Annotated in this window: 42 protein-coding genes and 2 pseudogenes; 29 read left to right on the forward strand and 15 right to left on the reverse strand. The window is 63.1% G+C overall.

The features are described from left to right. The coding region (locus DMX11_RS26285; protein ID WP_110746976.1) for a hypothetical protein at nt 1-306 on the forward strand (306 nt) is incomplete at its 5' end. 152 nt (nt 307-458) lie between these two features. Here the strand turns inward: DMX11_RS26285 and DMX11_RS22220 are convergent. Both DMX11_RS22220 and DMX11_RS22225 read right to left on the reverse strand, forming a co-directional pair. Continuing rightward, nucleotides 459-860 carry a GFA family protein gene (locus DMX11_RS22220; RefSeq protein ID WP_110746886.1) on the reverse strand — a complete coding sequence of 134 codons (402 nt, stop codon included), beginning with the start codon at nt 858-860 and terminating at the stop codon, nt 459-461. A 202-nt stretch (nt 861-1,062) separates the two neighbouring features. After that, a complete protein-coding gene (locus DMX11_RS22225; protein ID WP_110746888.1) occupies nt 1,063-1,521 on the reverse strand; it encodes a GFA family protein in 459 nt (152 codons plus the stop codon). Between the two features lie 106 nt (nt 1,522-1,627). Here DMX11_RS22225 and DMX11_RS22230 point away from each other — a divergent pair, with 106 nt between their 5' ends. Further along, complete coding sequence (locus DMX11_RS22230) at nt 1,628-2,554, forward strand: LysR family transcriptional regulator (protein ID WP_110746890.1); 927 nt, start codon at nt 1,628-1,630, stop codon at nt 2,552-2,554. A 26-nt stretch (nt 2,555-2,580) separates the two neighbouring features. Here DMX11_RS22230 and DMX11_RS22235 read toward each other — a convergent pair whose 3' ends face one another. Further along, nucleotides 2,581-3,285 carry an SDR family oxidoreductase gene (locus tag DMX11_RS22235; protein WP_110746892.1) on the reverse strand — a complete coding sequence of 235 codons (705 nt, stop codon included), beginning with the start codon at nt 3,283-3,285 and terminating at the stop codon, nt 2,581-2,583. A 98-nt stretch (nt 3,286-3,383) separates the two neighbouring features. Further along, nucleotides 3,384-4,277, reverse strand: coding sequence for a LysR substrate-binding domain-containing protein (locus tag DMX11_RS22240; protein WP_110746895.1), 894 nt, complete (start codon nt 4,275-4,277; stop codon nt 3,384-3,386). Nucleotides 4,278-4,459: 182 nt separating this feature from the next. Here DMX11_RS22240 and DMX11_RS22245 point away from each other — a divergent pair. The 6 genes and pseudogenes from DMX11_RS22245 (at nt 4,460) to DMX11_RS22270 (ending at nt 9,711) form a co-directional block, all read left to right on the forward strand. Beyond that, nucleotides 4,460-4,778: pseudogene (locus tag DMX11_RS22245) on the forward strand (helix-turn-helix domain-containing protein). Nucleotides 4,779-4,805: 27 nt separating this feature from the next. Then, nucleotides 4,806-6,152: a glutamine synthetase family protein gene (locus tag DMX11_RS22250; protein WP_110746898.1), complete on the forward strand. Its 1,347-nt coding sequence runs from the start codon at nt 4,806-4,808 to the stop codon at nt 6,150-6,152. A gap of 76 nt (nt 6,153-6,228) precedes the next feature. Beyond that, nucleotides 6,229-7,002: a gamma-glutamyl-gamma-aminobutyrate hydrolase family protein gene (locus tag DMX11_RS22255; RefSeq protein WP_110746979.1), complete on the forward strand. Its 774-nt coding sequence runs from the start codon at nt 6,229-6,231 to the stop codon at nt 7,000-7,002. A 69-nt stretch (nt 7,003-7,071) separates the two neighbouring features. Further along, nucleotides 7,072-8,430: an aspartate aminotransferase family protein gene (locus tag DMX11_RS22260; RefSeq protein ID WP_110746901.1), complete on the forward strand. Its 1,359-nt coding sequence runs from the start codon at nt 7,072-7,074 to the stop codon at nt 8,428-8,430. Between the two features lie 139 nt (nt 8,431-8,569). Next, a complete protein-coding gene (locus tag DMX11_RS22265) occupies nt 8,570-9,124 on the forward strand; it encodes a helix-turn-helix domain-containing protein (protein WP_110746904.1) in 555 nt (184 codons plus the stop codon). An 83-nt stretch (nt 9,125-9,207) separates the two neighbouring features. Beyond that, a complete protein-coding gene (locus DMX11_RS22270) occupies nt 9,208-9,711 on the forward strand; it encodes a ProQ/FinO family protein (RefSeq protein WP_110746906.1) in 504 nt (167 codons plus the stop codon). Nucleotides 9,712-9,853: 142 nt separating this feature from the next. Here DMX11_RS22270 and DMX11_RS22275 read toward each other — a convergent pair whose 3' ends face one another. Continuing rightward, a complete protein-coding gene (locus DMX11_RS22275) occupies nt 9,854-11,935 on the reverse strand; it encodes a TonB-dependent siderophore receptor (protein WP_110746981.1) in 2,082 nt (693 codons plus the stop codon). 548 nt (nt 11,936-12,483) lie between these two features. Between DMX11_RS22275 and DMX11_RS22280 the strand changes: the two genes are divergently transcribed. The 4 genes from DMX11_RS22280 to DMX11_RS22295 are packed head-to-tail and all read left to right on the forward strand — an operon-like array spanning nt 12,484 to nt 17,598. Continuing rightward, on the forward strand, nt 12,484-12,966 hold the full coding sequence (locus tag DMX11_RS22280) for a formate dehydrogenase subunit gamma (RefSeq protein ID WP_110746908.1): 483 nt from the start codon (nt 12,484-12,486) through the stop codon (nt 12,964-12,966). Beyond that, nucleotides 12,960-14,519: an NADH-quinone oxidoreductase subunit NuoF gene (locus tag DMX11_RS22285; RefSeq protein ID WP_110746910.1), complete on the forward strand. Its 1,560-nt coding sequence runs from the start codon at nt 12,960-12,962 to the stop codon at nt 14,517-14,519. Before DMX11_RS22280 ends, DMX11_RS22285 begins: the two co-directional genes overlap by 7 nt. Beyond that, complete coding sequence (gene fdhF, locus DMX11_RS22290) at nt 14,516-17,398, forward strand: formate dehydrogenase subunit alpha (RefSeq protein ID WP_110746912.1); 2,883 nt, start codon at nt 14,516-14,518, stop codon at nt 17,396-17,398. Before DMX11_RS22285 ends, fdhF begins: the two co-directional genes overlap by 4 nt. Continuing rightward, on the forward strand, nt 17,395-17,598 hold the full coding sequence (locus DMX11_RS22295) for a formate dehydrogenase subunit delta (RefSeq protein ID WP_110746914.1): 204 nt from the start codon (nt 17,395-17,397) through the stop codon (nt 17,596-17,598). The genes fdhF and DMX11_RS22295 overlap by 4 nt, the downstream gene beginning before the upstream one ends. 81 nt (nt 17,599-17,679) lie before the next feature. Here DMX11_RS22295 and DMX11_RS22300 read toward each other — a convergent pair whose 3' ends face one another. Further along, complete coding sequence (locus tag DMX11_RS22300) at nt 17,680-18,543, reverse strand: universal stress protein (RefSeq protein WP_110746916.1); 864 nt, start codon at nt 18,541-18,543, stop codon at nt 17,680-17,682. Nucleotides 18,544-18,799: 256 nt separating this feature from the next. Here DMX11_RS22300 and DMX11_RS22305 point away from each other — a divergent pair, with 256 nt between their 5' ends. Beyond that, nucleotides 18,800-19,417 (forward strand): tRNA-(ms[2]io[6]A)-hydroxylase, encoded by a 618-nt coding sequence (locus DMX11_RS22305; RefSeq protein ID WP_110746919.1) that lies wholly within the window; start codon nt 18,800-18,802, stop codon nt 19,415-19,417. Between the two features lie 83 nt (nt 19,418-19,500). Here the strand turns inward: DMX11_RS22305 and DMX11_RS22310 are convergent, their stop codons facing one another. Further along, on the reverse strand, nt 19,501-19,821 hold the full coding sequence (locus tag DMX11_RS22310; RefSeq protein WP_110746922.1) for a YqjD family protein: 321 nt from the start codon (nt 19,819-19,821) through the stop codon (nt 19,501-19,503). A 129-nt stretch (nt 19,822-19,950) separates the two neighbouring features. On the opposite strand from DMX11_RS22310, the gene DMX11_RS22315 reads away from it, so the two are divergent. Beyond that, the gene (locus tag DMX11_RS22315; protein WP_110746924.1) at nt 19,951-20,214 is read left to right on the forward strand and encodes a hypothetical protein; all 264 of its coding nucleotides are present in this window, start codon (nt 19,951-19,953) and stop codon (nt 20,212-20,214) included. Nucleotides 20,215-20,231: 17 nt separating this feature from the next. Here the strand turns inward: DMX11_RS22315 and DMX11_RS22320 are convergent, their stop codons facing one another. Both DMX11_RS22320 and DMX11_RS22325 read right to left on the reverse strand, forming a co-directional pair. Next, nucleotides 20,232-20,714 carry an LEA type 2 family protein gene (locus tag DMX11_RS22320; protein ID WP_110746927.1) on the reverse strand — a complete coding sequence of 161 codons (483 nt, stop codon included), beginning with the start codon at nt 20,712-20,714 and terminating at the stop codon, nt 20,232-20,234. A gap of 256 nt (nt 20,715-20,970) precedes the next feature. Continuing rightward, nucleotides 20,971-21,860 (reverse strand): annotated as a pseudogene (locus DMX11_RS22325) (LysR family transcriptional regulator). 102 nt (nt 21,861-21,962) lie between these two features. On the opposite strand from DMX11_RS22325, the gene DMX11_RS22330 reads away from it, so the two are divergent. The 6 genes from DMX11_RS22330 (at nt 21,963) to DMX11_RS22355 (ending at nt 27,542) form a co-directional block, all read left to right on the forward strand. Then, entirely contained in the window at nt 21,963-23,042 is a 1,080-nt protein-coding gene (locus DMX11_RS22330; protein ID WP_110746929.1) for a polyamine ABC transporter substrate-binding protein, read from the forward strand. Nucleotides 23,043-23,066: 24 nt separating this feature from the next. Next, entirely contained in the window at nt 23,067-24,032 is a 966-nt protein-coding gene (gene speB, locus DMX11_RS22335) for an agmatinase (RefSeq protein WP_110746932.1), read from the forward strand. A gap of 188 nt (nt 24,033-24,220) precedes the next feature. Beyond that, nucleotides 24,221-24,538 (forward strand): hypothetical protein, encoded by a 318-nt coding sequence (locus tag DMX11_RS22340; RefSeq protein ID WP_110746935.1) that lies wholly within the window; start codon nt 24,221-24,223, stop codon nt 24,536-24,538. A 22-nt stretch (nt 24,539-24,560) separates the two neighbouring features. Next, nucleotides 24,561-25,712: a PQQ-dependent sugar dehydrogenase gene (locus DMX11_RS22345; RefSeq protein ID WP_110746937.1), complete on the forward strand. Its 1,152-nt coding sequence runs from the start codon at nt 24,561-24,563 to the stop codon at nt 25,710-25,712. A 127-nt stretch (nt 25,713-25,839) separates the two neighbouring features. Further along, a complete protein-coding gene (gene zapE, locus DMX11_RS22350) occupies nt 25,840-26,946 on the forward strand; it encodes a cell division protein ZapE (protein ID WP_110746940.1) in 1,107 nt (368 codons plus the stop codon). Nucleotides 26,947-26,960: 14 nt separating this feature from the next. Further along, nucleotides 26,961-27,542, forward strand: coding sequence for a DinB family protein (locus DMX11_RS22355; protein ID WP_110746942.1), 582 nt, complete (start codon nt 26,961-26,963; stop codon nt 27,540-27,542). 28 nt (nt 27,543-27,570) lie between these two features. Here DMX11_RS22355 and DMX11_RS22360 read toward each other — a convergent pair whose 3' ends face one another. From DMX11_RS22360 to yegQ, 4 genes are all read right to left on the reverse strand, one after another. Continuing rightward, nucleotides 27,571-28,569: an alpha/beta fold hydrolase gene (locus DMX11_RS22360; RefSeq protein ID WP_110746944.1), complete on the reverse strand. Its 999-nt coding sequence runs from the start codon at nt 28,567-28,569 to the stop codon at nt 27,571-27,573. Between the two features lie 74 nt (nt 28,570-28,643). Beyond that, nucleotides 28,644-29,081: a YqaA family protein gene (locus DMX11_RS22365; protein WP_110746946.1), complete on the reverse strand. Its 438-nt coding sequence runs from the start codon at nt 29,079-29,081 to the stop codon at nt 28,644-28,646. After that, nucleotides 29,081-29,509, reverse strand: coding sequence for a DUF411 domain-containing protein (locus tag DMX11_RS22370; protein WP_110746948.1), 429 nt, complete (start codon nt 29,507-29,509; stop codon nt 29,081-29,083). Before DMX11_RS22370 ends, DMX11_RS22365 begins: the two co-directional genes overlap by 1 nt. Before the next feature lie 103 nt (nt 29,510-29,612). Continuing rightward, a complete protein-coding gene (yegQ, locus tag DMX11_RS22375) occupies nt 29,613-30,932 on the reverse strand; it encodes a tRNA 5-hydroxyuridine modification protein YegQ (RefSeq protein ID WP_110746950.1) in 1,320 nt (439 codons plus the stop codon). A 134-nt stretch (nt 30,933-31,066) separates the two neighbouring features. On the opposite strand from yegQ, the gene DMX11_RS22380 reads away from it, so the two are divergent. Further along, nucleotides 31,067-32,131, forward strand: a complete 1,065-nt coding sequence (locus DMX11_RS22380) for an AI-2E family transporter (RefSeq protein WP_110746952.1) — start codon at nt 31,067-31,069, stop codon at nt 32,129-32,131. 108 nt (nt 32,132-32,239) lie between these two features. Here the strand turns inward: DMX11_RS22380 and phnX are convergent, their stop codons facing one another. Both phnX and DMX11_RS22390 read right to left on the reverse strand, forming a co-directional pair. Further along, entirely contained in the window at nt 32,240-33,067 is an 828-nt protein-coding gene (gene phnX / locus DMX11_RS22385) for a phosphonoacetaldehyde hydrolase (RefSeq protein WP_110746954.1), read from the reverse strand. A gap of 34 nt (nt 33,068-33,101) precedes the next feature. Then, nucleotides 33,102-34,208, reverse strand: a complete 1,107-nt coding sequence (locus DMX11_RS22390; protein ID WP_110746956.1) for a 2-aminoethylphosphonate--pyruvate transaminase — start codon at nt 34,206-34,208, stop codon at nt 33,102-33,104. Nucleotides 34,209-34,320: 112 nt separating this feature from the next. Here DMX11_RS22390 and DMX11_RS22395 point away from each other — a divergent pair, with 112 nt between their 5' ends. The 8 genes from DMX11_RS22395 (at nt 34,321) to DMX11_RS22430 (ending at nt 46,607) form a co-directional block, all read left to right on the forward strand. After that, nucleotides 34,321-35,184 (forward strand): LysR substrate-binding domain-containing protein, encoded by an 864-nt coding sequence (locus DMX11_RS22395; RefSeq protein WP_110746958.1) that lies wholly within the window; start codon nt 34,321-34,323, stop codon nt 35,182-35,184. Between the two features lie 57 nt (nt 35,185-35,241). Then, on the forward strand, nt 35,242-36,276 hold the full coding sequence (locus DMX11_RS22400; protein WP_110746960.1) for an AraC family transcriptional regulator: 1,035 nt from the start codon (nt 35,242-35,244) through the stop codon (nt 36,274-36,276). Between the two features lie 157 nt (nt 36,277-36,433). Next, nucleotides 36,434-40,924 (forward strand): NEL-type E3 ubiquitin ligase domain-containing protein, encoded by a 4,491-nt coding sequence (locus DMX11_RS22405; protein WP_110746962.1) that lies wholly within the window; start codon nt 36,434-36,436, stop codon nt 40,922-40,924. A gap of 124 nt (nt 40,925-41,048) precedes the next feature. Next, nucleotides 41,049-42,695, forward strand: coding sequence for an AMP-binding protein (locus DMX11_RS22410; RefSeq protein WP_110746965.1), 1,647 nt, complete (start codon nt 41,049-41,051; stop codon nt 42,693-42,695). A 15-nt stretch (nt 42,696-42,710) separates the two neighbouring features. After that, on the forward strand, nt 42,711-43,478 hold the full coding sequence (locus tag DMX11_RS22415) for an SDR family NAD(P)-dependent oxidoreductase (RefSeq protein WP_110746967.1): 768 nt from the start codon (nt 42,711-42,713) through the stop codon (nt 43,476-43,478). A gap of 12 nt (nt 43,479-43,490) precedes the next feature. Further along, the gene (locus DMX11_RS22420) at nt 43,491-44,684 is read left to right on the forward strand and encodes an acetyl-CoA C-acyltransferase (protein ID WP_110746969.1); all 1,194 of its coding nucleotides are present in this window, start codon (nt 43,491-43,493) and stop codon (nt 44,682-44,684) included. 8 nt (nt 44,685-44,692) lie between these two features. Beyond that, nucleotides 44,693-45,820 (forward strand): acyl-CoA dehydrogenase, encoded by a 1,128-nt coding sequence (locus DMX11_RS22425; RefSeq protein WP_110746971.1) that lies wholly within the window; start codon nt 44,693-44,695, stop codon nt 45,818-45,820. A 13-nt stretch (nt 45,821-45,833) separates the two neighbouring features. After that, entirely contained in the window at nt 45,834-46,607 is a 774-nt protein-coding gene (locus tag DMX11_RS22430) for an enoyl-CoA hydratase (protein ID WP_110746974.1), read from the forward strand. Nucleotides 46,608-46,800 lie beyond the last annotated feature (193 nt).

Consider the following 46,800-nt stretch of genomic DNA (forward strand, 5'->3'; position numbering starts at 1 on the left):
GGCGGTCATGGCGGAGGTAACGGCGGTGGGCACGGAGGAGGCAAGGGCGGACATAGCGGAAATGGTAAAGGCTTCGCAAGCGATCACGCTGGAAAGGCGACACGTGATCATGGCGTAAGCGGCAATCGGTACGGCAGCTCGCGCAACAGCGACAACGGTCATGGAACCACCACCTCGGGTATCGCTCACTCCAAGGATACTCGCGGTTTGTCCAAATCCACGGCCATCTCTGGAACGACTCCAGGCGATCATAATGCAAAAGGTCTCAGCAACGCTGTCGGCTCATCTTCAAAGAATGATCGATGATTTGAAAGCCTTTATGCGGTACCCGCTTTAGTGTGTAGAAAGCCCAGCGTGTGCTGGGCTTTTTTTGTGCCCGCGATGGCCTGGCGTCGACTGCGAATAGACAGGGCCCGATCATCAAAGGTGCACGGGCCATACGAGGGGGCTTTGCACTGTCAGCCAGGCTGAAGGGCAGGGCTGCAGGGGGTATGCCATGGGGCAGCGGAATCGAGGTGTATATGTTTCTGCTTCCTGGGCAGGAACGGTGTATCAAGCGTACCCAGCGCTATGGAAACCCAGCCGGCAAACTCACCTTGAGAGCGTGACCAGAACAAGCTAGAGCCGCACGCTGTGCAGAACTCGCGCACGACTGCTGGTGAAGAGGCAAAGCGCTTGATGCTGGTGGCACCGCGCACAATGCGCAGCATGTTGCGCGGTACGCTGCCGTACGAGGCGAACGCGGCTCCGTGGCTTTTGCGGCACTGGCTGCAATGGCAATGGCTCACTGCTTTGGGTGGGGTGAGTAACAGATAACCGACCGCTGCGCACAGGCAGCTTCCTTGGTATGTCTCGCTCATTGGCGCTTCCGTGCAGGAGGGAAGGGCCAGCGTAGCTGACCTGGCCTGGGTAGTCGACTGGCTGCTCGCGAGCCAGGGGAAGTTGCGGGCAAAAGAAAGCCCGCTGCTAGGCGGGCAAGGTCTATCACACGTAGGGGATGTAACTAATGTCTCGCACAGCGTGTGAAAAATTGGTCAAAGATGTGCAAACAGCTCATCAACGTCATGATGCGTGGGTATGGCGAGGCTGAGACCCCAGTGCGGCGGCGAATGCCTCGGGCGTCGGGCTTTCCTCCCATTGCGCAGTGGCTGGCGGCAACACCAGCCACGGTTGCTTGCGTCGTGTCCAGATGTGCGCAACCGGCTCGAAATGCTCTGACCCCTCCAGCATCCCGGCCCGCACCACACGCATGCCGGGCGCTGCTGTGGTCTCATTGAACAGCCGGGTGTGACACACGCCACAGGCATGCTGCCTGGACGTGTGCCCTTGGTGCTCACGCACGTAGGTCGCCGTTTCGCCCGCCACCCCTACCGCTGACGCTGCGCATAGCATATGCAAGGCGAATGAACTGCCGCTCCAGCGCTGACAGTTGAGGCAATGGCAGGCATACAGCGCGGGCAGTTGCTGCGCTGCGATTTCGACCTTGACGAGCCCACATTGGCATTGACCGGTGAATCTCATGCGTCGACTCCTTACAATGGCGCACGGAAAAGTACAGGGCACATGATCCCCTTTTCACACGCTTGGGCAGAAGAGCAAAAAAGGAGCAACCGTTGGTCAGGAATGTATGAACACCCTTGAATGGGAAAGCCAGCAGGTGTTCCTCGCGGTGTTGCGCTCCGGCAGCCTGAGCGGTGCTGCGAAGCTGTTGGGGATAGCACAAGCGACGGCTCGCCGACGCCTCGACAATCTTGAGCAGGCTCTGGGTTTGAGCCTGTTTACCCGCACGCCCATGGGCTTGACACCCACCAGCGGGGCGCGGCGCCTTATTGACCATGCCGAAGCCATGGATCTCGCTGCGCAAGCCTTCAACCGCGCGGCCAGCGCTGAAACATCGATGGACCACGGCACGGTAAGGCTGACCTGTGGCGAATTGCTGGGGGTAGAGGTACTACCCGCTCTACTGCAAAGCTTTCACTACAGCCACCCGGGGCTGAAGCTTGAGCTAAGCATTGGGGACGCACTGGAAGACATCGCCAGGCTGCAGTCGGATATAGCCGTACGCCTGATGCGCCCTATAGAAGCCGATATCGTGGCTCGGCGCGTCGGCAGCTTGCGGGTCGGTATTCATGCCAGTGCTGCCTGCCTGGCGCGTTACGGCGCCCCCGAGAGCCTGATGTCGTTGCGCCAGGGGCCGCTGATCGGGCCGGACAGACGCTCAGCCGACCTTCGCCGCCTGGTGGATGCCGGGCTGTGTGAAGCCGGCCAGCATTTCGTGATTGCCACCGATCACCACCTCGCGCAACTGGCTGCGCTGAAGGCGGGGCTGGGCTTCGGTCTGTGCCCGGCGCCCATCGCCCGAAGCCACGGGTTGGTACACGTACTGCCAGACAGTTTCGGCTTTGACGTCGATGTGTGGATCGCGATGCACAGTGACCTTCGCAAGATAAAACGGATCGTCAAAGCGTTCGAAGTGTTGGGTGACAAACTGCATCACTATCTGGAAGCAGATAGTCGCGGGCGCAAGCTCGCTTGCGGCGTGACTACCAGGTAATAGCGATGCCTCGCGCCCCAGCTCAATCAGACGCTGCGTGTTACGCCGCCATCGACCTTGATGTTCTGCCCGGTGATGTAGGCCGCACCTTCGCTGGCCAGAAATGCGATGGTGGCAGCGATTTCCTCGCTGGTGCCATAGCGCTTGAGCGGCACGCTGTCACGCCGTTGGTCGGTGGCCGGCAGGCTATCGATCCAGCCGGGGAGGATGTTGTTGATGCGCACGTTGTCCGCTGCGAAGTTGTCGGCGAAGATCTTGCTGAATGCGGCCAGGCCTGAGCGGAACACCGCCGAAGTCGGGAACAGCTCGCTCGGCTCGAACGCCCAGGCGGTGGAAATATTGATGATCACACCGCCCTTCTGGCGTTGCATGTAAGGCGTTACCAGACGCGTCGGGCGAATGACATTGAGCAGGTAGGTCTCCATGCCCTTGTGCCAGTCCTCGTCGCTGATCTCCAGGATGGGGGCGCGTGGACCGTGGCCGGCACTGTTGACCAGCACGTCGATACGGCCCCATTTTTCCACCACGGCCTCGACCAGGCGCTGCAAGTCTGCAACCGACTGGTTGCTGCCGGTTACCCCAATGCCGCCAAGCTCGGCAGCCAATGCCTCGCCTTTGCCGGAAGATGAGAGGATGCCAACCTTGAACCCGTCGGCGGCCAGGCGGCGTGCTGCCGCTGCGCCCATCCCGCTGCCACCGGCAGTGATAATCGCTACTTTTTCTACTGACATGCTGCCTCCCAAAAATTGAATGCCGTTACGTGAGTGCATTCACATTAGCAGTAGCTATTGCAGCGAGGGAGGTAGCTGAAATTGTCCGTGGCAGTAGATTAACTATCGGCAACTTGCTGTTTCAGCCACCGCTGTACCACGGTCAACGAATCTGGCTGCTGCATCTTGCGTGGCCATACCAGGTAGAACGACTTGTCGAGCCTCATCTGCTCAGCGAAGACCTGGGTCAGCCTGCCCGCGGCGATGTCATCACGGACGAATGCCAGGCTGGCCAGGGCAATGCCCTGGCCACCGATGGCTGCATCGATGGCCAATGAGGTCTGGTTGAACCGCAGATGCCTGGCTGTCGGTTGAGCATGCTGCGCAAACAGCTGTGCAAGGAACCTAGGCCAGAAATCATGGGCATCGTGAAGCATGACGAAGTCCTGCAGTTGCTCGAAGCTGACGGGACCTTCGTGCCCTTCAAGCAGCCTGGGGCTGGCCACGGCAACGATGCACTGTTCCATCAGGAGCTCGCTGTTCAGGCCCGCTCCAACTTCGGGCTGGCCATAGCGTACAGCGATGTCCACGCCATCGGTGTTGAAGTGGGAAAGCCTGTCCGTGGCCAGCACACGCAGATCGATGTCCGGGTGGCTCTGGGCAAAGTTGCCCAGCCTGGGAATGAGCCATTTCGAGGCAAAGGTCGGGGTAACGCTGACCGTAAGGTGTGCAGCTTGCGGCCTTAGCAGGCGGGTTGCCTCATCGATCATGGCCAAGGCACTGCGAATGCTGCCGCTGTAGCCCACACCCGCATCGGTCAACGCCAGACCGCGGGGCAGGCGCTGGAACAAACGAAGCGCCAAACTCGCTTCCAGCCCTCTTATCTGTTGGGCGACAGCTGCCTGGGTCACCCCCAGTTCCTCGGCAGCAAGGCGGAAGTTGAGGTGGCGGGCAACCACTTCAAACACACGGAGTGCATTGAGCGAAGGCAGTGCTGGGAAACCGTTTGGCATGACGATGGAGGGCCGGGCTGGAAAGTCTCACCGGCGAGGCTACTCCTTGAAACGCTGTAAAGAAACCCGTGTCGGCCCCCGGTTCGGGTGTGCGCATTTCAGATGGGTGGCTTGACTCGTGAAATTTTTCGTGTAATTTTTCATGAAAAATAACTCTAAAAATTTCACGGCAGTCCGAAACGATGAAGATGCACGAAGAGGTCGAAGCCCTCGCGATCCTTATTCACGACCTGCGCAAATTCAAGAACCTGACCCAAGGCGAACTGGCTGAGCGGATAAACCGCTCGGTCGACTTGCTGTCCCAGGTCGAACGCGCAGTGTCGCGCCCGACCGTTGCCGACCTGACTGCGATCAGCGAAGCGCTCGGCGTATCGACCGCCTACTTCTACAACCTGAGCAAGCTCCGCAGCATCCGACTGCTTCCAGCTGCGACCCCACGCGCAGTTCCGTTACGCCAACCTGATGGCAAAGCCCACCCGCGTGCTCTGGGTCTTCAATTGAATTCGTTCACCTCACAAGGATAAGAAGATGAGTGTCATCTTTCCGGATCTGCTGACTGAAGTGCGTTCGTTCCGGGCGCAGCACCCGGCAATACGCTATGTCGACCTGATTGCGCTGGACATTCCCGGGCACTTCTACGGCAAGCGTTATCCCATGGACATGCTGGAAAAAGTCGCAGCTGGCGCGCCGCTGAAGCTGCCGCAAAACTGCGTGCTGCTGGGGACCCAGGGTGGCCTCTACCCGATCGGTGACTACTGCTTCGCCGATGGCGACCCGGATGCCGCGCGGCGACTGGTCCCAGGTACCCTGAAGCCGGTGCGCTGGGAGAAGGAAGTGGTCGCCCAGATGCTGATAACGTCCGATGGCACCGCCGAGCCGATCGAGTTCGAGCCCCGTGAGGTGCTGGCCCGCGTGCTACAGCGCCTGGCCCGGCGCGGGATCCGCCCGGTAGTGGCGTTCGAACTGGAGTTCTACCTGTTTGACCGCAAGCTGGACAACGGCCTGCCACAGTACCCCCGCGACACGGCGACCGGCGACCAAGACGACCAGCCGAACATGCACATCGAGCGCCTGTCGCGGTTCTCGTCGGTGCTGCACGAAATGGTCGATGGCGCCAACGAGCAGGGCGTGCCGGCCAACGTCATCACCGCCGAACTGGGCCCAGGCCAGTTCGAGATCAACTTCTCGCACAGTGAAGATGCCCTCAGTGCGGCGGACTGGTCAGCGCTGTTCTGCCGCAGTACCCGCGGTATCGCGATGAAGCACGGCTATCGCGCCAGCTTCATGAGCAAGCCGTATCTGGATGCACCGGGCAGCGGCATGCACGTGCATGTCAGCCTGTATGACAGCGAAGGCAACAACATCCTGGCGAGCGCAGAACAACGCAAGCTGCGCCATGCGGTGGCGGGTTGCCTGGAGCTGTTGCCGCACTGCATGCCGATCTTTGCCCCCAACCACAATGCCTACCGCCGCTATGGGGCCATGGTCAATGCAGCGAGCAAGGCCAGTTGGGGCTTCGAGGATCGCGATGCGTGCATTCGCATCCCCGAGTCCGACCCGCGCAACCTGCGTATCGAACATCGCCTGGCCGGCGCGGACGCCAACCCGTACCTGGTGCTGGCGGCCATCCTGACCGGGATGGAGCACGGCCTGGACCGCGGCGTCGAACCCATTGCGCCACTGAATGACAACCGCCAGAGCGGCATCGATTTCCCCAAGGATGCCCTCAGTGCCTTGGCCGCGATGCGCCACCACCCGGTGCTCAACCAAGGTCTGGGCAGTGAGTTCGTGATGGTCTATTGCGAGAACAAATACCAGGAGCAACTGGACTTCATGCGCCACATCGATGCCCGCGAATACCGCTGGTTCCTGTAGCTGCAGCGGTTCGGACGACACCGTCAACCCCCACGTTTTCAACACCACGCGCAATACCGATTTGCCGGAGGAAGATATGCCACGTGTGCCCGTTATTGGCATTACCGCATGCACCAGCATGATTGAGCAGCATGCCACCCAGACCATCGCCGAGAAGTACGCGCGCGCGGCAGCCAAGGCAGCGTGTGGCCTGCCCATCGTGATACCCAGCCTGGGCGAACTGATGGACAGCGCCGATATCCTCGACGTAGTGGACGGGCTGATCTTCACCGGTTCGCCGTCCAACATCGAGCCGTTTCATTACAACGGTCCGACCAGTGCCGAGGGTACCCGGCACGACCCACTGCGAGATGCCACCACGTTGCCGCTGATGCGTGCGGCTATCGCCGCCGGCGTGCCGGTATTGGGCATTTGCCGAGGTTTTCAGGAAATGAACGTGGCGCTGGGGGGCACCCTGTACCAGAAGGTTCACGAGGCTGGCGTATTCATGGACCACCGCGAAGGCAAGGGCGAGCCGATCGAAAAGCAATATGGCCCTCGCCATACCATGCACGTACAGCCTGGCGGCCTGCTTGACCGCATGGGTTTGCCGGCGATCTTCGACGTCAATTCCATCCACGGCCAAGGCATTGATGTACTGGCCCCTGGGCTGAGGGTGGAAGCGTTGGCGCCGGACGGCCTGGTAGAGGCCATTTCGGTCGACAACGCCAAGGGCTTTGCCTTGGCCGTGCAATGGCACCCCGAGTTCCAGGTCATGGATAACCCGCAGTACCTGACCCTCTTCCAGTCGTTTGGCAAGGCCTGTCGGCAGCGCTCGGTGCTGCGCCAGCGGGTGTTGCTGAGTGCCTGAGCCGCGGCATTTCCAACCACAAGAAAGTACCCGCGTAGCACGGCTGCGCAAACTGATGGAGTGAAGACAATGAGTGAACAGAATTCGCAGACCCAGGCCTGGCAGGCGCTGAGCCGTGACCATCACCTGGCCCCCTTCAGTGATGTGAAACAGCTGGCCAAGAAGGGCCCGCGCATCATCACCTCGGCCAAGGGCGTGTACCTTTGGGACAGCGAAGGCAACAAGATTCTCGACGGCATGGCTGGGCTGTGGTGCGTGGCGGTCGGCTATGGCCGCGATGAGCTGGCCGAGGTTGCCAGCCAGCAGATGAAGCAGTTGCCTTACTACAACCTGTTTTTCCAGACCGCGCACCCTCCTGCGCTGGAGCTGGCCAAGGCAATTGCCGACGTGGCCCCGCAAGGCATGCGGCATGTGTTCTTCACCGGTTCCGGCTCCGAAGGCAACGACACCGTACTGCGTATGGTCCGGCATTACTGGGCACTGAAGGGGCAGGGCAGCAAGAAGGTGATCATTGGCCGTGTCAACGGCTACCACGGCTCCACCGTGGCAGGCGCCGCGCTGGGTGGCATGAGCGGCATGCACCAGCAAGGCGGGGTGATCCCGGATATCGTGCACATCCCGCAGCCGTACTGGTTCGGTGAAGGCGGCGACATGACCGAGGCCGAGTTCGGTGTGTGGGCAGCCGAGCAGCTAGAGAAGAAGATCCTCGAAGTGGGCGAAGACAACATCGCTGCCTTCATAGCCGAACCGATCCAGGGCGCCGGCGGCGTGATCATTCCGCCGCACAGCTACTGGCCGAAGGTGAAGGAGATCCTCGCCAGGTACGACATCCTGTTCGTTGCCGACGAAGTGATCTGCGGCTTCGGCCGTACCGGCAAGTGGTTCGGTAGCGACTACTATGACCTCAAGCCTGACCTGATGACCATCGCCAAGGGCCTGACTTCTGGCTATATCCCCATGGGCGGGGTGATCGTGCGTGACGAGGTGGCCAAGGTCATCAGCGAGGGTGGCGACTTCAACCACGGCTTCACCTATTCCGGCCACCCGGTGGCGGCGGCAGTGGCGCTGGAAAACCTGCGCATCCTGCGTGACGAGCAGATCATTGCGCAGGTACAAGAGAAGACCGCGCCCTATCTGCAGCAGCGCTTGCGCGAACTGGCCGACCACCCGCTGGTCGGCGAAGTGCGCGGGCTTGGTATGCTCGGTGCGATCGAACTGGTGAAAGACAAGGCCACCCGCACCCGCCATGAAGGCAAAGGCGTGGGCATGATCTGCCGCCAGCACTGCTTCGACAACGGCCTGATCATGCGCGCGGTGGGCGACACCATGATCATCGCGCCGCCACTGGTGATCAGCACCGAAGAGATCGACGAATTGGTGGAAAAGGCGCGTAAGTGCCTGGACCTGACCTACGAGGCTGTTCGCTAAGGACGGGCCTATCGTCCAGCCCCCGCGCGGCCGCTCCGGCGGGCGACCGCGTCGAGTGCTGTGTGAAGCACTTGCTTTGCGAATTGAATCCTGTACTTTTCAGGGCATTATTTTCCCGTCCGAAAGTCGCGATTCAACTATGAAAGTGCACGAAGAGATCGAAGGCCTGGCCGTACTGATTCGCGACCTGCGCAAGTTCAAGGGCCTGACCTTGGGCGAGCTGGCTCAGCGCATCGGCCGGTCGGTGGGTTTTCTGTCCCAGGTCGAGCGCGGAGTATCGCGCCCGACCGTGGCAGACCTGACGGCAATCAGCGAGGAGCTCGGCGTCTCCACGGCCTATTTCTACAAGCTGGACAAGCCCCGCGAACTCGACTGGGTCACCCGCCCTCACGAGCGCCGTACCCTGCACCTGGCGGGTGGCATCACCGATGTACTGGCATCCCCCACGATCAGTGGCGCGTTCTCCATGCTCGACAGCCACCTCGACCCGGGGGCTAGCAGCGGCGAGGAGTACCTGGATGACAGCTCGGAGCAGGGCTGCTTCGTGCTCGAAGGCGAGCTGACGGTGTGGCTGGACGGCGGTGAACCGGTAACGCTGCGCGCCAGTGACAGTTTCCAGTTGCAGCCTCATGCCAGCTTTCGTTATGCCAACCTCACCGACAAGCCCACGCGTGTGCTTTGGGTGTTCAGCTGATGGAAAGATGACCTGCAAACACTGTAGGGGCTGCATTTGTTATCCTTGCACCACGCAATCAACTTCAAGCAGTGAATTGAACGATGGGTTTTGAACAACTAGCAGAGCTACGCGACCGCCTGCGGGCGGAAAAACAGCAGGTAAAGGCCGAGAGCGCGAAACAGCCAAAGCGCAAGCCGTCCTCGCAGGCGAAGCCGCGTGAGCAGGATCCGGCGGTGGCTGCGATCTGGCCTTTGCAGAAGCATTTTCCGTTGGCCTTCCCGGTCAACCCGGCCCCCAAGGTGCCGCTCAAGGAGGGCATTTTCAAGGATGCCGAGCAACACCTTGAACTGCTCGGCCTAACCCGCGAACAGCTGAAGCTGGGTATTTCCACCTGGTGCCGGGGCTCCCGCTACTGGGCGAGTATGCAAGAGAACGCACCGCGCCTTGATTTGGCTGGCCAGGTTGCGGGTACCGTGACCGCCGCCCAGGCACTGCATGCCAAGCAACAAGCTTCGCGGCAGCGTAGCCAGGACCGCCGCAATCGGGCGAAGGCAAAAGCTCAGGCCCCGGTGGCCGACACCGCAGCGGTGCAGGCGGCCGACTGAATCCAGTCGCACGCTGCCCTTTGCCTGCCTGGACTGCCGCCGCTCGATGGAGCTGTCTCCAACGTGCGGGGGCAGTCCAGCCTGTGCAATCCAGCGCGGTGTCGCCTTCGTGGCCCCGCTCTGACACACATTACCTGGTGCTTCAATACTTCCACGTCACCGAAGCCGTCAGGTTGCGCGGAGCACCATAGCTGGCTGTGGTCGCGTTGTTATACAGCGACAGCAGGTACTTGCGGTCAGTGACGTTATTCAGGTTCAGCGACGTGCTCCAGTTGCTGTCGATGTCGTAGCTGGCCATCAAATCAACCAGGCCGTAGGCGTTCTGGTGGATGGCGCTGTTGCTATCGTTCTCGACTGCAGTCTGCCAGCTGAGGCGGGTGCCGACTTTCATCTGCGGCAGGCTCGGCAGCCGATAGGTGACCATGCCACGGAAACTGTGGGTGGGCACATACTTACGCGCCCGTTCGCCATTGTCATCGTCGATGCGCACATAGGTGTAGCCGCCTAGCACGTCCAGGCCGGGCATGACCTCGCCAGAGGCCTGCAGCTCGACGCCATGGCTTTTGTAGTCTTCGCCTGTGTAGATTTCCTGAATGCCGTTGTACCCCGCATCCACCGCCACGTTGCGTTGCTCGGTCTTGAACAGCGCTGCCGTCAGGTGCAGGCGCTCATCCATCACGCTGCCCTTGACACCCACCTCCATGCTCTTGCCTTCCAGCGGGTCGAGTACCGAATTATCGCTGCCCGACACATATTGCGGGTTGTAGATCTTGGTCCAGCTACCGTACACGCTCCAGGCATCGTTCAGGTCGTAGACCAGGCCTGTGTAGGGCGTGATCTTGCCGTGCTCGCGGGTGTCGTGCGCAGTGCCATAGCTATCGCCCTTGCCGTCGGCGCTGAGCATGCGAGCACCGGCGATCCAGTGCAGGTCATCGGCAAGGCTGAAGCGTGCCCCGGCGTACAGACTTTTTTGCGTGTCCTGAAAATTCTGCCCCAGGGTTTCGCTGGTGACGCCGAATGCGGGCATGGGCGTAGTACCCGCCAGAATCCCTGGGAACGAGGTCTGGAAGGCGCTAACGTGCTCCAGGTCTTCGTCGTACTCCTGGCCTTTCTGGTGCGTGCGGCCATAGGCGGCGCCGAAGGTCAGCTGATGCTCGCGTCCGAACAGGCTGAACGGGCCCTGCACTTTGGCCTCGCCCAGCAACTGGTGGGCTTCGCTGCGCGTATGGTTGGCATAGGCGTCGGCGACATCACCGGTGACCGAGCCAACGTAGAGCATGTTGGTGTTCTGTTTTTCCTGCACCCCGGTGGCGGTGAGCGTGGCGTTCCAGTCCTTGCCGAAATCATGCTTGAGCTCGACGAAGGCCCGCTGGGTGTGCAGGTTCCAGTAGGTCCAGGGTTGCCCGATGCTGTTGCTGCGCCCACTGTAGTGGATGGCATTGCCGTTGCTGTCCACCAGTGGCAGGTTGCCCCAGGTGCTGCCATTGGAGTCACTGTTGTGCTGGGAAAAGCCCACCGTCACGGTGTCGGCGTCGGACACGTCGAATGCCAGCAGGCCAGCGGCCACATTGCGCTCGTGGCTGTAGCGGTCCATCCACGAGTTGCCCTTGTCGTGGGAATAGATGAAGCGGCCACGCACATTGCCGCTGTCGGTCAGCGGGCCGCCGACGTCGATGTCGATGCGCCGGCTGTCCCACGAGCCGACGCTGGTGTCGACTTCCGCCTGGAAGGTGTCGGTGGGCCGTTTGCGCACGAAGTTGACCGTGGCAGACGGGTTGCCGGCACCGCTCATCAAACCGTTGGCGCCGTGCAGCACATCGATCTGCTCGTACTCCGCCAGGTCCTGGTCGCCCACCAGCGTGCTGCTGACGAAAGGCATGCCCATGCCGTCGTACTCGAAAGTGCCTATATCGAAGCCGCGCGAGGTGAACTCGGTGCGGTCGGTTTCGGTTTGCTCGACGGTTACCGAAGGTGCTGCCCGCAAGGCGTCCTTGATACCGGTGATCTTGAAATCGTCCAGTGCCTGGCGGGTGATGGTGGTCACGGCCTGTGGCGTCTGCCTGTCGGTAAGGCCTAGCTTGGTGGTGCTGGAAGAAGCCCGGCCCTCGTAGCCTTGGCTGATGCCATCAACAGGTTCGCGGGTGCTGTCGATCTGGGTTGCGGGCAGGGTCAGGTTGTCGGCAGCGTGAACGACGGGCAGGGCGCTGCATGCGCCGGCCAGCAGCAGGCGGGCGGGAAGGTGACGTTTCAAGGGGCGAGTCCTGGGGCGGGAAGTGATTGTGGCGTGTGCTCGCGATGATAATGAGAATCCAAACCAAATGATAATTCATCTTGATAAATAATTTTTCATGCTTGTTCACGTATCGCTAAGACGGGACGTGGCTGGCGTGGCCGAGTGGCATGTGTTTACCCGCGAAGAAGGAAACGGCCAAGGCGGTGGAGGGCAAGGGCACGCCGTGATCCTGGCGGGGAGGGCCGCTGATTCATGGCCACCCCGAACCTCACGGCGTGCACTTGGCACCCCGACTGGCGCTCCATCGATAACCAACGGTCGGTTTCAGAATGCGCCTGGTCGCTCGCATACAACCCCCCGGCCCCACAAGTGCCATGCTTGCAGGATGCCTTCGGACCAGCGCACACAGATGCGCGGCCGGGGGCGAGGAGGCCGCCGCTACCGCGCAACCGTGACGTGGCCGGCGTGCCGCAGCAGAACACGCCGGACATCTGCCCGCACAATGATCGGGCAGGGTCCGTGATGCCGAGGTCCGCTGTATGCCTGATGAATTGCTTCACCTGCCCGTTATCCAACGCATTCTGGCTCGCGACCAGGGTACCCCCGGCGCCCTGTTGCCGATTCTGCATGCCATCCAGCAGGACCTGGGCTACATCCCCGATGCCGCTGTACCTGAAATTGCCCATGCCCTCAACCTCAGCCTGGCCGAGGTGCGTGGGGTTATCAGCTTCTATCACGATTTCCGTACTGCGCCACCGGCACGCCACACGTTGCGCCTGTGCCGCGCCGAGTCGTGCCAGAGCCGTGGCGCCGAGGCCTTGGCCGCGCAACTGCGCGAGCAACTGGCACTGGACGACCATGGCACCAGTGCCGACGGCGCCATCAGCCTGCGCCCGGTTTACTGCCTGGGCGCCTGCGCCTGTTCGCCGGCGCTGGAGCTCGATGGTCAGCTACACGCGCGCCTGACCCCTGAGCGGCTGCGCGCCCTGGTCGACGGTTGCCAGGAGGACGCGACATGCTGAAGCTTTACATCTCCTGTGATTCGGTTGCCCGCGCCGTGGGTGCCGATCAGGTTGTCGATGCCGTGCAGCGCGAAGCCGAGCGCCGCCAGTTGCCACTGGAAATCCTGCGTACCAGCTCCCGTGGGCTGTACTGGCTGGAACCGCTGATCGAATGCGACAGCGCGCAAGGTCGCCTGGGGTTTGGCCCGATCACGCCGCAGGACGTGCCGGGGTTGCTCGATGCCTTGGCTGGCGAATCTGGCGGCCACTCGCTGGCCTTGGGGCCAGTTGAAGCCATCCCCTACCTGAAGACTCAACAACGCCTGCTGTTCGCCCGCGCCGGCATAACCCGCCCGTTGTCGCTGGACGACTACCGCGCCCACGGTGGCTTCGCCGGCCTGGAGGCTGCGTTGGCGCTTGAGGGTGCCGATGTGGTCGCTGCCGTGCTCGATTCCGGCTTGCGCGGCCGTGGCGGTGCAGCGTTCCCTGCCGGCATCAAGTGGCGCACCGTGCGTGATGCCGGGGCGGGGCAGAAGTACGTGGTGTGCAACGCCGACGAAGGCGACTCCGGTACCTTTGCCGACCGTATGCTGATGGAAGGCGACCCTTTCCTGCTGATCGAAGGCATGATCATTGCCGGCCTCGCCGTGGGTGCCGACAAGGGTTACATCTATGTACGCTCGGAATACCCAGACGCCATCCGTGTGCTCGGCCAGGCCTGCGCCATCGCCCGTGAAGCCGGTTATCTCGGCACCAATGTCGGCGGCAGCGGCCGGGCGTTCGACCTGGAAGTGCGGGTGGGTGCCGGGGCCTATATCTGCGGCGAAGAAACCGCGCTGCTCGAGTCCATCGAAGGCAAGCGCGGCATTGTTCGCGCCAAGCCGCCGCTGCCTGCACTGCAAGGCCTGTTCGGCTTGCCGACGCTGGTGCACAACGTGCTCACCCTGGCTTCGGTGCCAATCATCCTGGCCAAGGGCGCAGCGTTCTATCGCGACTTCGGCATGGGCCGCTCGCTGGGCACCATGCCGTTTCAGCTGGCCGGCAATATTCGCAAGGGTGGCCTGGTGGAACGGGCCTTCGGCCTGACCCTGCGCGAACTGGTGGAAACGTATGGGGGTGGCACGGCCAGCGGTCGGCCGCTGAAGGCCGCGCAGGTCGGCGGCCCGCTCGGCGCCTGGGTGCCGCCCAGCCACTTCGACACGCCACTGGACTATGAAGCTTTCGCTGCCATGGGCGCGATGCTCGGCCATGGCGGCGTGGTGGTGGCCGACGACACCCTGAACATGGCCAGCATGGCGCGCTTTGCCCTGCAGTTCTGCGCCGAGGAATCCTGTGGCAAGTGCACCCCGTGCCGCATTGGATCGACCCGGGGCATGGAAGTGGTCGACCGGCTGATCGCCAGCAGCGAGCTTGGCGAGCGTCACGACCAGGCCCTGTTGCTGCGCGACCTGTGCGACACCATGCAGTACGGCTCGCTGTGCGCCATGGGCGGCATGACCGCCTACCCGGTGGCCAGCGCCCTCAAGTACTTCCCCGCCGATTTCGGGCTGACCACCACGGAGGCCGCACAGTGATCAATTTCTTCGACCCCGCTTCTGATAAAAGCAGCGACCTCGGCACCCCGGCCCGTGACAGCGACGTGCAGGTCAGCCTGAGTATCGACGGCCGCGCCATCAGCGTGCCTGCCGGCACCTCGGTGATGCGCGCGGCGGCCATGCTTGGCACCAGCATCCCCAAGCTATGTGCCACCGACAGCCTCGAAGCCTTCGGCTCGTGCCGCATGTGCATGGTGGAAATCGAAGGCATGCGCGGTTACCCCGCGTCCTGCACCACGCCGGTCAGCGAAGGCATGGTGGTGCGCACCGAAACCCCACGCCTGGCCGGCCTGCGCCGCAATGTGATGGAACTGTACATCTCCGACCACCCGCTGGACTGCCTGACCTGTTCCGCCAACGGCAACTGCGAATTGCAGACCGTAGCCGGCCAGGTGGGCCTGCGCGAGGTACGTTATGGCTACGACGGCGCCAACCACCTGGGCGAGAAAAAGGACGTTTCCAACCCGTATTTCGACTACGAGCCGAGCAAGTGCATCGTTTGCAGCCGCTGTGTGCGCGCCTGCGAAGACATCCAGGGCACCTTCGCCCTGACCATCACCGGGCGCGGTTTTGACTCTCGGGTGTCGGCAGCGGGGGGGGACAACTTCCTGGCCTCTGAATGCGTGTCGTGTGGTGCCTGCGTGCAGGCCTGCCCGACCGCGACCCTGACGGAAAAAAGCCTGGTGCAGCTGGGCCAGCCGGAACGTTCGGTGATCACCACCTGCGCCTACTGTGGTGTGGGCTGCTCGTTCCGTGCAGAAATGAAGGGCGACCAGCTGGTGCGCATGGTCCCGGACAAGAACGGCGGCGCCAACCACGGCCACGCCTGTGTCAAAGGCCGCTTCGCCTGGGGCTACGCGACCCACCCGGACCGCATCACCAAGCCAATGCTTCGCAAGCGCCTGGAGGATCCGTGGCAGGAGGTCAGCTGGGACGAAGCGGTTACCTACGCTGCCAGCGAATTCCGCCGCATCCAGCTCAAGTACGGGCGTGACTCCATTGGTGGCATCACCTCCAGCCGTTGCACCAATGAAGAAGCCTACCTGGTGCAGAAGCTGGTGCGCACGGCATTCGGCAACAACAACGTCGATACCTGCGCACGGGTGTGCCATTCGCCCACCGGCTATGGCCTGAAACAGACCTTGGGTGAATCAGCCGGCACGCAAAGCTTCGACTCGGTGATGCAGGCCGACGTGGTGCTGGTGATCGGCGCCAACCCCACCGACGCCCACCCGGTGTTTGGCTCGCAACTCAAGCGCCGTCTGCGACAGGGGGCGCGGCTGATCGTGATCGACCCACGGCGCATCGACCTGGTCGACTCGCCACATGCCCGCGCCGAGCTGCATTTGCAGCTTCGCCCTGGCACCAACGTGGCCATGCTCAACGCCCTGGCCCATGTGATCGTCACCGAGGGCCTGCTGGCGCAGCGTTTCATCGATGAACGCTGCGAAACCCAAGACTTTGCCCGCTGGCGCGACTTCGTCAGCCTTGCAGAAAATGCCCCGGAAGCCCTCGGCCCGGTGTGTGGTGTACCCCCGGAGCAGATCCGCGCCGCCGCCCGGTTGTATGCCACCGGTGGCAATGCGGCCATCTACTACGGGCTGGGCGTGACCGAGCACAGCCAGGGCAGCACTGCGGTAATGGGGATTGCCAACCTGGCCATGGCCACTGGTAATATCGGCCGTGAAGGGGTAGGGGTGAATCCGCTGCGCGGGCAGAACAACGTGCAGGGCTCGTGCGACATGGGCTCGTTCCCGCACGAGCTGCCCGGTTACCGGCATATTTCCAACGAGGGTGTGCGGGCCGAGTTCGAGCGCGCCTGGGGCGTGACCTTGCAACCCGACCCGGGCTTGCGCATCCCCAACATGTTCGAAGCGGCGCTGGACGGTAGCTTCAAGGCGCTGTACTGCCAAGGCGAGGATATTGCCCAGAGCGACCCCAACACCCAGCACGTGACCGCGGCATTGCTCGCCATGGAGTGCGTGGTGGTGCAGGACATCTTTCTCAACGAAACCGCCAAGTTCGCCCATGTGTTCCTGCCGGGCAGCTCGTTCCTTGAAAAGGATGGCACCTTCACCAATGCCGAGCGGCGTATTTCGCGGGTGCGCAAGGTCATGGAACCGCTGGCCGGCAAGGCTGACTGGGAAGCCACCGCTGCCCTCGCGGGCGCCCTTGGCTACCCGATGAACTACCGCCACCCGTCCGAGATCATGGACGAGATCGCCCGCCTGACGCCGACCTTCCGCCGGGTCAGCTATGCGGAAATCGACCGCCACGGCAGCTTGCAATGGCCCTGCAACGACACCGCGCCGGATGGCACGCCTACCATGCACATCGACCAATTCGTGCGCGGCAAGGGCCGCTTCATGCTCACGGGCTACGTGCCCACCGACGAGAAGGTCAACAACCGCTACCCGCTGCTGCTGACTACCGGCCGTATCCTCAGCCAGTACAACGTCGGCGCCCAGACCCGACGCACTGCCAACGTTGCCTGGCATGATGCCGACCGCCTGGAAATCCACCCTGCCGACGCTGAAAGCCGAGGTGTTCAGGACGGCGACTGGGTCGGCATCGGCAGCCGTGCCGGGCAAACCGTGCTGCGCGCCAAGGTCAGTACGCGGGTGGCGCCGGGAGTGGTGTACACCACCTTCCACTTCCCCGAGTCGGGGGCCAACGTAATCACTACCGACAATTCTGACTGGGCCACCAACTGTCCCGAATACAAGGTGACAGCGGTGGAGGTGGTGAAGGTGTTCCAGCCATCGCAATGGCAGAAGCGCTACCAGGACTTCAGTGACGAGCAGCGACGCCTGCTGCAGGAACGGCGTACAGCGAAAAAAGCCGAGGTACGCCAATGAGCAGCGACAACCTGGTCAAGATGGCCAACCAGATTGCCCATTATTTCGACAGCGAGCCCGATCGGGTACTGGCGGTGCAGGGCGTGCGCCAGCATTTGCAGAATTTCTGGACGCCGGCCATGCGCCGGCAGCTGGCGGAGTGGGCGGCAGCCAATGAAGGGGAGGGGCTGGACCCGAAGGTGCGTGAGGCGTTGGCCTAGCTGAACCAGGTCTCAAGACCTTGCTCGATCGCTGTGGGGGCGGCTTTGTGGCGCGAAAGAGCCGCTCCCACCCTGATCGCCTCAGCCGCGGGCCAGTTCCGCCTGATGGGCAATGGCTTCCTCGCTCTTGAGGACCAGCACATCCCCTTCAAGGGCATCCAGCACCACCTCTGAGGTGTTGCCAATCAATGCCCCGGAAAGCCCCCTGCGGCCCACCGTACCAATCACCGTCACCACCGCAGCCAGCTGCTTCTCGGTATGCGGAATCAGCACGTCCGCCGGCCCTTCGGCAACATGCAGGCACGCTTCGCTGATGCCGTACTCGGCCTGGAACGCCTTGCACGCCTCGCGGTAGCGCTGCTCGATGGTATCGCTTAGCTGGTAGGTGGGGTCCGAGGCCGACAGCATTGGCGATGGGTGGGCGCTGATGACATGCAGCTCGCCTTTGGCCAGTTTGGCAATCTCAAAGCCATGGTCGATGATGCTGGCATGCAGCCGGCGATGATCTTCATCCTGGTTGCCTACATCTACTGCGGCAAGGATCTTGCCGCCGGTCCACGGTCGCTCGCTCTTCACCATCAGCACCGCGCACGGGCACTGGCGCAGCAGCTTCCAGTCAATGGGCGTGAGCAGGGCCTTTTTAAGCGGGTTGTCCGGGCGGTGTTCCTTGATCACCAGTTCACAGCCTTCGGCCTGCTGCACGTGAATGATGGTGTCGTGCAGGTTGTCGCGCCAAGCCTCTTCGTGGGTGACATTGTCGTAACCGTCATCGTGCAACTGACTGCTCAATAGGCTCAGTAGCGCGCTGTGGTCATGCCGTTTGTCGCACATCAGCAGGTGCAGGCGCGCGCCGGTGACCCCAGCGATCAGCTTGGCCCGGGTCAGCGCCCGGCTGTGGGCGTGCTCGGGGTCGAGGACGACGAGGATGCTGCGGACGGCTTGCATGGGCGTGCTCCCTTTGAAAGAAGTGGCAGATGCCGGCTGAAACCGGGGCCGCTGCGCAGCCAATGCCGGCAAGCCAGCTCCCTCATCGATCGCGGCGACTCCAAACCGGGCGCTGTCTGGTGGGAACTGGCCTGGCCCAGACTATAGTCGGGACTGGCCTCACCGCCGCTTGATGTGCATCAAGCATAGTCACTGGCGCCGCCCGCCGCCGCCGGTATAATCGCCGGCCCTGCCTGTTCTGTGTGGTTGCACGCTTATGTCCCTGATCCCCGAAATCGACGCCTTTCTTGGCTGCCCGACCCCAGACGCCTGGATCGAAGCAGCCCTGGCCGACCAGGAAACCTTGCTGATCGACCACAAGAATTGCGAATTCAAAGCCGCCAGCACCGCCTTGAGCCTGATCGCCAAGTACAACACCCACCTTGACCTGATCAACATGATGTCGCGCCTGGCCCGTGAGGAGTTGGTGCACCACGAGCAGGTGCTGCGCCTGATGAAGCGCCGCGGGGTGGCGTTGCGCCCGGTGTCGGCGGGGCGTTATGCCTCCGGGTTGCGTCGCCTGGTGCGCGCCCATGAGCCAGTCAAGCTGGTGGATACGCTGGTGGTGGGGGCATTTATCGAAGCGCGTAGCTGCGAGCGCTTCGCCGCGCTGGTACCGCACCTGGATGAGGAGCTCGGCCGCTTCTACCATGGCCTGCTGAAAAGCGAAGCGCGCCACTACCAGGGCTACCTGAAACTGGCGCACAACTACGGTGAAGAGGCGGACATCGCCCGCCGGGTGGAGCTGGTGCGCGCTGCGGAGATGGAACTGATCCAGTCACCGGACCAGGAACTGCGCTTCCACAGCGGCATACCGCTGGCCCAAGCCGTCTGATGGGTTGCAGGCGGCCCAAGCCCAACGCGCTGTGTGAGAAGCCGGCTCAAGGCTTTTCACACGGCGCCTGGTGTCACCTGAGCCTAGTTGCGCCGGCCCAGCAGCAGGCCCACCACCAGCCCAAGGCCGGCAGAAATGGCTACGGTCTGCCATGGATGGCCGCCGATGTAGTCCTGAGTGGCATTCACCACCGGTTGCGCTTTTTCACGCACGCTGCCAGCGGCCTGGCGTGCCTGCTTGAGTTTCAGGCTGACCTGCGCGCGCAGGCTGTCTGCTTCTTCGCCAACCAGGGCAGCGCTGTCATTCAGCAGCTTTTCCGATTCTTCGATCAGCGACTGCAACTCGCTGAACACCTGGTCCTTGATCTGATCGCTGTCGGCCAGCGCGGCGTTTTTCCGGGCCATGAACTCGTCCTCGTCGATGGGGTGGTTTGAACAATGGATGCCGCCGCGTCGGGAAAGTTGCGCCGGCTTAGCGATGTTGCAATGCCTGGGTGTAAGATAGCGGTCATTTTCAAACATGCAGGTATCTTCATGAGTTTCAACCTGGCCAACATGAGCTTCGAGGAACGGGCACAGATCGAGGCAGAGAAGGCTCGGCTTTTCGAAATGTGGCAGAACAACCTGGGCAAGGCCAAGGGTGAAGCGGCCCGGCTGATCGCCGAAAAACCGCGGCGCAAGGGCAAATGGGCCGAATGGGTACGCGCCGAGCTGGAGGGCATGACGCCACCCGAATACGCCAGCATGGTGCGCAGCGAGGTCAACAAGTTGATGGCAGCGGCCAGCGCCGGCCGCTGAGTACCCCCGCCGGGCGCTTACCAGTAGGCGCCCTTGGGCAAGTCCAGCTTGCCCTCGTCGGTGAAGCGCACGGTCCCCAGCGGCCCGCCGGCAAGCTTGCCGCGCAGCTTGTACGGCAGGCCCTGCAGTGAGTCCAGCTGGCCCAGCCCGTAGGCCTGGCGCAGGAAGGAAAACGCCGTGATGCTGACCGGCACCACGATCACTGCCTCGTCGTAACGGCCAATGTGCCCTTGCTGGTCACTGACCCCGGCGGCCAGCGGCTGGCCGTTGACTTCCAGGTTTAGGGCGATGCCGTTGAAGTCGATCGGCGCCTCATTGGGGTTTTGCACCCGCATCTTCACCGCCATGCGCAACTCCAGCTCCTGCCCAGGCAGTGGCTCGATGCCGATCACGCTGATGTTCACCGGGTCGCGCGGCTGGAACAGTGCGCAGGCGGCCAGGCTGCTGGTCAGCAGCACGGCCATCAGTAGGCGGGTGTAGCGGTACAGACGGGCAGTCATGGGGGGGGCGACCTTGCCAGAGTGAACGAGTGGCCAGTGTGGCAAATACGCGTTGGCGTTGAAAGTATCGGCCCAGACGAAAGACCCTGTTTCTCATTAACGCCCAATAACTTCTCCTACCGGCCGTTCTTGAACCCATGCTGACGTCACCTGTGTCGGGCCCGCTGGCGTGTTTCCAGGCGTACTACGACGGCCTGCTTCAGGATCTGGCGCGGCATTTGTCAGGCTTTGCGAGGTCCGTGTGACAGAGACCGGCTCAGGCAAACGCCTTCAGCAAATCCTGGGCGAAGACATTGGCAGCCTCACCCACTACCTGCGCCCGATGCCGGGCCAGGGTAAATGGCACGACAAAATCCAGCCCCGGGTCCAGCGGCCACAACAGCCCTTCGGCCTCCCACGCCCGCGCGCAATGGTATGGCAGATAGCCAATATGCCGCCCCGACAGGATGAACGTCAGCACGCTCTCGATCTGCTCCGCACCGCCATGCTGCGCCGGCTCTGGAACGGCTCGTCGCCTTTGAGAAAACGATACGGATGGCGCACCTGGTCCTGCTCCAGCAAGCGCTCTTGCGCGACGCCCGTCTCGCCGAACAATGAGTGCCCTTTGCCGCAATACAGCCGTTGTCGCTCTTCGAACAACGGCTGGTAATCGAACGCTGCCTGGTTGCCGGAAAAGTAGCTGATGGCGTAGTCCAGCCGTTGCTCGAGCAATAGCCGCTCCAGCTCGGCCGGTGGCGCACTGATCAGCTCCAGCTGTACCGACTCTTCCCGGCTGCGAAACGCCGCGATGGCAGCCGCCAGCTTCAGGTTCACCGCCTTGTCCTGGTTTTCTGCCAGGCCAATGCGTACCGTCCCCAGCAGCCGCCCGGCAACACCATTGGCTTGCTGGCGAAACTGCTCGATGTTCAGCAGCAGCCCGCGTGCCGCTTCCAATAGCATTTCGCCTTTTTCCGTCAGGTGAAAACCGCCCTTGCCACGGCTGCACAGGCGGTAACCCAGGCGAGCCTCCAGTTGCGCCATGCGCTGGCTGATGGTGGGCTGGCTCAAGCCCGACACGCCTTGCGCGGCGCTGAAGCCCCCAGCCTCGACTACAGTGACGAACAGCCGCAGCAGGTGCAGGTCGGGGTCGTGCACTTGTCCGAGCATTACATTGCTCCTGAAGAATGTCAGCTTTGCAAACTTGCCATTCCTGCAATGTAACCCGGCTGGCATGCTCGCGGCATCCACCCATTTGCCGAGGTGTCCGCCATGCGTCGATCGTTGTGCCTGTTGTCCCTGGTCCTGGCCTTGCCGCTGCAAGCCGAAGAGAAGGTCGTCAACCTCTACAGCTGGGCCGACTACGTCGCCCCGGAAACGCTCCAGCGCTTTGAGCGGGAAACCGGCTACAAGGTGCGCTACGACACCTTTGATACCACCGAAGTGCTGGAAACCAAGCTGCTGACCGGTGGCAGCGGCTACGACGTGGTAGTACCGTCGTCCACCGTGCTGGCGCGGGCGCTCAAGGCCAATGCCCTGCAACCGCTGGACGCCCAGACCATGCCTGGCTATGGCAACCTCGACAAGGACTTGTTGGCCAAGCTCGCCGAGGCCGACCCCGGCAACCGCCATGCCGTGCCGTACACTTGGGGCACCCTGGGCCTGGGGGTGAACGTGGAGGCGGTGCGCCAGCGCCTGGGCGATGTGCCGCTGGACAGCCTCGATCTGCTGTTCAAGCCCGAGTACGCCAGCCGCCTGAAGGATTGCGGTATCGCCATGCCAGACTCGCCGCAGGAGGTGATCGGCGTAGCGCTGAACTACCTGGGCAAGCACCCTTACAGTCAGGACAAGGCTGACCTGGCCGCTGCGCAGAACCTGCTCAGCCAGTTGCAGCCGTCGATCAGCTACGTCGCCAATGGCCGGCAGATCAGCGACCTGGCCAACGGCAGCGTGTGCCTGGCGCTGACCTACAACGGTGATGCGGCGATGGCGGCCGACCAGGCGCGGCGTGCCGGCAAGCCGTTCGAGGTGATCTACCGCATCCCCCGCGAAGGCACGTTGGTGTGGCAAGACAACCTGGTCATTCCCAAGGGCGCCCCGCACCCCGAGGCCGCGCGGGCGTTCATCGCGTTCATGCTCAAGCCCGAGTCGGTAGCGGCACTGACCAACACGCTGTTCTTCGCCAACGCCAACCAGGCTGCCACGCCGTTGGTCGACGAAGCGGTACGCAACGACCCGGACATCTATCCGCCGGCCGAAGTGCGCCAGCGCCTGTATGCCGACCGCAGCATGGCCCTGGCCGACCTGCGCCAGCGCAACCGCCTGTGGACCGCTTTCCGCAGCCGCCAATGACCCTAACGACCGAGGAGCCCGACCGTGGATCAAGCCGCAAACAATGACCAGGCCATGACCCGCGACAGCCTGTATGGCACTGCCGCAGAAAGTACCTACGCCGGCATTACCAGTTTCTCGCGCCGCCGCTACAGCCGCGACTTGCGTGGGGTTGACGTGGTGGTCAGCGGGGTGCCGTTCGACACTGCCACCAGCAACCGCCCTGGCGCGCGCTTCGGCCCACGGGCAATCCGTGCCGCCTCGGTGCAGCAGGCCTGGGCCCGCCACTGGCCGTGGGCATTCGACCCGTTCGACCACCTGGCAGTGATCGACTATGGCGACTGCGCCTTCGACAGCGGCACGCCGCAGTCGGTACCGGACAGCATCGAAACCCATGCCGAACATATTCTGCAAGCCGGCTGCGCCATGCTCACGCTGGGGGGAGACCACTTCATCACCTACCCACTGCTCAAGGCCCATGCCCGCCGGCATGGCCCTTTGGCACTGATCCATTTCGATGCGCACAGCGATACCTGGCCGGACGAGGAGGGCAAGCGCATCGACCATGGCACCATGTTCTGGCATGCCGCCCGCGAAGGCCTGGTGGACCCGGCCCATTCGGTGCAGATCGGCCTGCGCACCACCAACGACGACAGCCAGGGCTTTGCCATTGTCGATGCCCGGCAGGTGCATCGCCAGGGCACCGAGGCGGTGATTGCGGCGATCCGCCAGCGGGTGGGCGAGCGGCCTGTCTACCTTACGTTCGATATCGACTGCCTCGACCCGGCCTACGCGCCCGGTACCGGTACGCCGGTGTGTGGCGGGTTGAGCACGGTCCAGGCGCTGGAGATTCTTGGTGGTTTGCGCGGCATCAACCTGGTGGGCATGGACCTGGTGGAGGTGGCACCGGCCTATGACCATGCCGATATCACCGCATTGGCCGGGGCAACCCTGGCGATGGAGATGCTGTGCCTGTATGCGGCGCGGCACAAGGTGGATAAAGGCCAGTAACCTGGGCCCGCTTTGTGGCCCATTCGCAGCACCAGGCTGCTGCTGCGGGAGCACGCAGGTGCTGCGAATGGGCGCATACTGAAACATCAGGAATCAACTCCATCCGCATTCACGCTTTTGCCGCGAACCCCCGGCGCCTTAGGCTATCAAACCCACCAGGCGCGGCATTTTCGTACAGGAGGTGAAGCATGACCCCGACATTGCCCATCCTGGCCCTCGGCCTGGCTTTATGCCTGCCCGCGCACGCCGCCCCTGAGCCACCGTTGCAGCTCGCCGCCGGCAACAACAACCCCTACAACAGCCCGATCCAGCGCGCCAACCCCAACAGTCGCCAGGGCAGCATGCCAGCCACCCCGCCGGTCCGCGGCCCGTCCACCGACCCGTACCAGCGACCCCCGACACTGGACAATCGCGGCATCGGCAATGGCGATAACCTGCGCCGCCAGCAGCGAACCCCGAACCTGGAACCTACCCGGCCACCGCGCGACAACCCGCGTGCGCCATGAGCCCATCTGAAAGGAATTCTGCATGCTTCGAGCACCCTGGCTAGCCACCCTCACCGCCGCCGCACTGCTGCCCTTGCTGGCGCAAGCGGCGGCTGAACAGCAGTTTCGCAGTGAAGAGGGCACACTGACTGTCAGCACTGTGGCCGATGGCCTGCGCAACCCCTGGGCGCTTGCTTTCCTGCCGGGCGGCAAGGACATGCTGGTCACCGAGCGCTCCGGCAACCTGCGCCTGGTCAATGCTGAAGGCAAGGTCGGCCCGCCGATCAGCGGCGTGCCGAAGGTGTGGGCCGAGGGCCAGGGTGGCCTGCTGGATGTAGTGCTGTCGCCCGCGTTCGCCAAGGACCGCACCGTTTACCTGTCGTTCGCTGAGGAGGGCAGTGACGGCAAGGCAGGGACAGCGGTCGGCCGCGGGCAACTGTCCGAAGACCGCGCCCGGCTGCAGAATTTCACGGTGATCTTCCGCCAGCAGCCCAAGTTGTCGGTCGGCAACCACTTCGGTTCGCGTCTGGTATTCGACCGCAACGGCTACCTGTTCATCGCCCTAGGCGAGAACAACCAGCGCCCCACTGCCCAGGACCTGGACAAGCTGCAGGGCAAGATCGTGCGCATCCTCCCGGACGGCGAAGTGCCCAAGGACAACCCTTTCGTCGGTAAGGACAACGTGCGCCCAGAGATCTGGTCGTTTGGGCACCGTAACCAGCAAGGCGCCGCGCTGAACCCCTGGACCGGCAAGCTGTGGACCCACGAGCATGGCCCGCGTGGTGGTGATGAAATCAATATCCCCGAGCCTGGCAAGAACTATGGCTGGCCGATTGCAACCCATGGCATCAATTACTCGATGCTGCCGATCCCCGAGGCCAAGGGCAAGCATGTCGATGGCATGGTCGACCCGCACCACGTCTGGGAGAAGTCGCCGGGCATCAGCGGCATGGCGTTCTACGACAGCCCCATGTTCAAGGCGTGGGACCACAACCTGTTCATTGGTGCGCTGGCGACACAGGAGCTGATCCGCTTGCAGCTGAACGGGGACAAGGTGGTGCACGAGGAGCGCCTGCTGGGCGACCTGAAGGCGCGGATTCGCGATGTGCGGGTGGGGCCGGATGGCTATCTGTATGTGCTGACCGATGACAAGGACGGTGCGCTGCTGAAAGTGGGCCTGGCCAACGACGCCTGAGAGCCCGGCATGGCATGTGGCAATTGCCGGGCGTGTCTGCGCCCACGGGGAGACGCGCCATCCTGGCGCCTGCGCGCAAGTTGGTCCGTGGCATGAGGTACGTTGCGGCATTCGGGTAGAATGCCGCATGGCCACCACTCCCCAATCCCTCTACCAGCAGGCCCTGACCAGTCAGGGCTATGTCGCCGACCCTGCCCAAGCCCGCGCCGTGGATGCCTTGCAGGCCTGCTTCCTGGCGGTCGAACGAGGCCGCCCGACCCGGGGCATCTACCTTTGGGGCCCGGTCGGCCGCGGCAAGACCTGGCTGATGGACCAGTTCCACCGCTGCCTGCGCGTGCCTGGCCGGCGCCAGCATTTTCACCATTTCATGGCCTGGGTCCACCAGCGGCTGTTCCAGCTTAACGGCACTGCCGACCCCTTGCTGGCCCTGGCCCGGGAGCTTGCCGGGCAGATCCGCGTGCTGTGCTTCGATGAACTGTTCGTCAATGACATTGGCGACGCGATCATTCTCGGTCGCCTGTTCCAGGTGTTGTTCGATCAGGGTGTGGTGATCGTTGCCACTTCCAACCAGCCACCCGAACAGCTGTACCGTGATGGCTTCAACCGTGAGCGCTTTCTGCCTGCCATTGCCGCCATCCAGCGGCACATGCAGGTACTGCCGGTGGCCGGCGAGCAGGACCACCGCCTGCACCCTGGCGCCGAACACCAGCGCTACTGGGTAGCAGGGGCGGGGCAGGCCAGCCAGTTCAACGAGGTGTTCCGCCACCTCAGCCCCGACGATGCCGGCACTGAGCAGCCCTTGGTCATCGGTTCCAGGCACGTTCAAGTGGTGCGCCGCAGCGAACAGGCCATCTGGTGCCGCTTTGCCGACCTGTGCGAGCAACCGCTCGCCGCCCTGGAATTCATGGCGCTGTGCGACCGCTTCCCGGCCATTCTGGTATCGGCTATTCCGGCGCTGGGCGGTGAGCAGCGGGCCGGGCGTATTGCCCGTGGCACTGAGGATGCGGCGGCGCGGGTGGTGGCGGGAGACCGCGAGCTGCCGGCGCTGTCGCCCAAGGACGATGCGGTGCGCCGCTTCATTGCCCTGGTCGACGAATGTTACGACCGCCGGGTAGCGTTGTACCTGGAAGCGCAGGTGCCGCTCGATGCCCTCTACACTGAAGGGTATCTGGCGTTCCCGTATCAACGGACCCTGAGCCGGCTACGGGAGATGCAACTGCAACGCTTCGCTTGAGAAGGAGCCGAACCATGCAGCCGTTGTCGCATCATCTGCTGACCCAGGCTTACAACAATGGCTGGGCCAACCACCGCTTGTACAAGGCTTGCCTGCAACTGAGCCAGGACGAATTCGTCGCCCCGCGCTGCAGCTTTTTTCCGTCGATCAAGGCCACCCTCAACCACTTGCTGACGGTGGACTGGTTCTACCTGCACATGCTTGAGTGCGAGCAGCGTGGCGAGCAGCCTGAGGCCGATGGCGAGCGCTTTTTCGACCCGGAGCAGCCGTTTGCTACCTGTACCGACCTGCATGCCGAACAAGCGCAGGCCGATCACCGCTTGATCACGTATTGCCGCACGCTGAACGATGACGAATTGCGCCGCTATGTGAGTATCGTGCGGCCCGAGCGTGTGCAGCGCGAGCAGCGGCTGCGCTTGTTGTCGCACCTGTTCGAGCACCAGGTGCATCACCGTGGGCAAGTGCATGCGATGCTCAGTGACACGGCGGTCAGGCCGCCGCAGCTGGACGAGTTTTTCTGCGAGGAAGAGGCGGGGTCAAGGGCAGATGATTTTGCCGAGCTGGGCTGGACCGAGGCGCAGGTCTGGAAAATGTAGGGGCTGCCAAGCAGCCCCGTTCATTGGCTTACTTGTTCAGCCACTCCACCAGCGTGCGATTGAACCGCACCGGCTCTTCGATCTGCGGCGCATGCCCCATGCCTTCGAAGGTGATCAGCTCACCCTTGGGAATCAGCTTGGCCACCTGCGGCCCCAGCGCTTCGTACCTGCCCAGCTTGGCCTTCACCTCGGGCGGTGCGATATCACTGCCAATCGCCGTGGTGTCCTTGTCGCCGATCAGCAGCAAGGTCGGCATCTGCAGGTCCTTGAACTCGTGGTACACCGGCTGGGTGAAGATCATGTCGTAGATCAGCGCCGAGTTCCAAGCCACCGCTTGATGCCCCGGCCCTTTGTTCAGGCCCACCAGCATCTGCACCCAGCGTTCGTATTCCGGCTTCCAGCGCCCGGCGTAATAGGTCTTGCGCTCATAGTCGCGTACGCCCTCGGCATCCAGCTTCAGCTCGCGGGCATACCACTGGTCCACGGTGCGATAGGGCACGCCAAGGGCCTTCCAGTCTTCAAGGCCGATCGGGTTGACCATGGCCAGCCGTTCCACCTGCTGTGGGTACATCAGCGCGTAGCGGGTGGCAAGCATGCCGCCAGTGGAATGGCCAAGGACAATGGTTTGCTGCACGCCCAGCTGTTCGAGCAGGGCATGGGTATTGTCCGCCAGTTGCTGGAAACTGTACTGGTAATGGGCCGGCTTGCTTGAAGTACAGAAACCGACCTGGTCCGGGGCTATGACCCTGTAGCCGGCCTTGCTCAGGGCATCGATGGTGGTTTCCCAGGTGGCGGCGCAGAAGTTCTTGCCGTGCATCAGCACCACGCTGTGGCCGTTCGCCTTGCCTTGGGCGGGGACGTCCATATAGCCCATCTGCAGGGCCTGGCCTTGGGACGTGAAGTCAAAATGCTTGAGCGGATGCGGGTAACTGAAACCCTCGAGCTGAGGGCCGTAGGTGGGCGATTCGGCGGCGAAGGCCGAACCGCTGGCCAGGCAGGCGAGGGCCAGGGCGGTTGCGCGCAGCATGGGGGCACTCCATGTAGGACCATGTAGGAAGAGGGAATGTACCAGCCCATGGACCACGCGAAACGTGAAAGGTGTTACCAGGCGTGAAACCAGCCCAGGGTAATCATCGCCAGCGCGGCATAGCGGCCGGCCTTGGCCACGGTCACCAGCAGCAGGAAGCGCCAGAACGGCTCGCGCATGATCCCGGCGATCAGCGTCAGCGGGTCGCCGATCACCGGCATCCAGCTGAGCAGCAGCGACCATTGCCCCCAGCGCTGGTAGCGCTGCTGCGCGCGCTCCAGCTGTGCCGCGCTGAACGGGAACCAGCGTTTGTCACGCAGGTGCTCGATGGCCCGGCCCAGCAGCCAGTTCACCACCGAGCCCAGCACGTTGCCCGCGGTGGCCACCAGCAGCAGGGTCGCCCAGGCCTGGGGTTCGCGCAGCAACAGGCCGACCAACACAGCCTCCGATTGCAGCGGCAGCAGGGTGGCGGCCCCCAAGGCGCTGAAAAACAGCGCCCACAGGCTGAGCATCAGTAGTTGGCGACCACGGTGTCCTGGCCATCCTGGGTCACCCCGATGACCTCATAGGCATCTTTGTGGTCACCCATTTCCATGCCTGGCGAGCCCATCGGCATGCCCGGCACGGCCAGGCCCTTGAGGTCACTGCGCTTGGCCAGCAGGCGTACTTGCTCGGCCGGCACGTGGCCTTCGACGAACTTGCCGTCGATGACCCCGGTGTGGCACGACGCCAAGCGCGGTGCCACGCCCAAGCGTTGCTTGACTGCGCTCATGTTCGGCTCGACGTGGTCGTTGACCGTGAACCCGTTGTCACGCAGGTGGCTGATCCAGGCCTTGCAGCAGCCGCAGCTGGGATCGCGGTAGACGTCGATGGTTTCGGCGGCCTGGGCCAGGCCGGTGATGGCCAGCAGGCCGGCGGTAAGCAGGTGTTTGTGCAGCATGGTGAAACACTCCTCTGGACGCGCAGGCCAGCAGCATAGCGCAAGTGGCCCCAGGCGCAGGGGTGCCTGTTGCATTACCAGGATCGAACTGTCGCTACTGCACTCAACCTGGCAGGTCACGCATCAACAAGCCGTAGGCCAAGGGCACCTGTTCGGGAACTGGAAGGTAGATGGTATGGCCATCGCCGGGGGCGATCTGCAACGGTTGCCGCTGGCGATCGCTCATGTGCTCAAGGTCGAAGTGGTAGTTACCACGCGGGGTCATCAGCTCCATATGGTCGCCTACCGCGAAACGGTTCTTGACCTTGACCTCGGCCAGGCCATCGACGCGCACGCCGGTCAGTTCGCCGACGAACTGTTGGCGCTCCGACACCGAGTTGCCACGCTGGTAGTTCTGGTACTCGTCGTGCACGTGACGGCGCAGGAACCCTTCTGTGTAGCCGCGTTGGGCCAGCGACTCGAGGTTACCCATCAGGGCACGGTCGAATGGCCGCCCCGCCACCGCGTCATCGATCGCCTGGCGGTAGGATTGCACCGCGCGGGCGCAGTAAAAGTGCGACTTGGTGCGACCTTCGATCTTCAGCGAGTGCACGCCCATGCCGGCCAGCCGCTCTACGTGCTGGATGGCGCGCAGGTCCTTGGCGTTCATGATGTAGGTGCCGTGCTCATCCTCGAACGCCGGCATCTCAGTGCCGGGGCGGTTGCTTTCCTGCAGCAGGAACACTTGGTCGGTCGGGGTGCCCAGGCCCAAGGTGGGCTGAACTTCGCGGACAATGTCGCCGGTGACGGTCTCGGTGGCGGGCGTGGCGTCGTACTTCCAGCGGCAGGCGTTGGTGCAGGTGCCCTGGTTGGCATCACGCTTGTTCAGGTAGCCCGACAGCAGGCAACGGCCGGAATAGGCCATGCACAGGGCACCATGGACGAACACTTCCAGCTCCATGCCCGGCACCTGCTGGCGGATTTCCTCGATCTCCTCCAGCGACAGCTCGCGCGACAGGATCACCCGGCTCAGGCCCAGCTGCTGCCAGAACTGTACGGTGGCCCAGTTGACCGTGTTGGCCTGTACCGACAGGTGCACCGGCATCTGCGCAAAGTGCTGGCGCACCAGCATGATCAGGCCGGGGTCGGACATGATCAGGGCATCCGGCGCCATGGCGATTACCGGCGCCAGGTCCTTGAGGAACGTCTTGAGCTTGGCATTGTGCGGGGCAATGTTGACCACCACGTAGAAGCGCTTGCCCAACGCGTGCGCCTCCTCGATACCCAGCGCCAGGTTGGCGTGGTCGAATTCGTTGTTGCGTACCCGCAAGCTGTAGCGCGGCTGGCCGGCGTAGACCGCGTCGGCGCCATAGGCAAAAGCGTAGCGCATGGTCTTGAGGGTGCCGGCGGGGGCCAGCAGTTCGGGCTTGGCGATGGAGGTCATGGTGCGCACCGGGGCAAAGGGCGCGGATGCTAGAGCCCCTGATCCATACACGTATTGATTTACGTCAAGGGAGTAGCGGCACTTTTGGCCAAGCGGCGCGCACTAATATCGCATAAGCCATTCGAGGACCTGAGATGAACGAAGCCGCTCTACAGAACAAAGCCTTGGCAGTGCTGCTGGCGCTGGTGACCATTGCCTTTGTCTGGATCCTGCTGCCGTACTACGGCGCGATTTTCTGGGCGGTTGTGCTGGGTATCCTGTTCGCCCCGCTGCAACGTAATTTGCTGATTCGCTTTGGCCGCAGGCGCAACCTGGCGGCGCTCACCACGACGGTGGTCTGCCTGTTGGTGGCGGTGCTCCCGGTATTCATCACCAGCGTGTTGCTGGTGCAGGAGGGCGCCACCCTGTACCAGCGCATCGAGAGCGGGCAGCTGGACATCGCGGGGTACGTCGAGCGCGGGATAAACATGCTCCCGGCGTTTGCCCAGCATGGGCTGGACAACCTGGGCATGGGCAACCTCGACGGCTTGCGCGACAAGATCACCAAGTGGGCGACCCAAGGCAGCCAGGTGCTGGCCAGCCAGGCGTTCAGCTTTGGCCAGGGCACGTTCGAGTTCCTGATCAGCTTCGGCATCATGATGTATTTGCTGTTCTTCTTCCTGCGCGAAGGCGCCGAAGTGGCGCGCCGTGTGCGGCTGGCGGTGCCGCTGCCCGAACACCAGAAGCGCCGCTTGCAGCTGAAGTTCAACCGGGTGGTGAGGGCGACGGTGAAAGGCAACGTGCTGGTGGCGATTACCCAAGGTGCGCTGGGCGGGCTCATCTTCTGGGTGCTGGATATCCCCAGCGCGCTGGTTTGGGCGGTGCTGATGGCATTTCTGTCGCTGCTGCCGGCAGTGGGTGCGGGCATCGTCTGGGCGCCGGTGGCGGCGTATTTCCTGCTGACCGGGGCGATATTGTCGGGCATCATCCTGACCGCGTTCGGGGTGCTGGTGATCGGCCTGGTGGACAACCTGTTGCGGCCGATCCTGGTGGGCAAGGACACGCGTATGCCGGACTACCTGATCCTGGTCTCGACGTTGGGCGGGCTGGCAGTGTTCGGCCTCAACGGCTTTGTGATCGGGCCCTTGATTGCGGCGCTGTTCGTGTCCAGCTGGGCGATTTTTGCCGCGACCAAGCCACAGGTGCAGTTGCCGCAGTAAAGCTGGCCAACGCAGGCGGGCGAGGGCCAGCTTGCAGGCTGGCCTGTTGATCGGGCCGCAATGCGGCCCGGTCGCGACACGAGGCCGCTCCTCCCGCTGCCCAGGGCTTCAGAAGGCCTGTGGCATCTCGCCCTTGGCCAGGCGGCGGTTGATGTCGGCGATCACTTCCGGAAGCTCGTTGATGGTGTCGATCAGGTAGTGCGGGCGCGAGCCGGCAAACAGCGTGTGGATGCGCTTGCGCTCGCTTTCCAGCTTTTCCGCACTCAGCGCGCGGTAGCCTTCCCAGGTCAGGCCCAGGGCATTACCCGAGCACACCAGCGCCACAGTCCACATGCCGGCACGGCGGCCTTCGAGAATGCCTGGCACGGTGTCGTCGACCTTCACGCAGGCCGCTACATCGTCAATGCTCAGGGCGATCACGTTGGCCAGGGCCTGGGCCGGCCACGGGCGGCCGTTCGGGGTTTCGTCAGTGGCTACCACATGGTCGGCCACGTAGCCGTTCTGCGCCGCCAGCGCCACCACCTTGTCCATCACCACTTTGGGGTAGCCCGAGCACGAGCCGATCTTCAGGCCGTTTTGGCGCAGCCCGGTGAGGGTTTCCAGGGCGCCGGGGATCAGCGCCGAGTGCACGGCGATCTTCTCGATCTGCAATGGCATGAAGCGGTTGTAGATGGCCGTGACATCATCATCGGTCGGGGTGCGGCCGAATACTTTGCGGTAGCGCTCGGCGATTTCCGGCACGTTACACAGGGTGCGAATGTGGTCCCACTTGCCCATGCCCATTGGCCCGCGGGCTTCCTCTATGGACACCTGCACGTCAAACTCGGCGAAGGCTTCGACAAAGATCTGGGTCGGGGCGAACGAGCCGAAGTCGACCACGGTACCGGCCCAGTCGAGGATGGCGGCTTGCAGCTGAGTAGGGTTGCTGTAGTTCATGTGCGCTGATTCCTGAAGTCGGGTAGGCAGGGGGTCAGATGTCCAGTACTTCCATTTCCCGCAGCACTTCGGCCACGGCATTCACGGCAGCTTGCATGCCATCCGCACCGACTACGCCAATGCAGCCGACGCGGAAGGTTTCGACCTGGGTCAGTTTGCCCGGGTAGAGGATGAAGCCTTTGGCCTTGACCCGCTCGTAGAAGTCCTTGAACTGGTATCGGGCATCGTTCGGTGCGTGGAAGGTGACGATGATCGGCGCCTGGATCTCGGCCGGCAGGAAGCTGCGCAGGCCGATGGCGGCCATGCCGTCGAGCAGGGTCTTGCAGTTGTCGGCGTATCGCTGGTGGCGAGCGGGCAGGCCGCCTTCTTCGTTGTACTGTTGCAGCGCTTCGTGCAGGGCGGCGACCACGTGGGTCGGCGGTGTGAAGCGCCACTGGCCGGTCTTGGCCATGTAGGCGTGCTGGTCGTGCAGGTCCATGGCCAGCGAGTGGGCAGTGCCTTCAGCGGCGGCCAGGGCGGTTTTCTCGGCAAATACGAAGCCCATGCCCGGTACGCCTTCCAGGCACTTGCCGGAGGCCGCGATCAGTGCTTCGAAGGGCACTTCGCGGGCATCGATGGGCAGCGCGCCGAACGAGCTCATGGCGTCGATGATCAGGCGCTTGCCGTGGCGTTTGATGACCTGGGCTATTTCCGGCAGCGGGTTGAGGATACCGGTACTGGTTTCGCAGTGGATCAGTGCCACGTGGGTGATGGCCGGATCGGCGGCAAGCAGGCGATCGACATCAGCGGCGGTGGTCGGTTGGTCTTCCGCGGTTTCGAAGGTGCTGTAGGTGCGGCCCAGCACCTTGCAGATCTTGGCCAGGCGTTGGCCATAGGCGCCGTTGATCAGCACCAGCACCTTGCCGTCACGGGGTACCAGGGTACCGATGGCGGCTTCCACGGCGAACGTCCCGCTACCTTGCAGGGGCACGCAGTGGTGGCTGGCGCTGCCGTCGATGATCGCCAGGAGCTGCTCGCAGACGCTGGCGGTCAGCTGGTTGAAATCGCGGTCCCAGGAGCCCCAGTCCACCAGCATGGCTTGGCGGGTGCGGATTGAAGTGGTCAGGGGACCTGGGGTCAGCAGAATCGGTGCGTTGCTCATTCCGTTATTCCTCACAAGCGGTGGGCAGAAGCTACGAGACCTAGGTTGCAATTCACGCTGCCATCAATCAAATTGTTTGTTGTTATCCGAGCTATAAGTCAGGCCGATAAATATGAACCTGTTCCAGTTACGTGCCTTCGATGCCGTGGCCCGTGAGGGCAGCTTTACCCGGGCCGCTGCGCGTCTGTTCATCAGCCAGCCGGCGGTGACCGGGCACGTGAAAGCGCTGGAGGAGCACTACCAGATCACCCTGTTGCGGCGCACCGCGCGGCGGGTTGAGTTGACCGAAGAAGGCACTCGCCTGGCGGCCATTACCCGAGCCATGTTCGGTTTGGCCGAAGAAGCCCAGGCCATGCTGGAAGCCAACCGCCAATTGCTCACCGGCCGCCTCGAGGTGGCCGCTGACGGCCCGCATCGGGTCATGCCGATGCTTGCCGTATTGCGCGAGCGCTACCCGGGCATTACCGTCAACCTGCGCCTCGGTAACGCCCAGGAAACCTTGGCTGCGCTGCTTTCCGAGCATGCCGACGTGGCAGTGGTGACCGAGATCGAACCACGTAAAGGCCTGTACTTGCAGAACCTTTGCGAGTCGCGCCTGTGCGCTTTGCTGCCGTCCGGCCACCCTTGGTCGCAGGCGCAAAGCGATTTGCCGCTGGCTGAGCTGCACCAGCAGATCATGGTGTTGCGGGAACCCAGTTCGACGACCCGGCGAACGTTCGACAAGGCTTGCAGTGCTGCCGGCGTGCAGCCGCGGGTGCTGCTGGAACTGGATAGCCGCGAGGCCGTGACCGAGGCGGTGGCCGCGGAACTGGGGATTGGCGTGGTGTCGTCGACGGAGGTGGCCAATGACCCGCGCGTGGTGGCCCGGCCCTTGGCGGGTCGGGGGCTGCTCAACCAGCACATGGTCGGGTGCCTGGAGCGGCGCAAGGAATTACGCTTGATCCAGGCGTTCCTCGGCCTGGCCTCCGCCCTGTGATGGCTGTTTTCAGCGGGGCAGCCTAAGATGGCCGGCACTGGGCCGACAGGATCGTCGATGAGCGATAAAGACACCATTTCCATGCAGCTTGTGCGTGAGGCGTTGTTGCAGACATGCCCCGCCGGTGAACCCGATACCCGCCTGCTGGCCCGTGCCGGCATTGCAGTCGGGCAACTGAACCTGCCCGAGGCGCGGGTAAGTGCCGAGTCTTATGCCCGGCTATGGCGTTTGCTGGCGCAGCGCTGCAACGACGAATTCTTCGCCATGGACCCGCGCGGCTTGCGCAGCGGCAGCCTGGCGTTCATGTGCCGGGCCAGCATGGGCCAGCCGACATTGGGCGCAGGCCTCGAAACCGCGCTGGCATTCCTGTCGCTGATGCTCGAGGACCTGCAGCCGAGCCTGGTGCGTCAGCAGGGCCTGGCCGAAATTGTCATCAACGAACCGCGTGACACGCCGCGACGGGCATTCGCCTATTTCACCTTCTGGATGATCGTGCATGGCGTGGCGTGCTGGCTGGCCGGGCGGCGCATCCCTATCCTGGCCATTGACCTGCGCTGCGCCGAGCCGCCGTTCTGTGACGATTATCGGGTGATGTTTTCGGAAAACCTGTGCTTCGAGCGCCCGCGTACGCGCATGATCATCGCGGCTGATTGCCTGGACCTGCCGCTAAAACGCAGCGAAGAGGAGTTGCAGCGGTTTCTTGCCGGTGCGCCCGATAATATCCTGGTGAAATACCGTGACCCCGCCAGCCTGGCGCGGCGCATCCGCGATCAGTTGCGGCGCATGGATCCGGCCGGCTGGCCGGATGCCGAAGCCGTGGCCGGTGGGCTGTGCATCTCTGTTTCAACCTTGCGCCGGCGCCTGGCGGAGGAGGGGCAAACCTACCAGGGGCTCAAGGACAGCGTACGCCGCGAGCAGGCCATTGCCTGGTTGTCCGACCCCGCCGTGGGCCTTGGCGAAATCGCCGAGCGATTGGGCTTTGCCGACAGCAGCTCGTTCTACAAGGCGTTTCGCAAGTGGTTCAGTTGCAATCCGGGGCATTACCGAAGCCTGGTGCTGGGGCGACAAGCGCCCGCAGCGGAACAGCCCTGATACGCGATGAAGCTGCCCTGCTAACTGCCTTGCCCGACCTTCCTCTCCAGGCGTTTCATGCAGGCCCTGGGGCCGGTGGCTGAGGTTCCCCCTGATGACGGCGTGTATCAGCTGACAGAGTGGGTGTTTCCCATGTCAACGAAGATCGCCCTCCACCATGGCCAACCCCACCGAAGCCCCTACTGCCCAGACCCCGACACGCGCCAGCGCAACCGACGCCTTCATTGGCAAGCTGCTGCCCGAATGGTTGCGTGCAGCGACCCCGCAACAAATCAAACGCCTGCGCAAACTGTTCAAGGAACACAAGGCCGGGCAGGACGACGTACGCGCAGCCACTCGGGGGCTTGTCCCGCTGCAAACCTTCGCCTTGGACAAGCTTGGCACGTTGCTCAAGGGCCGGTTGCCCGCGGGCAGCAAACTGAACGAGCTTGAGTGGCTTGAACCCGAGGGCGAGGTGGTTAGCGACGGCTTTCTGGGTTTTTCCCTGGGGACCATCGAGGTGCGCCAATCCGCGCTGCTGCGCCTTATGCAGAACTTTCCCAGCGGCGCCACGCCGCTACGCGGTGAGTTTGTCGTCAGCGGCGGGCGCAAGGTGCTCTATCGCGCCGACGATGCCTTTGTGAAAGCGTGCAGGGATCTGGACACTGGCAGGTTGTATCAAACCCTGATTGATCAAACCTTCAATGCTCAAACCTGCAAGCTGCTTGTCGCGGAAAAGCGGGCGGGGCTTCGGCTGGCTGCTGAGCTGGCAGTGATCCAGGGTGACCTGGACGCGCAGGTGTGTGCGGCGCTGGCCGAGGTGGCGGATGCCAAGCACAGTGAGGGCCTGCACCTGCAAGGTTACCCAGGGTTGTTGACCCTGCTCGGCAAGCCTGTGGCAGATGCCCTGGTGATCCCGTTGCGTGACGTAGCAGGTGAGGCAAGTGGCTGGGTCCTCTATCTTCCCAGCGACCCGTCGCAGGCCCTGCATCACTTCCTCACGCTGGGGCAGATGCATCAAGCCATGGTCAAGCGGCTGAGTGCACCTGAATACCAGAAATACTTTATCCAGTTGATTGCGCTTGAGGACCGTCAAGACTTCGTCCAGCTGCTTCAGACGCGTCTCAAAGACCCAGAGCCTGACCTGCAGATGGATGGCACGACTGGCCAGGGTGACGTGTTTGTACGGCTGGTCGAGCAGCAAGTAAAACGGATAAAAAGCGACGCCAGCTTGCTGTTGGTGCCGCTGGCACAAGCGGATGCACGGGCGGCCAAACAGCGCCAGGCAAGCTGGAAGTCACTGGGCTGGGACGTGGCCAATCTGGCCGGCATGTTTATCCCTGTGCTGGGTGAGTTGCTGCTGGGGCGAATGCTGGTACAAACCGTTTCCGAGGTCTACGAGGGTGTGACGGATTGGGCCTATGGACACCAGCATGAAGCGCTGGAGCACCTGCTTGGTGTGGCTGAGACCTTCGCCCAGGTTGCGGTGACGGGTGCGGTGATCGGCGCTACCGGCCACTTGGTGCGCAGCCGCTTTGTCGATGGCCTTGAGCCGGTGAGGCTGGACAACGGCCAGCAAAGGCTATGGTCCAGCGACCTCACGGTCTACGAGTCGACCCCCGATGAACGCACCCTGGCTGATGATGGCTTGTATGGCAGCGGTACTCGCCGCTGGATGCGCAGTGGTGATCGCTTCCATGAGGTGCATCGCCCACAGGCGCAGGGGCCGTGGCGGCTGCGTCATCCACGCGGTGATGAGGCCTTTGGACCCATGGTGGAGTTCAATGGAGAGCGCAGTTGGCACGTACGGTCGGCGCGCCCGCAGACCTGGGGTGACAGCGCCCGCATGCTCGATACCTTGTGGCCGTTACAGGCATCGCTGAGCACCGAACATGCAGAGCAGATCGTACAGATGGCGGGCATGAGCAAGGACATGCTCCGCGGCCTGATAATTGAGAACCGCCCGCTGCCGGTTACCCTGCGCGAGACCTTGCGGCGTTTCGATGCCAACACCCGTATCGAGGCATTCTTTACATCGCTTGGCGATGCATCGGTGGTGGGGGGGGATGCCGAGATCCAGGCGTGGTGCCTGGCCCGGCCTGGAATGACGGCCTTGGATCCGGCCGCCCTCAAAGCCGCTTTGCTACAGCAGCAGCCGCAGCTGGAGGGGCCTCTGCTGCAGCATCTGACCCGGGTCAGGATGCCGGATGACCCCGTAGCCAGGTTGGTCAAGCGTGACTTCCCCCACTTGCCTGACGCCTATGTCGCGGAGGTCGTGGCCGAAGCCGATAACGCCCAGGCCAAGCTTTCCGGGCTCGACAAGCTGTCTGTGAAGATGGCGACCAAGGCGCGCTTCTTGTCGCAGGTGGCGCGGCTGGACCGGGCAGTGCAGGGCCTGTTTCTAAGCAGTGCTTACACAGACGAGGCCGGGGAACTGGTGATCAACTTGCTGACGAGGCTGCCCAACTGGCCGTCGCAGCTCGGAGTGGAGTTACGCGACGGCTCGCCCTACGGTCGTTTGCTGACCCGGCTGTCGGCCATGTCGACCGAAGGTGAAACCGTGTCACTGGTCCATGCCAACGGACGTTTTCGCTTGTTCGATGGGCAGGGCTATGAACATTCCGCAGAAGTCGCCGAACCAGGCTCGATCTTTCAGGCCCTCGCCGCTCTGCTGACGCCCGAGCAGCTTGGCCGAATGGGGTTGCCCGCTGAGCAGCCTGCCGCGCTATTGCGTGCCAAGCTCCAGGCCTTGGTGCCAGACACGCGCACCGCCCGCCTGCACCTGCTCGGATGGCGTGAGCAAGCCCCGTGGTTCAACCCGGGCCAGCGTTTGACCAATGGCAGGGTCGGCTATCTGTTGAGCGGCCGTGGCGAAGCCGGTACCCCCCTGCAGCAGCTGTTGCGCGCACGCCTTGGGGGACTGTACCGAGGGCTCGGTGACGTCGAGCTCGAGCAAGAGGTCGTACGCTTGCAAGGCTTCGGTGATCAGGCATTCCAGCACCTGCTGGATCTGGAGGATAGCTACACCCGATTGGATCGGGCACTCAACCAATGGTACGGCAGCGAATTGAACGAGGCCCGCCAAACCTGCCGAAAGGTTGTCGCTGACAGCATTCGCAGAGCTTGGCGTTTCCAGGGCGAACAGGTTTACGACAGCGAAGGAAACATCGTTGGCCAGCGCCTCAGGCTGGAGGGGCCAAGCATCACGACACTCCCGTCATTGCCGTTGTCGGTGGACTTCCCACGCCTCGTTTCATTAGTGATCAACGACACCGCGCTGACGGTCGTGCCAGTGGACTTCCTGCACGGCCTTACCGCCCTGACCGAGGTGAACCTTGTCGGCAACCAGCTATCTGCAGTACCAATAGGCATCGCCTACCTTATCGAGCTGCGCACCTTGCGCCTGGCTCGTAACAATATTCACCTGAGCTTTAGCACCATCAGCGCAATCAACGGTCTCCCTCGGCTGGAAACGATTGACCTGAGTTACAACCCGTTGGGGCAATACCCCGTGCCCTACAACCAGCTGTCTCATTTACGTGAGCTGGATTTACAGCATTGCCGGCTGACCGTCTGGCCGAGCGGCCTCGAACTGTGCAGCACACTCGAGAAAGTGAACTTGAGTGGTAATCACCTGAAGGTAATACCGGAAGTCATCCTGAGGATGCCACAGTACTTTCGCCACATATTCGTGGTGATGCGCAACCCTCTCAGCGCGTATGACGTGCAGCGCCTGTATGCCCTCGATGTCATTCTGGAAGAGGGGGCAATGCCTTCGCCATCGTTGAAAGGGCTGCAACGGGCACGTTCACTTTGGGTGGGGGGTAGCGAGGCCAGCACGTTGGAGGCGCGAGGGCGGCAGTGGGATGAATTGGCAGGCATGCCTGACAGCGTCGGTCTGTTTGCCTTGGTCGAGCAGTTGGAGCGCACCACCGACTATGTCAACGCCAGCCAGAACTTGCGTGGCAACCTGTGGACGCTGTTGGATGCCGTGTACAGCAATGTGGCGTTGCGTACGGAAGTGTTCGCCGAGTTACGCCCCCCGTTCGGCCCGATCAACCGCGTCGTTCGCCGCTTCAGCGATTTGCTCAACCGGGCAGCGATTGCCCAGGCTGAACACGACACGTCACCTGATCGCGGCAATCAATTGCTTGAGCTTGGGCGGGGGTTGTTCCGGCTGGAGCACGTCGAGCGACGGGCCACTGCCGAAACAGCTCGACGCGCAGGGCTTGGCCAGTTTGTTGACGACGATACCATCGACACGATCAACCTGTATTTCCGCATCAAGCTGAGCAAAGTCCTGCAGCTGCCCTTCCAGCCACAGACCATGGATGTCAGCGAAACGGCGGGGGTTAGCGATGCAACCATTGCGCAGGCGTTCCGTCGAGTCAGGGAGGCTGAAACCTTGCCCAACCTCTCGCGCAGTCTGGCCCAGCGCGAGTTCTGGCAGCGGTACCTGCGCGAACGCAGCAGCGAGTATTTCACCAACCTGGAACGCGTCTATCAGGACCGCGTACAGCGGGTAGAGCAGCAGCGTGCCGAACTTGCCCCCGCTGAATTCGCCCAACGCCTTGACGACCTGGCCATCGAACGCGACCAGGACGAGCGGGCCCTGTTGGTGCGCCTGACTCACCAACTGTTATATGGCAAGGAGCGCGGCCAGGCTTGAGGCCGGCAGCGGCCAAACCGGTCATCCAGATTGACAGCTTTGGCCATTGCCGCATGAGGTGCGCGGCGCGAACATCGTCGGACCGATGGTTCCACTCCAACAACAAGAAACCAGGAGTCCGACGATGCGTGATTACGCCGAGGCCGTTCGTTCGTTCGAGCTCACCCAGACAGCCACCGCGGCGCTGCACGGTAACCTCGCGGCCCTCAATGCCTGTGTTGAATGCTGCGACCGGCATGTTGGCAGCCACCGGCCTGCCTTGATCTGGGAGGGCCGTGACGGTGATACCCAGCGCTACAGTTTTGACCAGCTCCAGGCCTTGGCCACCCGTTTTGCCAATGTGCTGAAGGCGCAAGGCGTACAGGCTGGCGACAGGGTTGCCGGGCTTATGCCGCGGACCCCTGAGCTATTGGTCACCATCCTTGCCACGTGGCGCCTGGGGGCGGTCTACCAGCCGCTGTTCACCGCCTTCGGTCCCAAGGCCATCGAGCACCGGCTTGAGCAATCCCACGCCAAGGTGGTCGTCACTGACCACGGTAACCGGTGCAAGCTTGACGAAGTCGTGGGCTGCCCGCTTGTCGTTACCGTGGGCGCTGCTGCCGGCGAGCTGGATTTTCATCAGGCTCTGGAGGCCGCTCACAGTGTCTGCGAGCCGGTCATGCGGACGGGTGACGATCCTTTCCTGTTGATGTTCACTTCCGGTACCACGGGCCCGGCCAAGCCGCTGGAGGTCCCGCTGCGCGCAATTGTTGCTTTCCAGGGCTACATGCGCGATGCCATCGACCTGCAGCCAACGGATAACTTTTGGAACCTGGCGGATCCGGGCTGGGCTTATGGGCTGTATTACGCTGTCACGGGCCCGTTGTCGCTGGGCCATGCCACCACCTTCTACGATGGCCCGTTCAGCGTTGACAGCTGCGCGCGGGTCATCGCCAAACTGGGCATCACCAACCTGGCTGGCTCGCCCACCGCGTACCGCATGCTGATTGCTGCTGGCGATGACTTCTCGGCCCCGATCAAGGGCCGTTTACGGGCGGTCAGCAGTGCTGGCGAGCCGCTCAACCCGGAAGTGATCCGCTGGTTCGCCGACGAACTGGGGGTGACCATTCACGATCACTACGGGCAGACCGAACTGGGCATGGTGCTGTGCAATCATCACGGCCTCCAGCACCCGGTGCAGTTGGGCTCGGCCGGCTTTGCCATTCCCGGCCACCGCATTGTGGTGCTGGATGAGCAGGGTCGCGAGCTGCCGGCCGGGCGGCCGGGAATCCTGGCGGTCGACCGCGAACAATCGCCGCTGTGCTGGTTTGGTGGCTACCACGGCCTGCCGACCAAAGCCTTCGTCGGCAAGTACTACCTCAGCGGCGACACCGTAGAGCTGAACCAGGACGGCAGCATCAGCTTCGTCGGGCGCAGCGACGACGTGATCACCACATCCGGTTACCGGGTAGGCCCCTTCGATGTGGAAAGCGCGCTGATCGAGCACCCGGCGGTGATCGAGGCGGCAGTGATCGGCAAGCCGGATCCTGAGCGTACCGAGCTGATCAAGGCCTTCGTGGTCCTGGCCAACGGCTACAAGGGCAGTGCCGAACTCGAGGAGACCCTGCGCCAGCATGTGCGCAAGCGTTTATATGCGCATGCCTACCCCCGCGAAATCGAATTCGTCAGCGAGCTACCCAAGACCCCGAGCGGCAAGCTGCAACGCTTCATCCTGCGTAACCAGGAAGTCGCCAAACAACAAGCGCAACAGGCCACCCCTGCCAGCGCCTGAAAGGAAAAACCGATCATGCACATAGCCAACAAACATTTCATCGTCAGCGGCGCCGCCTCCGGGTTGGGCGCAGCTACCGCGCAGATGCTGGTCGAGGCCGGCGCCAAGGTCATGCTGGTCGACCTCAATGCCCAGGCCGTCGAGGCCAAGGCACGCGAACTGGGTGACGGCGCCCGTTTCGCGGTCGCCGATATCAGCGACGAGCAGGCCGCCCAGGCGGCAGTCGACGCTGCGCTCAGCGCCTTTGGGAGCCTTCACGGGCTGATCAATTGCGCCGGTATCGTCGGTGCCGAGAAGGTCCTGGGCAAGCAGGGCCCGCATGGTTTGGCCAGCTTCGCCAAGGTCATCAATGTCAACCTGGTCGGCAGCTTCAACTTGCTGCGCCTGGCCGCTGCAGCCATGGCCGAAGGCGTTGCCGATGAGGGCGGTGAGCGTGGGGTGATCATCAACACGGCCTCCATCGCCGCCTATGACGGCCAGATCGGCCAGGCCGCGTACGCGGCCTCCAAGGGTGCGATCGCCAGCTTGACCTTGCCGGCCGCGCGCGAGCTGGCACGCTTTGGGATCCGCGTCATGACCATTGCCCCGGGTATCTTCGAAACGCCGATGATGGCTGGCATGAGCGACGAGGTGCGCACATCGTTGGCAGCGGGTGTGCCTTTCCCGCCCCGCCTGGGCCGCCCGCAGGAGTACGCGGCGTTGGCTCGCCACATCATCGAGAACAGCATGCTCAACGGCGAGGTGATCCGCCTCGACGGTGCGCTGCGCATGGCTGCCAAGTAAGGAGTAATGGACATGACCCTCGCCAATGATCCGATCGTTATCGTCAGTGCCGTGCGCACGCCCATGGGCGGCCTGCAGGGCGACCTCAAGAGCCTGACCGCGCCGCAACTGGGTAGCGCGGCAATTCGTGGCGCCGTCGAGCGCGCGGGTATCGACGCCGCCAGCGTCGAGCAGGTGCTGTTCGGCTGCGTGCTGCCAGCAGGCCAGGGCCAGGCCCCAGCACGCCAGGCGGCGCTGGGCGCCGGGCTGGGCAAGCACACCACCTGTACCACCCTGAACAAGATGTGTGGCTCAGGCATGCAGGCGGCGATCATGGCCCATGACCTGCTGCTGGCCGGCACGGCCGATGTGGTGGTGGCCGGTGGCATGGAAAGCATGACCAATGCGCCGTACCTGCTGGACAAGGCCCGAGGGGGGTACCGCATGGGGCACGGCAAGATCATCGACCATATGTTCATGGATGGCCTGGAAGACGCCTACGACAAAGGCCGACTGATGGGCACGTTTGCCGAGGACTGTGCCCAGAGCGGTGCCTTCAGCCGTGAAGCCCAGGACAACTTCGCCATTGCTTCGCTGACCCGGGCGCAGGAGGCGATCAAACACGGCCGTTTCGCCGCTGAGATCGTGCCGGTGCAGGTCACCGAGGGTAAGGAAACGCGCACGGTCACGGATGACGAGCAGCCGCCCAAGGCCCGGCTGGACAAGATTCCGCAGCTCAAGCCAGCCTTCCGTGAGGGCGGCACAGTGACCGCCGCCAACTCCAGCTCGATTTCCGATGGTGCTGCGGCGCTGGTGCTGATGCGCCGCTCCGAAGCCGACAAGCGTGGCCTCAAGCCGCTGGCGGTGATCCATGGCCATGCTGCCTTCGCAGACACCCCGGCGCTGTTCCCGACCGCGCCGATCGGCGCTATCGACAAGCTGATGAAGCGGACCGGCTGGAGCCTGGGCGAAGTTGACCTGTTCGAGATCAACGAGGCTTTCGCCGTGGTCACCCTGGCGGCCATGAAGCACCTCGACCTGCCACACGACAAGGTCAACATCCACGGTGGTGCCTGTGCCCTCGGCCACCCGATCGGCGCCTCGGGCGCACGTATTCTGGTGACCTTGCTGTCGGCCCTGCGCCAGAACAACTTACGCCGTGGCATAGCGGCCATCTGCATTGGCGGTGGCGAAGCCACGGCCATGGCTGTCGAATGTCTGTATTGAGGTGAACCATGCTGGTAACTGATGAGCAACAACAGATCGCCGATGCGGTACGCGCCTTCGCCCAGGAGCGCCTCAAGCCTTTTGCCGAGCAATGGGACAAGGAACACCGCTTTCCGAAAGAGGCCATTGTTGAAATGGCCGAACTGGGCCTGTTTGGCATGCTAGTGCCTGAACAGTGGGGCGGCAGCGATACGGGGTATGTAGCCTACGCCATGGCTCTGGAAGAGATTGCAGCCGGTGATGGTGCCTGCTCGACCATCATGAGCGTGCATAACTCGGTTGGCTGCGTACCGATCCTGCGCTTCGGCACCGAGTCGCAGAAAGAACAGTTCCTCACGCCACTGGCCAGCGGCGCGATGCTCGGCGCCTTTGCCCTGACCGAACCGCAGGCCGGCTCTGACGCCAGCAGCCTGAAGGCTCGCGCACGCCTGGATGGTGACCACTACGTGCTCAGTGGCAGTAAGCAATTCATCACATCGGGGCAGAATGCCGGTGTGGTGATCGTGTTTGCCGTGACCGACCCGAGCGCCGGCAAACGGGGTATCAGCGCGTTCATCGTGCCCACCGACTCGCCTGGCTATCAGGTAGCGCGGGTCGAGGACAAACTCGGCCAGCATGCCTCTGACACCTGCCAGATCGTCTTCGACAATGTGCGGGTGCCGGTGGCCAATCGCCTGGGCGCCGAAGGCGAGGGCTACAAGATTGCCCTGGCCAATCTGGAAGGCGGCCGCATCGGTATCGCTTCACAGGCTGTGGGCATGGCCCGTGCGGCATTCGAAGTGGCACGCGACTACGCCAGCGAGCGCCAGAGCTTTGGCAAGGCGCTGATCGAGCACCAGGCAGTGGCCTTCCGCCTGGCCGACATGGCGACGAAAATTGCCGTGGCCCGGCAAATGGTGATGCACGCCGCCGCGCTGCGGGATGCCGGGCGCCCAGCGCTGGTGGAAGCGTCGATGGCCAAGCTGTTTGCCTCGGAAATGGCCGAAAAGGTCTGTTCGGATGCCTTGCAGACCCTCGGCGGTTATGGCTATCTGAGTGACTTCCCGCTGGAGCGGATCTACCGCGACGTTCGGGTTTGCCAGATCTACGAAGGCACCAGCGACATTCAGCGCATGGTCATTGCGCGTAATCTTTGAAGGAGCAGACTGCATGGGATTCGAAACCATCCTGTTGGACATCCACGGAAAGGTCGGCCTGATCACCCTCAACCGCCCACAGGCGCTTAATGCGCTGAACGCGCAGATCGTCGGCGAGATCAATCAGGCCCTCGACCAGCTCGAGCGTGACCCGAACATCGGCTGCGTGGTGCTGACCGGGTCGGCCAAGGCGTTTGCCGCTGGTGCCGACATCAAGGAAATGGCTGAACTGCGATACCCGCAGATTTACGTCGATGACCTGTTCAGCGATGCCGACCGCATTGCCAACCGTCGCAAGCCGATCATCGCGGCGGTGTCCGGCTTCGCCCTGGGCGGTGGCTGCGAGCTGGCCATGATGTGCGACTTCATCCTTGCGGCTGACAACGCGAAGTTCGGCCAGCCGGAAATCAACCTTGGCGTGTTGCCGGGCATGGGCGGTACCCAGCGGCTGACCCGCGCGGTGGGTAAGGCCAAGGCCATGGAGCTGTGCTTGACGGGGCGCCTGATGGGCGCTGAAGAGGCTGAGCGTGCGGGGCTGGTGGCGCGGATCGTACCGCAGGCGGAACTGGTGGAAGAGGCGCTGAAAGTGGCGGCGACCATTGCCAGCAAGTCGATTCCAGTGAGCATGATGGTCAAGGAGAGCGTCAACCGCGCGTTTGAGGTTACCCTCAGCGAGGGTGTGCGCTTTGAGCGTCGGGTGTTCCATGCGGCGTTTTCTACCGAAGACCAGAAAGAAGGCATGGCCGCCTTCATCGCCAAGCGCGAGGCACAGTTCAAGGATCGCTGATCAGATCGACTCGTTGCCGTTGCCGTTGCCGTTGCCGTTGTTTTTGCTTTTAAGCGCGCGATAGTCCAGGCGACACAGATTGCGACTTCAGTAGGCCGAGCGAAGGGCATGCGGAGGGAGGTGACGGGCATGGATGCCCGTCAAGCGCTGAGGCCCCATGGATGGGGCCTTCGGCGCGTACTCCCGGGAGCAT

This window comes from Pseudomonas sp. LB-090624 (genome assembly GCF_003205205.1).
Taxonomy (GTDB): Bacteria; Pseudomonadota; Gammaproteobacteria; order Pseudomonadales; family Pseudomonadaceae; genus Aquipseudomonas.

Excerpts from the sequence above, each read along its gene's own strand:
- DMX11_RS22230 (WP_110746890.1), top strand. The coding sequence starts at position 1,628 with ATGAACACCCTTGAATGGGAAAGCCAGCAGGTGTTCCTCGCGGTGTTG.
- DMX11_RS22260 (WP_110746901.1), top strand. The coding sequence starts at position 7,072 with ATGAGTGAACAGAATTCGCAGACCCAGGCCTGGCAGGCGCTGAGCCGT.
- DMX11_RS22280 (WP_110746908.1), top strand. The coding sequence starts at position 12,484 with ATGCCTGATGAATTGCTTCACCTGCCCGTTATCCAACGCATTCTGGCT.
- DMX11_RS22320 (WP_110746927.1), bottom strand. The coding sequence starts at position 20,714 with ATGACTGCCCGTCTGTACCGCTACACCCGCCTACTGATGGCCGTGCTG.
- DMX11_RS22365 (WP_110746946.1), bottom strand. The coding sequence starts at position 29,081 with ATGCTCAGCCTGTGGGCGCTGTTTTTCAGCGCCTTGGGGGCCGCCACC.
- phnX (WP_110746954.1), bottom strand. The coding sequence starts at position 33,067 with ATGAACTACAGCAACCCTACTCAGCTGCAAGCCGCCATCCTCGACTGG.
- DMX11_RS22225 (WP_110746888.1), bottom strand. The coding sequence starts at position 1,521 with ATGAGATTCACCGGTCAATGCCAATGTGGGCTCGTCAAGGTCGAAATC.
- DMX11_RS22315 (WP_110746924.1), top strand. The coding sequence starts at position 19,951 with ATGAGTTTCAACCTGGCCAACATGAGCTTCGAGGAACGGGCACAGATC.
- DMX11_RS22285 (WP_110746910.1), top strand. The coding sequence starts at position 12,960 with ATGCTGAAGCTTTACATCTCCTGTGATTCGGTTGCCCGCGCCGTGGGT.
- DMX11_RS22310 (WP_110746922.1), bottom strand. The coding sequence starts at position 19,821 with ATGGCCCGGAAAAACGCCGCGCTGGCCGACAGCGATCAGATCAAGGAC.
- DMX11_RS22295 (WP_110746914.1), top strand. The coding sequence starts at position 17,395 with ATGAGCAGCGACAACCTGGTCAAGATGGCCAACCAGATTGCCCATTAT.
- DMX11_RS22395 (WP_110746958.1), top strand. The coding sequence starts at position 34,321 with ATGAACCTGTTCCAGTTACGTGCCTTCGATGCCGTGGCCCGTGAGGGC.
- DMX11_RS22425 (WP_110746971.1), top strand. The coding sequence starts at position 44,693 with ATGCTGGTAACTGATGAGCAACAACAGATCGCCGATGCGGTACGCGCC.
- DMX11_RS22410 (WP_110746965.1), top strand. The coding sequence starts at position 41,049 with ATGCGTGATTACGCCGAGGCCGTTCGTTCGTTCGAGCTCACCCAGACA.
- DMX11_RS22405 (WP_110746962.1), top strand. The coding sequence starts at position 36,434 with ATGGCCAACCCCACCGAAGCCCCTACTGCCCAGACCCCGACACGCGCC.
- DMX11_RS22240 (WP_110746895.1), bottom strand. The coding sequence starts at position 4,277 with ATGCCAAACGGTTTCCCAGCACTGCCTTCGCTCAATGCACTCCGTGTG.
- DMX11_RS22220 (WP_110746886.1), bottom strand. The coding sequence starts at position 860 with ATGAGCGAGACATACCAAGGAAGCTGCCTGTGCGCAGCGGTCGGTTAT.
- DMX11_RS22415 (WP_110746967.1), top strand. The coding sequence starts at position 42,711 with ATGCACATAGCCAACAAACATTTCATCGTCAGCGGCGCCGCCTCCGGG.
- DMX11_RS22430 (WP_110746974.1), top strand. The coding sequence starts at position 45,834 with ATGGGATTCGAAACCATCCTGTTGGACATCCACGGAAAGGTCGGCCTG.
- DMX11_RS22355 (WP_110746942.1), top strand. The coding sequence starts at position 26,961 with ATGCAGCCGTTGTCGCATCATCTGCTGACCCAGGCTTACAACAATGGC.
- yegQ (WP_110746950.1), bottom strand. The coding sequence starts at position 30,932 with ATGACCTCCATCGCCAAGCCCGAACTGCTGGCCCCCGCCGGCACCCTC.
- DMX11_RS22345 (WP_110746937.1), top strand. The coding sequence starts at position 24,561 with ATGCTTCGAGCACCCTGGCTAGCCACCCTCACCGCCGCCGCACTGCTG.
- DMX11_RS22270 (WP_110746906.1), top strand. The coding sequence starts at position 9,208 with ATGGGTTTTGAACAACTAGCAGAGCTACGCGACCGCCTGCGGGCGGAA.
- DMX11_RS22330 (WP_110746929.1), top strand. The coding sequence starts at position 21,963 with ATGCGTCGATCGTTGTGCCTGTTGTCCCTGGTCCTGGCCTTGCCGCTG.
- DMX11_RS22255 (WP_110746979.1), top strand. The coding sequence starts at position 6,229 with ATGCCACGTGTGCCCGTTATTGGCATTACCGCATGCACCAGCATGATT.
- DMX11_RS22265 (WP_110746904.1), top strand. The coding sequence starts at position 8,570 with ATGAAAGTGCACGAAGAGATCGAAGGCCTGGCCGTACTGATTCGCGAC.
- DMX11_RS22235 (WP_110746892.1), bottom strand. The coding sequence starts at position 3,285 with ATGTCAGTAGAAAAAGTAGCGATTATCACTGCCGGTGGCAGCGGGATG.
- DMX11_RS22420 (WP_110746969.1), top strand. The coding sequence starts at position 43,491 with ATGACCCTCGCCAATGATCCGATCGTTATCGTCAGTGCCGTGCGCACG.
- DMX11_RS22390 (WP_110746956.1), bottom strand. The coding sequence starts at position 34,208 with ATGAGCAACGCACCGATTCTGCTGACCCCAGGTCCCCTGACCACTTCA.
- DMX11_RS22360 (WP_110746944.1), bottom strand. The coding sequence starts at position 28,569 with ATGCTGCGCGCAACCGCCCTGGCCCTCGCCTGCCTGGCCAGCGGTTCG.
- DMX11_RS22305 (WP_110746919.1), top strand. The coding sequence starts at position 18,800 with ATGTCCCTGATCCCCGAAATCGACGCCTTTCTTGGCTGCCCGACCCCA.
- DMX11_RS22370 (WP_110746948.1), bottom strand. The coding sequence starts at position 29,509 with ATGCTGCACAAACACCTGCTTACCGCCGGCCTGCTGGCCATCACCGGC.
- DMX11_RS22400 (WP_110746960.1), top strand. The coding sequence starts at position 35,242 with ATGAGCGATAAAGACACCATTTCCATGCAGCTTGTGCGTGAGGCGTTG.
- DMX11_RS22340 (WP_110746935.1), top strand. The coding sequence starts at position 24,221 with ATGACCCCGACATTGCCCATCCTGGCCCTCGGCCTGGCTTTATGCCTG.
- DMX11_RS22300 (WP_110746916.1), bottom strand. The coding sequence starts at position 18,543 with ATGCAAGCCGTCCGCAGCATCCTCGTCGTCCTCGACCCCGAGCACGCC.
- DMX11_RS22380 (WP_110746952.1), top strand. The coding sequence starts at position 31,067 with ATGAACGAAGCCGCTCTACAGAACAAAGCCTTGGCAGTGCTGCTGGCG.
- DMX11_RS22250 (WP_110746898.1), top strand. The coding sequence starts at position 4,806 with ATGAGTGTCATCTTTCCGGATCTGCTGACTGAAGTGCGTTCGTTCCGG.
- zapE (WP_110746940.1), top strand. The coding sequence starts at position 25,840 with ATGGCCACCACTCCCCAATCCCTCTACCAGCAGGCCCTGACCAGTCAG.